Source organism: Nereida sp. (assembly GCF_965655635.1).
Classification (GTDB): domain Bacteria; phylum Pseudomonadota; class Alphaproteobacteria; order Rhodobacterales; family Rhodobacteraceae; genus Nereida.
In genome coordinates this window covers 56,271-112,660 of sequence record NZ_CBFHHE010000003.1, presented here as the reverse complement: position 1 = coordinate 112,660, position 56,390 = coordinate 56,271, and the positions used below count along the sequence as shown (strand labels likewise).

59 protein-coding genes (2 of these 59 cut by a window edge) are annotated in these 56,390 nt (G+C 54.0%); 25 read left to right on the top strand and 34 right to left on the bottom strand.

The window, feature by feature from the left end; translation table 11 throughout:
• On the bottom strand, positions 1-1,467 hold the 5' portion of the coding sequence (gene fdhF, locus ACTF5M_RS02000; protein ID WP_438959431.1) for a formate dehydrogenase subunit alpha. The gene continues 1,302 nt to the left of window position 1, outside the view; 1,467 of the gene's 2,769 nt are visible here — the first part of the coding sequence; the start codon lies at positions 1,465-1,467; its stop codon lies off the left edge, out of view.
• 137 nt (positions 1,468-1,604) lie between these two features.
• Here fdhF and ACTF5M_RS01995 point away from each other — a divergent pair, with 137 nt between their 5' ends.
• Both ACTF5M_RS01995 and ACTF5M_RS01990 read left to right on the top strand, forming a co-directional pair.
• Positions 1,605-2,282, top strand: a complete 678-nt coding sequence (locus ACTF5M_RS01995) for a histidine phosphatase family protein (protein ID WP_438959430.1) — start codon at positions 1,605-1,607, stop codon at positions 2,280-2,282.
• Between the two features lie 15 nt (positions 2,283-2,297).
• Positions 2,298-3,359: a saccharopine dehydrogenase gene (locus tag ACTF5M_RS01990; protein WP_438959429.1), complete on the top strand. Its 1,062-nt coding sequence runs from the start codon at positions 2,298-2,300 to the stop codon at positions 3,357-3,359.
• Here ACTF5M_RS01990 and ACTF5M_RS01985 read toward each other — a convergent pair.
• The 5 genes from ACTF5M_RS01985 to ACTF5M_RS01965 are packed head-to-tail and all read right to left on the bottom strand — an operon-like array spanning position 3,336 to position 7,975.
• Positions 3,336-4,070 (bottom strand): SDR family NAD(P)-dependent oxidoreductase, encoded by a 735-nt coding sequence (locus ACTF5M_RS01985; RefSeq protein WP_438959428.1) that lies wholly within the window; start codon positions 4,068-4,070, stop codon positions 3,336-3,338. The genes ACTF5M_RS01990 and ACTF5M_RS01985 overlap by 24 nt on opposite strands.
• Positions 4,071-4,088: 18 nt before the next feature.
• Positions 4,089-4,673, bottom strand: a complete 585-nt coding sequence (locus ACTF5M_RS01980; protein ID WP_438959427.1) for a DUF3833 family protein — start codon at positions 4,671-4,673, stop codon at positions 4,089-4,091.
• A complete protein-coding gene (locus ACTF5M_RS01975) occupies positions 4,670-5,917 on the bottom strand; it encodes an MFS transporter (RefSeq protein ID WP_438959426.1) in 1,248 nt (415 codons plus the stop codon). Before ACTF5M_RS01975 ends, ACTF5M_RS01980 begins: the two co-directional genes overlap by 4 nt.
• Positions 5,914-6,681, bottom strand: a complete 768-nt coding sequence (locus ACTF5M_RS01970) for a DUF1365 domain-containing protein (protein WP_438959425.1) — start codon at positions 6,679-6,681, stop codon at positions 5,914-5,916. Before ACTF5M_RS01970 ends, ACTF5M_RS01975 begins: the two co-directional genes overlap by 4 nt.
• A gap of 4 nt (positions 6,682-6,685) precedes the next feature.
• Positions 6,686-7,975: an NAD(P)/FAD-dependent oxidoreductase gene (locus ACTF5M_RS01965; RefSeq protein ID WP_438959424.1), complete on the bottom strand. Its 1,290-nt coding sequence runs from the start codon at positions 7,973-7,975 to the stop codon at positions 6,686-6,688.
• A gap of 234 nt (positions 7,976-8,209) precedes the next feature.
• Between ACTF5M_RS01965 and ACTF5M_RS01960 the strand changes: the two genes are divergently transcribed.
• Complete coding sequence (locus tag ACTF5M_RS01960; RefSeq protein WP_438959423.1) at positions 8,210-8,761, top strand: sigma-70 family RNA polymerase sigma factor; 552 nt, start codon at positions 8,210-8,212, stop codon at positions 8,759-8,761.
• Between the two features lie 4 nt (positions 8,762-8,765).
• Positions 8,766-9,434, top strand: a complete 669-nt coding sequence (locus ACTF5M_RS01955; RefSeq protein ID WP_438959422.1) for a ChrR family anti-sigma-E factor — start codon at positions 8,766-8,768, stop codon at positions 9,432-9,434.
• Between the two features lie 27 nt (positions 9,435-9,461).
• On the opposite strand, the gene ACTF5M_RS01950 is transcribed toward ACTF5M_RS01955, so the two are convergent.
• From ACTF5M_RS01950 to ACTF5M_RS01910, 9 genes are all read right to left on the bottom strand, one after another.
• Positions 9,462-10,628: a DNA recombination protein RmuC gene (locus ACTF5M_RS01950; protein ID WP_438959421.1), complete on the bottom strand. Its 1,167-nt coding sequence runs from the start codon at positions 10,626-10,628 to the stop codon at positions 9,462-9,464.
• Positions 10,625-12,457, bottom strand: coding sequence for a DNA mismatch repair endonuclease MutL (gene mutL, locus ACTF5M_RS01945; protein ID WP_438959420.1), 1,833 nt, complete (start codon positions 12,455-12,457; stop codon positions 10,625-10,627). The genes ACTF5M_RS01950 and mutL overlap by 4 nt, the downstream gene beginning before the upstream one ends.
• Before the next feature lie 33 nt (positions 12,458-12,490).
• Positions 12,491-13,807 (bottom strand): M16 family metallopeptidase, encoded by a 1,317-nt coding sequence (locus tag ACTF5M_RS01940; protein ID WP_438959419.1) that lies wholly within the window; start codon positions 13,805-13,807, stop codon positions 12,491-12,493.
• Positions 13,804-15,174 (bottom strand): M16 family metallopeptidase, encoded by a 1,371-nt coding sequence (locus tag ACTF5M_RS01935; RefSeq protein ID WP_438959418.1) that lies wholly within the window; start codon positions 15,172-15,174, stop codon positions 13,804-13,806. Before ACTF5M_RS01935 ends, ACTF5M_RS01940 begins: the two co-directional genes overlap by 4 nt.
• A gap of 79 nt (positions 15,175-15,253) precedes the next feature.
• Positions 15,254-15,784, bottom strand: a complete 531-nt coding sequence (locus tag ACTF5M_RS01930) for a DUF3035 domain-containing protein (RefSeq protein ID WP_438959417.1) — start codon at positions 15,782-15,784, stop codon at positions 15,254-15,256.
• Positions 15,785-15,834: 50 nt separating this feature from the next.
• Positions 15,835-16,308 (bottom strand): signal peptidase II, encoded by a 474-nt coding sequence (gene lspA / locus ACTF5M_RS01925; protein WP_391480975.1) that lies wholly within the window; start codon positions 16,306-16,308, stop codon positions 15,835-15,837.
• Entirely contained in the window at positions 16,308-17,891 is a 1,584-nt protein-coding gene (gene purH, locus ACTF5M_RS01920; protein WP_438959416.1) for a bifunctional phosphoribosylaminoimidazolecarboxamide formyltransferase/IMP cyclohydrolase, read from the bottom strand. Before purH ends, lspA begins: the two co-directional genes overlap by 1 nt.
• Positions 17,892-17,907: 16 nt before the next feature.
• Positions 17,908-19,623: a heparinase II/III family protein gene (locus tag ACTF5M_RS01915; RefSeq protein ID WP_438959415.1), complete on the bottom strand. Its 1,716-nt coding sequence runs from the start codon at positions 19,621-19,623 to the stop codon at positions 17,908-17,910.
• A 104-nt stretch (positions 19,624-19,727) separates the two neighbouring features.
• Positions 19,728-20,996, bottom strand: coding sequence for an RsmB/NOP family class I SAM-dependent RNA methyltransferase (locus ACTF5M_RS01910; RefSeq protein WP_438959414.1), 1,269 nt, complete (start codon positions 20,994-20,996; stop codon positions 19,728-19,730).
• A 47-nt stretch (positions 20,997-21,043) separates the two neighbouring features.
• Here ACTF5M_RS01910 and ACTF5M_RS01905 point away from each other — a divergent pair, with 47 nt between their 5' ends.
• Positions 21,044-21,232: a DUF1674 domain-containing protein gene (locus tag ACTF5M_RS01905; protein WP_048598812.1), complete on the top strand. Its 189-nt coding sequence runs from the start codon at positions 21,044-21,046 to the stop codon at positions 21,230-21,232.
• A gap of 18 nt (positions 21,233-21,250) precedes the next feature.
• Here the strand turns inward: ACTF5M_RS01905 and ACTF5M_RS01900 are convergent, their stop codons facing one another.
• Entirely contained in the window at positions 21,251-21,616 is a 366-nt protein-coding gene (locus tag ACTF5M_RS01900; RefSeq protein WP_438959413.1) for a dihydrodipicolinate reductase, read from the bottom strand.
• 65 nt (positions 21,617-21,681) lie between these two features.
• On the bottom strand, positions 21,682-22,491 hold the full coding sequence (gene dapB, locus ACTF5M_RS01895) for a 4-hydroxy-tetrahydrodipicolinate reductase (protein ID WP_438959412.1): 810 nt from the start codon (positions 22,489-22,491) through the stop codon (positions 21,682-21,684).
• Positions 22,492-22,566: 75 nt separating this feature from the next.
• Here dapB and rbfA point away from each other — a divergent pair, with 75 nt between their 5' ends.
• From rbfA to ACTF5M_RS01845, 10 genes are all read left to right on the top strand, one after another.
• Positions 22,567-22,983 carry a 30S ribosome-binding factor RbfA gene (gene rbfA, locus ACTF5M_RS01890; protein WP_391480965.1) on the top strand — a complete coding sequence of 139 codons (417 nt, stop codon included), beginning with the start codon at positions 22,567-22,569 and terminating at the stop codon, positions 22,981-22,983.
• Positions 22,984-22,986: 3 nt separating this feature from the next.
• Complete coding sequence (locus tag ACTF5M_RS01885; protein WP_438959411.1) at positions 22,987-23,712, top strand: phosphodiester glycosidase family protein; 726 nt, start codon at positions 22,987-22,989, stop codon at positions 23,710-23,712.
• A 14-nt stretch (positions 23,713-23,726) separates the two neighbouring features.
• Entirely contained in the window at positions 23,727-24,638 is a 912-nt protein-coding gene (gene truB, locus ACTF5M_RS01880; RefSeq protein ID WP_438959410.1) for a tRNA pseudouridine(55) synthase TruB, read from the top strand.
• Entirely contained in the window at positions 24,635-25,141 is a 507-nt protein-coding gene (locus tag ACTF5M_RS01875; RefSeq protein ID WP_438959409.1) for a DUF1643 domain-containing protein, read from the top strand. The genes truB and ACTF5M_RS01875 overlap by 4 nt, the downstream gene beginning before the upstream one ends.
• Positions 25,142-25,253: 112 nt before the next feature.
• Positions 25,254-25,565, top strand: coding sequence for a hypothetical protein (locus ACTF5M_RS01870; RefSeq protein ID WP_438959408.1), 312 nt, complete (start codon positions 25,254-25,256; stop codon positions 25,563-25,565).
• Positions 25,566-25,724: 159 nt separating this feature from the next.
• Positions 25,725-25,994, top strand: coding sequence for a 30S ribosomal protein S15 (rpsO, locus tag ACTF5M_RS01865; protein ID WP_048598717.1), 270 nt, complete (start codon positions 25,725-25,727; stop codon positions 25,992-25,994).
• 278 nt (positions 25,995-26,272) lie between these two features.
• Positions 26,273-28,423 (top strand): polyribonucleotide nucleotidyltransferase, encoded by a 2,151-nt coding sequence (gene pnp, locus ACTF5M_RS01860; protein ID WP_438959407.1) that lies wholly within the window; start codon positions 26,273-26,275, stop codon positions 28,421-28,423.
• A 162-nt stretch (positions 28,424-28,585) separates the two neighbouring features.
• Positions 28,586-28,813: a hypothetical protein gene (locus ACTF5M_RS01855; RefSeq protein WP_438959406.1), complete on the top strand. Its 228-nt coding sequence runs from the start codon at positions 28,586-28,588 to the stop codon at positions 28,811-28,813.
• Between the two features lie 3 nt (positions 28,814-28,816).
• Positions 28,817-29,167, top strand: coding sequence for a L,D-transpeptidase (locus ACTF5M_RS01850; protein ID WP_438959405.1), 351 nt, complete (start codon positions 28,817-28,819; stop codon positions 29,165-29,167).
• Positions 29,168-29,235: 68 nt separating this feature from the next.
• Entirely contained in the window at positions 29,236-30,660 is a 1,425-nt protein-coding gene (locus ACTF5M_RS01845) for an aldehyde dehydrogenase family protein (RefSeq protein WP_438959404.1), read from the top strand.
• Between the two features lie 74 nt (positions 30,661-30,734).
• Here ACTF5M_RS01845 and ACTF5M_RS01840 read toward each other — a convergent pair whose 3' ends face one another.
• From ACTF5M_RS01840 to ACTF5M_RS01815, 6 genes are all read right to left on the bottom strand, one after another.
• The gene (locus ACTF5M_RS01840) at positions 30,735-31,382 is read right to left on the bottom strand and encodes a pseudouridine synthase (protein WP_438959403.1); all 648 of its coding nucleotides are present in this window, start codon (positions 31,380-31,382) and stop codon (positions 30,735-30,737) included.
• Positions 31,383-31,406: 24 nt separating this feature from the next.
• Positions 31,407-33,851 (bottom strand): GcvT family protein, encoded by a 2,445-nt coding sequence (locus ACTF5M_RS01835; RefSeq protein ID WP_438959402.1) that lies wholly within the window; start codon positions 33,849-33,851, stop codon positions 31,407-31,409.
• A gap of 69 nt (positions 33,852-33,920) precedes the next feature.
• The gene (locus tag ACTF5M_RS01830; protein ID WP_438959401.1) at positions 33,921-36,365 is read right to left on the bottom strand and encodes a GcvT family protein; all 2,445 of its coding nucleotides are present in this window, start codon (positions 36,363-36,365) and stop codon (positions 33,921-33,923) included.
• 2 nt (positions 36,366-36,367) lie between these two features.
• Positions 36,368-36,739, bottom strand: coding sequence for a GFA family protein (locus ACTF5M_RS01825; protein ID WP_438959400.1), 372 nt, complete (start codon positions 36,737-36,739; stop codon positions 36,368-36,370).
• Positions 36,739-37,302, bottom strand: coding sequence for a helix-turn-helix domain-containing protein (locus tag ACTF5M_RS01820; RefSeq protein ID WP_438959399.1), 564 nt, complete (start codon positions 37,300-37,302; stop codon positions 36,739-36,741). The genes ACTF5M_RS01825 and ACTF5M_RS01820 overlap by 1 nt, the downstream gene beginning before the upstream one ends.
• Positions 37,303-37,387: 85 nt before the next feature.
• Positions 37,388-37,870: a GAF domain-containing protein gene (locus tag ACTF5M_RS01815; RefSeq protein WP_438959398.1), complete on the bottom strand. Its 483-nt coding sequence runs from the start codon at positions 37,868-37,870 to the stop codon at positions 37,388-37,390.
• Between the two features lie 97 nt (positions 37,871-37,967).
• Here ACTF5M_RS01815 and ACTF5M_RS01810 point away from each other — a divergent pair, with 97 nt between their 5' ends.
• The 4 genes from ACTF5M_RS01810 (at position 37,968) to ACTF5M_RS01795 (ending at position 40,420) form a co-directional block, all read left to right on the top strand.
• Positions 37,968-38,303, top strand: coding sequence for an STAS domain-containing protein (locus tag ACTF5M_RS01810; RefSeq protein ID WP_438959397.1), 336 nt, complete (start codon positions 37,968-37,970; stop codon positions 38,301-38,303).
• A complete protein-coding gene (locus ACTF5M_RS01805) occupies positions 38,296-38,622 on the top strand; it encodes a hypothetical protein (RefSeq protein WP_438959396.1) in 327 nt (108 codons plus the stop codon). The genes ACTF5M_RS01810 and ACTF5M_RS01805 overlap by 8 nt, the downstream gene beginning before the upstream one ends.
• Positions 38,606-38,776 carry a hypothetical protein gene (locus ACTF5M_RS01800; protein ID WP_438959395.1) on the top strand — a complete coding sequence of 57 codons (171 nt, stop codon included), beginning with the start codon at positions 38,606-38,608 and terminating at the stop codon, positions 38,774-38,776. Before ACTF5M_RS01805 ends, ACTF5M_RS01800 begins: the two co-directional genes overlap by 17 nt.
• Before the next feature lie 72 nt (positions 38,777-38,848).
• A complete protein-coding gene (locus tag ACTF5M_RS01795) occupies positions 38,849-40,420 on the top strand; it encodes a gamma-glutamyltransferase family protein (protein ID WP_438959394.1) in 1,572 nt (523 codons plus the stop codon).
• A gap of 4 nt (positions 40,421-40,424) precedes the next feature.
• On the opposite strand, the gene hspQ is transcribed toward ACTF5M_RS01795, so the two are convergent.
• The gene (hspQ, locus tag ACTF5M_RS01790) at positions 40,425-40,751 is read right to left on the bottom strand and encodes a heat shock protein HspQ (RefSeq protein ID WP_048598704.1); all 327 of its coding nucleotides are present in this window, start codon (positions 40,749-40,751) and stop codon (positions 40,425-40,427) included.
• 84 nt (positions 40,752-40,835) lie between these two features.
• On the opposite strand from hspQ, the gene ACTF5M_RS01785 reads away from it, so the two are divergent.
• Together ACTF5M_RS01785 and ACTF5M_RS01780 are read left to right on the top strand one after the other, a co-directional pair.
• Positions 40,836-41,717, top strand: a complete 882-nt coding sequence (locus ACTF5M_RS01785; RefSeq protein WP_438959393.1) for an AEC family transporter — start codon at positions 40,836-40,838, stop codon at positions 41,715-41,717.
• 79 nt (positions 41,718-41,796) lie between these two features.
• Positions 41,797-42,381 carry a lytic transglycosylase gene (locus ACTF5M_RS01780; RefSeq protein ID WP_438959392.1) on the top strand — a complete coding sequence of 195 codons (585 nt, stop codon included), beginning with the start codon at positions 41,797-41,799 and terminating at the stop codon, positions 42,379-42,381.
• Positions 42,382-42,392: 11 nt separating this feature from the next.
• Here ACTF5M_RS01780 and ACTF5M_RS01775 read toward each other — a convergent pair whose 3' ends face one another.
• The 4 genes from ACTF5M_RS01775 to ACTF5M_RS01760 form a co-directional block, all read right to left on the bottom strand.
• Positions 42,393-43,001: a LolA family protein gene (locus ACTF5M_RS01775; protein WP_438959391.1), complete on the bottom strand. Its 609-nt coding sequence runs from the start codon at positions 42,999-43,001 to the stop codon at positions 42,393-42,395.
• 96 nt (positions 43,002-43,097) lie between these two features.
• Positions 43,098-46,013: a DNA translocase FtsK 4TM domain-containing protein gene (locus ACTF5M_RS01770; RefSeq protein ID WP_438959390.1), complete on the bottom strand. Its 2,916-nt coding sequence runs from the start codon at positions 46,011-46,013 to the stop codon at positions 43,098-43,100.
• 11 nt (positions 46,014-46,024) lie between these two features.
• Positions 46,025-47,203 carry an aminotransferase class I/II-fold pyridoxal phosphate-dependent enzyme gene (locus ACTF5M_RS01765; RefSeq protein WP_438959389.1) on the bottom strand — a complete coding sequence of 393 codons (1,179 nt, stop codon included), beginning with the start codon at positions 47,201-47,203 and terminating at the stop codon, positions 46,025-46,027.
• Between the two features lie 110 nt (positions 47,204-47,313).
• Positions 47,314-48,639 carry an amidase gene (locus tag ACTF5M_RS01760; RefSeq protein WP_438959435.1) on the bottom strand — a complete coding sequence of 442 codons (1,326 nt, stop codon included), beginning with the start codon at positions 48,637-48,639 and terminating at the stop codon, positions 47,314-47,316.
• A 55-nt stretch (positions 48,640-48,694) separates the two neighbouring features.
• Between ACTF5M_RS01760 and ACTF5M_RS01755 the strand changes: the two genes are divergently transcribed.
• Positions 48,695-49,954, top strand: coding sequence for an FAD-dependent monooxygenase (locus ACTF5M_RS01755; RefSeq protein WP_438959388.1), 1,260 nt, complete (start codon positions 48,695-48,697; stop codon positions 49,952-49,954).
• Here the strand turns inward: ACTF5M_RS01755 and ACTF5M_RS01750 are convergent.
• The 4 genes from ACTF5M_RS01750 to xth all read right to left on the bottom strand — a co-directional run bounded on the left by ACTF5M_RS01750 (position 49,951) and on the right by xth (position 52,605).
• Positions 49,951-50,148 (bottom strand): Trm112 family protein, encoded by a 198-nt coding sequence (locus ACTF5M_RS01750; protein ID WP_438959387.1) that lies wholly within the window; start codon positions 50,146-50,148, stop codon positions 49,951-49,953. The two genes, ACTF5M_RS01755 and ACTF5M_RS01750, sit on opposite strands and share 4 nt — an antisense overlap.
• On the bottom strand, positions 50,145-50,783 hold the full coding sequence (locus ACTF5M_RS01745; protein ID WP_438959386.1) for an LON peptidase substrate-binding domain-containing protein: 639 nt from the start codon (positions 50,781-50,783) through the stop codon (positions 50,145-50,147). The genes ACTF5M_RS01750 and ACTF5M_RS01745 overlap by 4 nt, the downstream gene beginning before the upstream one ends.
• 63 nt (positions 50,784-50,846) lie before the next feature.
• The gene (locus tag ACTF5M_RS01740; protein ID WP_438959385.1) at positions 50,847-51,761 is read right to left on the bottom strand and encodes a tetratricopeptide repeat protein; all 915 of its coding nucleotides are present in this window, start codon (positions 51,759-51,761) and stop codon (positions 50,847-50,849) included.
• A gap of 55 nt (positions 51,762-51,816) precedes the next feature.
• The gene (xth, locus tag ACTF5M_RS01735) at positions 51,817-52,605 is read right to left on the bottom strand and encodes an exodeoxyribonuclease III (RefSeq protein WP_438959384.1); all 789 of its coding nucleotides are present in this window, start codon (positions 52,603-52,605) and stop codon (positions 51,817-51,819) included.
• Between the two features lie 332 nt (positions 52,606-52,937).
• Here xth and ACTF5M_RS01730 point away from each other — a divergent pair, with 332 nt between their 5' ends.
• On the top strand, positions 52,938-53,246 hold the full coding sequence (locus tag ACTF5M_RS01730) for a hypothetical protein (RefSeq protein WP_438959383.1): 309 nt from the start codon (positions 52,938-52,940) through the stop codon (positions 53,244-53,246).
• 140 nt (positions 53,247-53,386) lie between these two features.
• Here the strand turns inward: ACTF5M_RS01730 and ACTF5M_RS01725 are convergent, their stop codons facing one another.
• Complete coding sequence (locus tag ACTF5M_RS01725) at positions 53,387-54,073, bottom strand: response regulator transcription factor (RefSeq protein WP_438959434.1); 687 nt, start codon at positions 54,071-54,073, stop codon at positions 53,387-53,389.
• Positions 54,074-54,222: 149 nt separating this feature from the next.
• Here ACTF5M_RS01725 and ribA point away from each other — a divergent pair, with 149 nt between their 5' ends.
• Positions 54,223-55,290: a GTP cyclohydrolase II gene (ribA, locus tag ACTF5M_RS01720; RefSeq protein WP_438959382.1), complete on the top strand. Its 1,068-nt coding sequence runs from the start codon at positions 54,223-54,225 to the stop codon at positions 55,288-55,290.
• Positions 55,287-55,808, top strand: coding sequence for a L,D-transpeptidase family protein (locus ACTF5M_RS01715; protein WP_438959381.1), 522 nt, complete (start codon positions 55,287-55,289; stop codon positions 55,806-55,808). The genes ribA and ACTF5M_RS01715 overlap by 4 nt, the downstream gene beginning before the upstream one ends.
• A 10-nt stretch (positions 55,809-55,818) precedes the next feature.
• Here ACTF5M_RS01715 and ACTF5M_RS01710 read toward each other — a convergent pair whose 3' ends face one another.
• Positions 55,819-56,390 carry the 3' portion of a YggS family pyridoxal phosphate-dependent enzyme gene (locus ACTF5M_RS01710; protein ID WP_438959380.1) on the bottom strand. 82 nt of this gene lie beyond the right edge of the window, so only the last 572 of its 654 coding nucleotides appear in the window; its start codon lies off the right edge, out of view; it ends in the stop codon at positions 55,819-55,821.

The following is a 56,390-nucleotide window of genomic DNA, read 5'->3' as shown; positions in this document are numbered from 1 at the left end:
TTTCAGGTGGGCTTTTTCAGCTTCCCAGTTTTCGGTGTAGGCTTCAATATATTGCTGATCATAAAGCTTTTCTTCGACGATCGCATGCATAATCGCGTTCAGCATCGACACGTCAGCACCGGGTCGAAACTGTAGCATATGGCTGGCGAAACGCTTCAACGCTTGACCGCGCGGATCCATCACAATCAGCTTGCCACCGCGCTTGGTGAATTGTTTGAAATACGTCGCAGCAACCGGATGGTTCTCAATTGGGTTAGCGCCGATGACAATTGCTACATCAGCGTTCTCAATCTCGTTGAAGGTGGCTGTCACGGCCGCTGAGCCAACGTTTTCCATCAGTGCCGCCACAGAGGATGCGTGGCAAAGGCGCGTGCAGTGGTCGACGTTGTTGTGCCCAAACCCTTGGCGGATCATCTTCTGAAACAGATATGCTTCTTCATTAGTGCATTTTGCTGAACCGAAACCCGCAACCTCACGGCCACGGCCCTTCAAGCCGCCTGCGGCAAAATCAAGCGCCTCATCCCATGTTGCTTCGCGGAACACGTCGCTCCAGTTTGCCGGATCAACATTCAGACCTTTAGCAGGCGCATCATCACGACGGATGAGCGGTTTGGTCAGGCGGTGATTGTGGTGAATATAGTCAAAGCCAAACCGCCCTTTCACGCACAAGCGGCCCTCGTTTGCGGGACCATTAATGCCTTCAACGAATTTCACTTTATTATCTTTAATCTTCAGACTGATCTGACAACCAACACCGCAAAACGGGCAAATGCTTTCGACTTCCTTGTCAAAATCGGCGCTATCACCAACTTGCTGCTCATCAACAACAGTCGAGGGCATAAGAGCACCCGTGGGGCAGGCTTGGACGCATTCACCACAAGCCACACAAGTGCTGTCTCCCATTGGGTCAGCCATATCGAACGTTGGGTAGGCGTCATGACCACGTCCGGCCATGCCGATCACATCATTGACCTGAACTTCTCGGCACGCGCGCACGCATAGACCGCATTGGATACAAGCATCAAGGTTAACGGACATCGCAACGTGGCTGTTGTCGAGCAGTGGAATACGATCGGCTTCCAACGTGGGCAGCCGGCTTTCAGCGACACCGTTCAGATCGGCCATATCCCACAGGTGGCTGGATTTATCGTGGGCTGCATCACGCTCGGGTTGGTCCGCCAACAGCATCTCAACCACCATCTTGCGCGCATTTTTGGCACGTGCGGTTTCCGTGTTCACTACCATACCATCGGCGGGCTCTCGAATGCACGAAGCAGCAAGCGTCCGCTCGCCCTCGATCTCGACCATACACGCACGGCAGTTCCCATCGGGGCGGTATCCTGGCGCTGGTTTGTGACACAGGTGCGGAATGACCAGACCACGGCCATTCGCGACCTCCCAGATTGTCATGCCAGCATCGGCCTCAACGGCCTGGCCGTCCAAGGTAAAAGTGATTTTATCAGACATCACGCAAACTTCCTGATTTGAATTTAGCTTAAACTAGGCGATTCAAAATAACCCGCCCACAGCAAGCACGACACGCCACCAACCGTTTGCGCCACGCCGCAAGGCAGGCTACGCACCATAGGAAACAGGAGATGACGATGGGCGAAGTGACAATAACACGCCACGGGCAGGCGAATTCTGGTGCTAAATCAGAGCTGGAATACGACAAACTATCCGAACTGGGACATGTGCAGGCACGTTGGTTGGGTGAGTATTTGCAAGACGCGCAGCCCTACACACACATCATCAGCGGCAGCCTACGTAGGCAACGCGAGACGGCTGAGGGTATTTTGGCGGGACTTGGTGGCCCCGCAATTCCCCACACCACTGACGCGCGCCTGAATGAACTGGATTACTTCGCGCTATCGGACTCGCTTACTGACATGCACGGCGTCCCTTTCCCCGACAGCGCCGAGACGTTTGCAGCACATGTGCCGCAAATCCTTAGCCATTGGGCAGCAGAGGAAACACCCCCGCACGTAGAAAGTTATGCCGGTTTTCGCACCCGTATTTTTGACGCCGTACGGAATGCGTCATTGATCGAAGGGCGGGTTTTACTGGTTAGCTCAACAGGCGTTATCGCGTCACTGACAGCTTTGGCTCTTGGGCTTGAGACAACACAAAAGGCTAAGATGTTTCTAAACGTGGCGCATACGTCGCTGCATGGTTTTGACTACCGCACAATGAATGGCGCGTCTGATCTGCATATGACGCTGTATGGTTCGACGCCGCATCTGGACCGTGCGGACCGCACTGACAAAAAGACAATGGTATAGGCTGGAGTACACGTTATGCATCTTTGGGTACGGGCCGAGAGCCGCAGTTTTGAACGCCGTGTTGGCCTGACACCCGAAGGTGCTAAACGCCTCATTGAAGCGGGCATGTCGGTCACCGTTGAGCAAAGCGATGCACGCGCTATCCAAATAGATGGGTACGCAAAAGTAGGTTGCCAGATTGCAGTAGCCCACAGCTGGCCAGACGCGCCGAAAGACGCAATCATTTTCGGCCTCAAAGAACTGCCCGACGATGGCAGCGCCCTGCCCCATCGTCACATCATGTTTGGACATGCCTACAAAGGCCAGGACGCAGGACCAAAACTGCTTGCGCGTTTTGCCAAAGGTGGCGGCGAGCTTTCGGACTTGGAATATCTGACCGATACCAGCGGACACCGCGTAGCCGCTTTTGGCTATTGGGCAGGATACACAGGTGCCGCGATGGCACTGCTTTGTTGGGCCGCGCAACAACCGGGCGAAATTGCCGGGGCGGTATCTGCTTATGACAGCGCGGCTCATTTACGCGCTGCGCTTGAAGAGCAACTGAGCCAATGTAGCGCCGCGCGCCCTACCGCGCTGATCATTGGGGCGCTTGGCCGTGTCGGTACCGGTGCAGCAGATCTGTGTGAAGCACTGAGTGTAGCGCCAACGAAGTGGGACAAAGACGAGACCGCACATGGCGGCCCGTTCCCCGAAATTCTTACGCACAACCTATTTATGAACTGTATCTTGGCCAGCCCACAAACACCGCTTTTTGTGGGGCCTGACGCCGTGGGCGCAGAGCGGACGCTATCTGTGATCAGTGATATCGCTTGCGATCCAGATAGCCCGTATAACCCGATCCCGATCTATTCAGCCGCAACAAATTGGGACAGTCCCGCCACTCGTATTTCAAACGAACCGGTCCTGGATGTCACTGCGATTGATAACTTGCCATCGATGTTGCCGGCCGAAAGTTCTGAAGACTTTGCAGCACAACTTCTGCCAACGCTGCTTCAGCTAAAGGCTGACACTAACGGCACATGGGGCCGCGCCCGAGACTGTTTTCAAAGTGCCCTACGCGAAAATGCGATAGTATAGCGAGTCGGGCAAAAACTGGCTGGCACGGAACATTAGTGAAAATGCGCGCGGGAAGGACTTTTTGAATGCGGTCGAGTTCATATGCTCCCAGAAATCACGCGCTGCCTCTTCAGGCGTTTGGATGAACGGCATGTTGAAATCATTCTTGTCCGTCAGCCTCGTTTTGATGAAACCGGGGTTAATTAGCTGAACCTCAACACCTGTTTTGCGCAGATCCGCATAAAGGCTTTCACCAAGATACATCACGCCCGCTTTGGACGCCCCATAACCAACCGCGCCTGGCAAACCGCGGAACCCTGAAAGTGAGCCAGTCAGCACGATATGCCCCGCGTCACGTTTCACAAAGTCTGGTAAAATGGCCCCCAACACACGCGCAGCACCCGTAAAGTTGATGTCGACCATTTGCTCTAACTGAGCGGCATCAACGGCATCAGCTTTCATAGGCCAGTACACACCGGCCAAAAACACCACACCATCAATTTCACCGACTTGAGCATATGCTTCTTCTACGCTTTTGAGGCTACTGACGTCGCAGGTGACATAGGATGCTTTTCCGCGAAGGGTGTCCACAACTCGCTTCAAATCGTCTTCGGAACGCGCCGACAGGATCACCTCAACACCTGCGGCGCTCATCATCTGGGCCACCGCCTCACCGAGACCCGCAGATGCGCCAACCAGCCAATACCGTTTACCTGCCCACTGCTTTGTCACGCCAGACTCCTTATAATTTCAAGCAACCCGCTTGCGCACCGCATCAACTTCAATCGGCCGCATCGTAGCGACTAATTCTGCCACCTTGATACCAAACTTGCGAAACTGTGATCGGTTAATGATGGTCCCGTTCTGCATCAAATACATCCAGTCTGTCACATCAAGCGCATGACCACCCGCCTCTGGGGTCAGCTTAATCGTATAATTCAACAGCAGGGCGTTACCGCGCTGCTGGCCACTACCGCGTCCCACCAAATCATCCGCATCCGCGCGTACGACGCCGCCTTCATCAAGCTGCAAGCGCCACTCGCGGTGCTGAACGCTGCCGCTATCGTAGTGAAAGACCTCGCGCATCACGCCGCTGTCGCCCGTCCACTCCGCCTCAAACTCGGCGACAAAACGACTGCTCACACGGCCCAAAGGACCATAAATCACACCCTCGCAGGCAATCTTGCCATTTAGGTGATCTTTGATGTCCATGATCGGACCAAGCCCATCATACTCCGCCGGCTTTTGCGCACGGAAAGTACAGAAACGGACATAGAGCAGCACACAAATCAGTGTGATGACGACACCGATTAGCACAAATAGAAATTCGTTCATTTCGCATCATCCTCCGTCAAATTAGTGCGCCAAAGCAAAAAGATCGCAACCAGCTTCAGCACGCATGGAACGCCCGCATATAAATAACTCAAAACCCAGAGCGCTTGATCAGGCTGAGCTATCTGCCCCGCTACAAATCCGCTCTGCTCTAACAAAGGAAGTAGGGCCACTGCCGCAAAAGCCAGTGTAAATTTAGTAACAAATGACCACACCCCAAAAGCTTGGCCCGCATGTGGTGCAATTTTAGACAAGCGGCGGGCAAAAAGGGCAGGCAATAAAGTCATATCCGCGCCCAAAGCGGCACCGCTGGCAATACAAACAACCGCAAAAAGCGCCACGTCACCAGAGCCAAGTAACAGTGCACCTGCAAAGGTCACAACCGCCAACACCATCCCCGCAAGCAAAGTTGTCTTTGGCGAGACCCGCTGCGCCATAAATCCCCAAAGCGGTGCACTTATTGCGGCAGACAAAAAGAACAGCAACAACAGCGGCCCTTCCCAACCCAACGCATCCAAACGGCTTTCCACGAAGAACAGAAACAATGTTGAGCTTACCGCAACTGGCGTCGCATTGACCAAGGCCACTGTAAGCAGCCGGCGAGCAATTGGATCTTTTAGGACAACCGTAAAACCAATAGGTGTGGCGGCTTCGTTCTCTGTCTTGCCCGCGCTCCATTCATTACGCATCGAACCCCATCCAGCCAGACACAGCACCGCAAACCCGAGTGCAAAGCCAACAAACGGACGGCCCATAAAACCCATCAGAACTGTCGGCGTGATGGCCGCAACACAAACACCCAGCAGCCCGCCTGTTTCACGCCAAGTAGCAAGCCTGACATGCCCCGCGCCCATTGCATCTGCTTTGACAACGCCCTGTGCGTAAAAGCTGATTGTAAGGAAGCTAAACGATGAAAAGAGCCCACCTAGGGTGAGTGCAAACCACCACAATGCAGGGATGGGCGGGACGACTGCAAACAGCCCCCACATCGATAGTCCTAAAATGATAACCGCGACCGATACCATCGCCCCACGCACGCTGCGTGTCTTTTCAGATAGCCAGCCAAGCAGCGGATCTTGGACCACATCAACAAGACGCAAAACAAACAAGACGGATGCAAGAGCAGTCAAGCTAAGCCCGTATTCATCAACATAAAATTTGGGAGCATGTATATAAATTGGCAAACCAGCCGCCGCCAACATGGCTGCAAAAAGCCCATAAGATGGCAACAGCTGTGCGCGGGTCATCGTGATATCTCAGTTTCAGGCGGCTCAGGTTGGGACCGAAACTTCGCGCCCTTAAACCACAGCTTTACCGCTTGCCAGTGGACCAGTGTAAGCACACGCCGCGAACCAAGCGGGCGGCGTACCAGCATCCGCAGCATAGAACCTGTTGTGAGTGGCTGGCGTTTACCGGTCAGGGTTGCAATCAGCCCCCCTCCGCTTGGATCGGCAGTTTCTGTGTAATCAATCCGAATGCTGATCTTTTCATCAGTGATGTCATAATTGAACGCATAGCCACCCTCGAGCGGCTGAAACGGCGACACATGCATCATTTTACTCGCATGAAGCGTATCCTTGGCAGAAATGGCCCGATGATCGTTATGATGACACAAGTATGAATGCCGGTCACCGAACGTATTAGCCACCTCGGCAATCACAACGCGCAGAGCGCTGGTTGCATCATAGCAAAGCCAAAAAGAAACCGCGTTGAACGAATGCCCCAGTACTTTGGGCTGAGCCAAAAGCTCAATCCGTCCGTCGTTTGGCAAACCATGCGTACGCAGCACATCGCGGACCCACGCCGCCCCTGTACCGGCCTTGGGCAGCCCTCCATGATCAAGGTCATGCAACGCAACCATAGCAGGCCGGTTACGTTTGAAAGGCCAAGGCGCGCGGACCTCAGCCTCCGCATCAACAAGTACGTAATCAAGGCTGTAGGAAAACGCATTTTTCACAGCACCTTTACGACCGTGGTAGGTGAGCGCCTCAATGTGGTCGACGGTTTTCATCGGCTTATTCTGCCGCTGCCAACGCCGGAGTCGCACGCATGGCTTCCACTACTTCCACGGCTGATTTTATGCCATCTTCATGAAAACCGTTGGCCAACCACGCACCGCAGAACCACGTTTTGTTCGCACCATTCATCGCTTTGACTGTATCTTGGGCTCCCAAAGCTGCGGCGTCATAAACAGGGTGACGCAATACGACTTCGTCCCAGATCAGGCTTGGGTCAATCTCACGGGTACTGTTGAGCGTCACGAAAAAGTCCTGCTCCGTTTCGAGCGGCTGCAATTTATTCATCCAGTACGTTAGATCAATTTGATCATCTTGCTTGCCTGCTGCCTCGGTGTAATTCCATGACGACCACACCTGTTTCTTTCGTGGCATCACCGAAGCGTCCGAATGCAAAACGACATGGTTAGGCTGGTAGCCAACCGAACCCAATGCAGAAGTTTCAGCCGAATTTGCGTCTGCCAAAAGCCGGAGTGCGTCATCGGAATGAGTTGCGAACACGACCTCATCAAAGACTTCCGCATCTGCGTCCACGGGCGTCACGTGCACGCCAAGATCAGTGCGGTTGACACAATCGATCGGCGCACCAAGGCGAATGTCGACGCCTTTTGTCACCATCGATGCTTCCAGACGTTTCACATATTCAATCGAGCCACCCTGAACAGTGTACCACTGATGTTGACCCGTGGCACTGAGCAGGGCGTGGTTTTCGAAAAACGTCATCATCGCTTTGGCCGGGAAATCCACTATCTTAGCTTTTGGCGTAGACCAAATCGCGCCTGAGAACGGCAACAAATACCGGTCGCGGAACCATTCGCCCGTGCCAAGAGCCTCAAGCAAATCACCTGTGCTCATACCCTCTTTAGCAAGCTTCAGCCCATTAGCGTTGAAATGGAAAATGTCGCGAAGCATTCGCCAATATTTTGGCTTCAGCAAATTACGGCGCTGCGCAAAAAGCGCATCAAGAGACACCAAACCATACTCCAACGCACCACCATCAATGGATGCCCCAAAGCTCATGTTGCTTGGCGCGACAGGCACATCAAGCTCGGCAAAAAGCGCGGTGAGATGCGGGTAGTTGGCATAGTTAAAGACAATGAAGCCCGTATCCACAGCCACATCGCTGTCGCGCCCAGCCATCCGTGTGCGCGCATGTCCGCCGAGCCGCCCCTCTGCCTCATAAAGGGTTACAGCGTGGTCATCTGCCAGCATATGCGCGGCCGCCATGCCAGAAATACCAGCGCCAATTACCGCAACCCGCTTTGGGCCGCGCCCTTTATCCAATGGCATATTGTCGTCCTTATTTGGTTGGTCTTGAGTGCTCTATATACGCCGCGATTGAGAAAGTGGATGACTCATCGTTTATTTCACATACGCAGTGATCCAAATTTAGCGGCCAGCCGTAACAGTGCCATGATAGACGGGATCGCCAGTTTGGAAGAAAGCAGTGCAACCGCGCAGCCGATCAGCTACGCTCGGCCACAGGTTGCACGATTCATCCAGCCCAAAAGGCGGCATTCCCAGATGACGACGACACAAGAGCGCACAGCGTGGGTTGCGGAAATGGACCGCATCAAAACCCTCAGGGATCAGGCAGCTTTCGCTGATCTGTTCGATTACTTTGCGCCAAGGCTGAAGGGGTTTTTAATGCGCGGCGGCACGTCCGAGGCGCTTGCAGAGGAAATTGCACAAGAGGTTATGGCCATCGTTTGGACCAAGGCCGATATGTTTGACGCGTCGCGCGCTAGTGTTTCGACCTGGATTTTTACCATCGCGCGTAACCGCAAAATCGATGTGCTGCGCAAAACGCAGCGCCCTGAGCCTGAAGACTTGTCATGGGGACCCCAGGCAGAGCCAGATCAGGCCGATCAGCTTAGTGCACAACAAGAACAATCACAGCTTAAGACAGCAATGTCTCAGCTTCCGCAGAAACAAAGAGAATTGGTCGAACGCGCATATTTTGGCGATCAATCACACTCACAAATCGCGTCCGAGACGGGGCTGCCGCTTGGAACAATCAAATCACGAATACGCTTGGCGCTGGATCGCTTGCGCCACGCAATGGATGGAAATTAGACCGATGACAAATATCAAACATCACCTCACGGATGACGTGCTGCTGGCATATTGTGCTGGCACACTACCAGAAGCCTTTGGCCTGGTGGTCGCTACGCATATTTCGCTGTGTGAAACCTGTCGTTCTCACATGGACACACTGGATGCGCTTGGCGGCGTTGTTATCGAAGAAACACCAAAAGCAGCGATGTCATCTGGCAGTTTGGAAGCGTGCCTAAAGATGGCGGAGAGTATGCCCAAGGATCCAATCAAAATGGAAGCCGCCGGCAAACCGAAGCGTCAGAAATCAGCTGGCTTGTTTCCTGCGCCTCTGCAAGACTATGTGGGTGGTGATTTGGATGCGGTACGGTGGCGGCCAATTGGACTTGGCGTAAAGCAAGCCATCCTAAAGACCTCAAGCGACGCTTCTGTGCGTTTGCTCTACATCCCAACTGGCGCTGCAATGCCAGATCATACGCACAACGGCACAGAAATGACGCTTGTTTTGCAAGGTGCTTTTCAGGACGAAAGCGACTATTTCGGCGCGGGCGATGTAGAAATTGCTGACGAAGAGATGAACCATACACCAGTTGCAGTTGGGCCTGTTGACTGCATCTGCCTCGCGGCGAGCGATGCGCCACTTAAGTTCAACGGCATCCTGCCCAAAGTACTTCAGCCGTTCTTCCGCATTTAAGGGCCCAAGCTGACCTCAGCAAACGAGCTATCTATCTACAAGCGGGACAGCATCAGGGCCTTCGGGCGTCTCGAGCTCTTCAAAATCGAACGCATCAAGACGCCGTGCACGACGGCCCGCTTTTTCGGCACTAATCCGAATATCGGCCACGTCTTTTGCTGCCTGACCGAAGTGCCGATCAAGGTTTTCAACCCGAGTACCAAGCCGTTCAACATCCTGAAACAGCATCGACAGCTCTTTGCGAATAGCGCCGGCTTGCGCACGCATTCGCGCATCCTTCAAAATAGCGCGCATCGTATTCAGGGTCGCCATGCAGGTCGTTGGTGACACAATCCAAACGCGCGCCGCAAACCCATCACGCACCACCTCGGGAAAGTTTGCGTGCAGCTCTGCATAGACCGCCTCTGACGGCAAAAACATCAACGCACCATCGGCGGTTTCACCCTCAATCAGATACTTTTCAGATATCGCTTTGATGTGGGCGCGCACGCTTTGACGCAGCTGACGCGCTGCGTCCTGTACCTCCCAATCAGTCGCCGCACTGCGTAACTTTTCATAAGCCTCCAGGGGAAACTTTGCGTCCACAACAATGGGACCTGGTGGATTAGGCAGGTGAATAAGGCAATCCGCGCGCTTACCGTTCGAAAGAGTCGCCTGCATCGTGTAGCTGTCGCTCGGCAAAGCTTTGGACACAATATCAGCCAACTGAATTTCGCCGAACGCCCCGCGCGTTTGTTTGTTGCTCAAGATGTCTTGCAGGGAAAGCACATCACCACTCAACTTCGTAATGTTGTCCTGAGCTTTGTCGATCGCCTGCAATCGCTGTTGCAACTCTCCCAAAGACTGAGCGGTGCGCCGTGACGTACCTGACAGGTTTTCATTCATCTGCACAGTAACCGCCTGAAGGCGCTGCTCCATCAATTGAAGCATATTTGCTTGTGCAGCGGCCTGCGCCTCGGACACATGGGTCAGACCTCCTGCAAGCTGCTGTTGTCCATCAGATAGCATTTGAACCCGCTGACCTAGCCCTTGCATCTGCGCCGCAAGAGGACCCGTTGCACGCGCTGACCGTCCCGCTGCGCGGGTTGTCGCGACCAACAACAGAATGATCAGCACCAACGCCGCAATGCCTAAAAGGCCCAACAGATGAAGCGGATCATCAAGCGAAAAGCTATACGCACCAATCTCAATCATGTGCGGCCAAACAACCGCTCAATATCAGTCATCTTCAGCTCCACGTATGTGGGGCGGCCGTGGTTACATTGGCCAGAGTGCGGGGTCGCCTCCATCTCACGCAGCAGCGCATTCATCTCATCCCCATTCAGGCGACGGCCTGTACGAACCGAACCGTGACAAGCAACACGACTCAAAATCGCCTCAATCTTGGCCTGCACCAGATCGCTTGAGCCAAAGTCATGCAACTCATCAAGCACATCACGAATAAGGCCTGACACATTGCACTGTCCCAATAACGCAGGCGTTTCGCGCACAGCGATTGCCCCGGCACCAAAAGGTTCCACCACCACGCCAAACCGCGCCAGCGTATCCGCTTGCCCGATGATCAGTGCCGCGTCTCCTTCAGATAGCTCGACGATGTCCGGGATCAGCAACGCTTGCCGCGCAACACCGTTTTCCGCCATCTGCTTTTTGAGGCGCTCATAAACCAGCCTTTCGTGTGCGGCATGGGCATCGACCAAAACAATCCCATCACAGGTTTGAGCAACGATATAATTCTCATGCAAATGCGCACGCGCAGCCCCCAACGGGTGATCAGGCAATGGCGTATCTGTTGGCGCATTTGCCTCAATACGTGCAGAGGGCGCATCAAAAGGGGTTTGCCCGTCCTCAAACATAGGTGCTTGGGCGGCATAAGACGCAGACAGCCCACCTTGGCTGGGCCGGTCCATTTGATAAATGCGCGGCTCAACCGGTTCCGCACGCATCGCGCCCAAAGTCTCGCCCGCGATGGTGGTTGATGCACGGTGCCCCGCATTGGCCAGCGCATGACGCACAGCACTCACAATCAATCCGCGTGCCACACCGGCTTCGCGAAACCGAACCTCAGATTTGGCCGGATGCACATTTACATCCACCATGGTCGGATCACAGTCCAAAAAGAGACACGCCGCAGGATGGCGATCGCGCGAGAGAAAATCCATGTAAGCGCCGCGCAAAGCACCGACGATGACTTTGTCCCGCACAGGGCGCCCGTTTACAAACAAGAATTGGGCAACCGCAGCACCACGGGAATAAGTGGGAAGTGCCGCGTAACCAGTCAGGTGAAAACCATCGCGCTCCGCATCAACCGGTACTGCGTTATCTGCAAATTCGCGACCAAGAACGTTTGCAAGGCGGCCATGCAATGCGTCGAACATGTCACCAGTCTGCGCATCTGCGCGAAACGTGACCCGACCTTCACCGCCGCCGGACACATCGCGCAGGGTAAAACTAACGAAGGGTTCGGCCATAGCAAGACGCTTTACGACGTCACTAATTGCCTGCACCTCGGCGCGGTCAGACCGCATGAATTTCAATCGTGCTGGCGTGGCATAAAACAAATCCTGCAACGTAACGATGGTACCACGCGTCAGTGCAGCAGGCTTTACACTGCCCATCTCGCCGCCACTGACTTTGATTTCAGCGGCATCAAAACCTTCCGCACGCGAAGTGATCGTCAAACGTCCTACCGCCCCAAGCGACGGAAGCGCTTCGCCGCGAAACCCGAACGTGTGAATGTTTAAAAGGTCGGTGCCATCAATCTTCGACGTAGCGTGTCGTGACAGAGCAAGCCCAAGATCATCCGGCGCAATACCACATCCATCATCAGTAACACGGATTAACGATTTGCCGCCCTGTGCAATTGCAATATCGACACGCCGCGCGCCTGCATCGATCGCGTTTTCTACAAGCTCTTTCACTGCAGAAGCTGGACGCTCAACGACCTCACCAGCCGCAATGCGGTTGATGGCATTTGCATCCAATTGGCGGATGATAGGGCGTATGTTGTTGACGGTATCGGGCATGCCACAATAGCTAGCACGCCACCACAGATTCGACTAGTTGGTGCTTTGCAATCCCATTGGCTGACCGACGACCACAAAATGCAAATCACTTGCGCGCAACAACTCAGCTGCCACACGGTTTACATCCTTAAGTGTCACGGCCTCGACCTTGTCGTTGCGGGTTGGGATATAGTCGATCGGAAGGCCCTGCATTTGCATTCCAACCATGATATTCGCGATTGGCCCATTGCCGTCAAAACGCAACGGATACGCACCAGTCAAATACGTTTGGGCGCGGATCAACTCATCCTCGGATACGCCATTCTTCGCCGTATCAGCCCAGACTTGCTTTGTGACTTCGGCCGCCTCTGCAATCCGGTCATTTGCGCTTGAAACCTGACCCAAATACATCGCGGCATAGTCTTTGGGCACCAAATAGGACCCGATGCCGTAGGTAAGGGCCCGCTCCTCACGCACTTCCTTCATAAGACGGGCTTCAAAACCACTACCGCCCAAAATGGTGTTCAAAATAAACGCCGCGAAAAAGTCAGGATCATCTTGGCTAAGTCCGCTATGTCCAAAAAGCGCAACAGACTGAGGCGTTTCGAATGGTACAACAGTCACACCGCCTTGAAGCGTTTGCGTCACTTGTGCCGGCATCGGCGCGCCGCTTTCGGGCAATCCAACCAACAGGTCATCCAATAGAATCGCCAGCGCTTCCGGCGTGATGTCACCCGATGCACCCACATAAAGACGGTCTAAGGCCATCGTCCTATCTTTTGCTTCAAACAAATCTGCCTGCGTTAACGCAGCAACAGATTGCTGCGTACCGTTGATGTTGGATGCATAGGGATGCTGACCATAGGCAAGGCGGGCAAACGTCTCACTTGCGATTGAATTTGGGTCTTTTTGGTCCGACGCAATGATCGATTGCACCTGTGATTTCACGCGATCGATCGCTGACTGTTCAAACAACGGCTTGAGGATCGCTTGGCGCAGAAGGGCGATGGCCTCGTCTTGTGTGACCGTCAAAAACCGCGCGGAAATCTGTAGGGAGTCGTCACTTACATCGAACGAAAAATCCGCCGCCAGCGCATCACGCGCCTGCGCAAATGCCTGCGCATCCATTTCGCCGCTGCCTTCTTCAAGCAGCGCTGTCATCAGATTGATTGCACCACGCTTGCCCTCTGCATCAAGCGAAGCACCGCCTTTGAAGCGGATTTCCAGCGCCACAAACGGAATTGAATGTTCTTCTACCAACCACGCCTTGATGCCAGACTTGGAGGTTACTTCTTGTATCTCCACGGCGGCAAAAGCTGTGTGGGCCGTCATCAAAAACGCGACGAAGGTGCTGATGAAAGAACGGATCATTGTGACACCTGTGATGCTGCTGCGGGTGAAGTCAGTGAACGAAGATAGCCGGTCACTGCCACTTTACGATCTGAAAATAGCGCACGCGCGGCCTGCAGGATATCATCAGACGTGACAGCGGCCAAAACATCTGGCCACGATTGTATATCAGCGACAGTCAAACCAGACGTTAGTCCCGCGCCATATGTTCGCGCCAAGGATTGAACAGAGTCGCGGCCATAAATCTCAGAGGCGCGCAACTGCGCTTTGATACGGGTCAATTGCTCTTCATCAATTCCCGCCTCAAGAAACTGCGCAATGGCGGCATCAAGTTTGACTTCTGCCTCGCTCAACGAAACCCCGGGCGTGGGCACCATCACAACGCCAAAGGTTGTGTCGTCCAGCGACAACCCTGAATAGAACGCGCCGGTATAAACCGCGTCTTGGCTATCAAATTGCAACCGCTGCCCCAAGAATGATGTCGCGGGAGTACCGCCTAACAATTCTGACAACAGTGTCAACGCCGCTGCTTTTTCTTGCGCACCGCTATCACGCTCGGGCGCCAAATATGTGCGGATCACGTAAGGCTGTGCCACGCGGGGGTCTTCAAATACCAACCTGCGTTCAGCGCGGTGCGGCGGCTCAGTGGGCCGCGTACGCGTGGCAAGGTCTTTGGTAGGCTCAAGTACGCCGTAATAGGTTTCCGCAAGGCGCTTTACCTCATCTGGGTATACATCACCCGCCACAACCAACACGGCATTATTGGGGGCATAAAAGCGCTGATAATATGCAAGCGCATCGTCTAAATCTAACTGCGCAATCTCATGCTTCCAACCGATAACAGGAATGCCGTAAGGATGGTTTTGGTACTGCGCTGCCATGCGCTGTTCGGCAAACAAGGATCCCGGATCGTTTTCTGTGCGCTGGTTACGTTCCTCCAGAACAACGTTCCGCTCAGTCTCGATATCATCTTCCGTCAGGCGCAGATCGCGCACTCGGTCGCTTTCCATCCGCATCATCAACTCAAGACGGTCCGCCGCCACGCGTTGGAAATACGCCGTGTAGTCATAGCTGGTAAACGCATTGTCGCGCCCACCGTTGGCCGCAACGACTTTAGAAAACTCGCCCGCCTCCATGTCATCCGTTGCTTTGAATAACAGGTGCTCAAGAAAATGCGCGGTACCAGATTTGCCAGGGTCTTCATCGGCAGCACCAGCACGGTACCAGACCATGTGCACCACGACAGGTGCACGGTGGTCTTCGATCACAACCACCTCCATGCCGTTATCAAGCGCGAATGTTGTGACGTTATCCGCCGCAGCCGCAGTTGTAGCCGGGATCAGTGGTATCCACAGTAAAGAGGCAAGCATAATAAGGGCTAAGCGCATCGAAAACACTCCGTTGTTACAAACTGTAAGCTACGGTGGCGGACAAATCATTCAAGGCCGATGGCGTACTCGTGATGAGTTATTCGTCAAGCGGCAGCGGCGGTGCAGCGGGGGTACGCACGCCAGCGCTGCGCAGACGTGCAAGCTCGGCATGCTGATCAAGTGCTTGCTGAGCGTAGGCTTTGAAATAAACATTCACATTTGCCGCGCGTTCCAACAACCGCCCACGGTTTGCCGCGCGGAACTCCAGATCACTGGCCGCCAAAGTAGAACGGATGTTGGCGTCAGTCCCGTAACGGCCGGCATGAGCCAGAATAGCATTGTCGCCCGCACGACCATCAGCATTCATGCGTTGCGGGCTACCGCCAAGTGTCGCCACGGCATCGCGGAAAGGCGTGGGGTCTGCCAAATTGGATTGACCCAACGTGGGCGTAGGAAGCTCAGCAAAACTGGCGGGTTCCTGCAGCGGCTTATTTGGCAAAATTGCAAATTCATCAGGGCCAGACTGCGACTTTTTCAAATTCAACAGCCGAGGCTCCCCACGCTCGCAGCCAGCAAGTGCAAGAGTGGTAACAATCATCAAAATCGTGGCTTTAATCAGATAACCCATAATACCCCTACCCAGTCGTTACGTTTTGATAACCTAGATTTTTAGGCGCGTCAGGTGCTTTTCTTATTTTCACCAGACGGCGTTAAAAAGACCAAACCAATCGCGCCCACAAAAATGGCGATGTCGGCCACGTTAAACGCAAAAGGATTCTCAATCCCGCAGCATGACATATTCAAAAAGTCCGCAACAGCGCCATAAACAATCCGGTCAATGATGTTGCCAAGCGCCCCACCAATAAGCAAACCGGCGCTGATCTGCGCCCATTTGCCCATTTGTTCACGTGCGACCCACCACACGACAGCAGCCGTGATCACAAGTGCAACACCAATGAGTATCCAGCGCATATCGAGCCCAGCACCCAAACCGAAGTTAACACCCCGGTTCCATGCCATGCGCAGGTTAAGATAGGGATCAATCACGTTGATCGATCCAAGCGTTTTAAGGTCCATGACCTGAACGACCCAAACCTTAATCGCTTGATCCAAAACGAAGATCAGCGCGGCAACTGTAAGCGCGCGCTTCATTAGTGGCGGAAGTGGCGCACGCCGGTAAACACCATAGCAAGGCCAGCCTCATCAGCTGCAGCAATTACGTCATCGTCACGCATTGAGCCGCCAGGTTGAATAATTGCGGTAGCACCCGCTTCAGCCGCAGTGATCAAACCGTCTGCAAATGGGAAGAACGCATCGGACGCAACCACAGACCCTTGGGTCAAGGGCGCGGTCAAACCAAGCTCTTGTGCCATATCTTCGGCTTTGCGCGCAGCAATGCGTGTGCTGTCAACGCGGCTCATTTGACCTGCGCCCACACCAACAGTAGCGCCATCTTTGACATAGATAATCGCGTTTGATTTGACGTGCTTCGCCACGGTCCAAGCAAACATTAAGTCTTTCATTTCTTGCTCACTTGGCTGCTTTTTCGTCACCACCTTCAGGTCATTCATGCTGACGCGGCCTGTGTCTTTGTCTTGCACAAGATAACCACCTGCTACCTGACGGATCGTCTGACCTGCCGCAGCAGCGTCCGCCAAACCACCAGTGGTCAAAAGGCGCAGATTTTTCTTATTGGCGAAGATTTCCATCGCCTCAGGCGTTGCATCCGGGGCGATGACAACTTCAGTAAAGATGCTGGTGATTTCCTCAGCCGTTGCAGCGTCCAACGTTTGGTTCAACGCGATGATCCCACCAAAGGCGCTTGTCTGGTCGCATTGGAAGGCCCGCGTGTAGGCATCACGGAGTGTCTCACCTGTCGCCACACCACATGGGTTAGCGTGCTTGATGATGGCGCAAGCTGGCGCATCAGCGCCAAATTCACTTACCAATTCAAACGCCGCATCCGTGTCGTTGATGTTGTTATACGACAGTTCTTTGCCTTGGTGTTGTTTGGCCGTAGCGATGCCCGCACGGGTGCTACCATCCGTGTAAAACGCCGCTGACTGATGCGGGTTCTCGCCGTAACGTAGTGTTTGTGCCAAAGTGCCCGAAACTGAAACGCGGCGCGGCGTGCCTTCAACCTGCGCAGCCATCCAAGTGCTGACCGCAGTGTCGTAAGCTGCGGTGCGCGCATAGGCCGTTTGGGCCAGACCTTGACGGAATGCATACTCGGTTTGACCTCCATTTGCATCAAGTTGCGCAATGACAGCCGCGTAGTCTTCAACATCGACAACCACATTCACAAACCCATGGTTTTTTGCAGCAGAGCGGATCATCGCAGGTCCACCAATGTCGATGTTCTCAATCGTGGTGTCGTAGTCGGCGCCCTTGGCTACTGTCTCTTCAAACGGATAAAGGTTCACGACAACCAAATCGATCGGGCCAATACCATGCTCGTCCATTGCGGCGCGGTGTTCTGTGTTGTCGCGCAGAGCAAGAAGGCCACCATGCACAACGGGGTGAAGGGTTTTGACACGCCCATCCATCATTTCCGGAAAACCCGTCACCTCTGACACGTCTTTCACGTCAAGACCCGCATCGCGTAGTGTCTTTGCTGTGCCGCCAGTAGACAGCAATTCGACCCCGTGCCGCGCAAGCGCTTGGCCCAATTCAACAAGTCCGGTTTTGTCAGAAACTGACAGCAAAGCGCGGGTAACAGGGGCAAGATTGGGCATGTGTTTGGTCCTAAGTTTAGTCGTTCCAGTCGCGAGCATCGTCACTGCTGAACAAATCGCGTACCGCCAGCGGCGTGTCTTGCGCTTTGGAGAGTGACCACTTCACTTGGCTGGCGTATGCCACGGCTTTACCCGAAAGGACAATCTGCATTGTCGCACGCGGGGCAATTCGCCCCTTTTCCAGATAAACAGACGGCTCAAGTGACAGTTGCACACCTTCACTTGCGCGAAACACCCAAATTTCACCCGAGCGTAAAACAAGCGATACCGCACGACCAGCCATGTCCAGTGACGCATCCACTTCCGCATGCAGGTGAAACCGAACGCTGTAAGCAATGCCCTGCAAAGAAGTGGCGTCCAAAGCCAAGTCAAAGCGGTTCTTATCCGCATCATTCATCGTTGTAAGCATGTCAGAACCGTTCAAAACGCGCCCATCTGCGGATAGCTCCAACTCGCGCACATGCGTCAGCCCGTGTGAGCCTGCCCAAGCATCATGCGCAGCCCCCAGCTTTTGGTTCTCGGAGGTGCGCTGAATATCCAACTGAACCGTTTGCGGACCACCCACCAGATGCCCTTCATCGTTTAACTGGGCGGAGGACAGCCCCTCAAGATGCAGAACAGAGTGCGACGGCGTCGCCCGTCCCGCCCGCGCCCATCTATCGCCAAAAGATACGCCTGCCCCGCAGTTTACAATCAGTGGCCGCCTACCAGACGTCAGTTCCATCGCCAACGTGCTGGCATGTGCGCGACGCGCGTTCGTGGTTACGGAAGGCGGGCTTGCATCAACAATCAGGCTCGTGCGTCCGCCATTCAACCGCGCGAATCCCATGGCCGTATCACCAGTATGCACCACGCGGCTCGCAGTATCCGCCAGCGCTTGGTCAAGCTTGCCATCCGCACCGCGCCCACCGCTATGAAAGCGTGTAAGCCCACCATCAGCGTGACGCAGCGCCCGCAGAGTTGGGCCTATCCGCTCAACCGCACTACTGATCGCAGCTGCTGGCTCACGCCCAACAGCCGCACACGCTTTTTGCACCCACGTCAAATGGGTCAATACGTCCAGCAGTTCTTCAGGATTGCGGCTTGCAATCGCGCCTTGCGCGTCAATGTGGGCGTCACAATCACTGGCCAATGCTTTCATCGCAGGATCAACATGATGCTGCATCCCCTCAATGGTAAGGCCAGCATAAATGATCCCAACAAGCGCTTCGAAACGGCTTAAACCACTTGGCAAAACACTCCAGCGGCGGGCCAAAAATTCAGTCTGTTTGGCAAGAGATTTATAGTAATCGTCGGAGATATCTGCACCATTACCGCGCAAAATAAACAGCGCGTTGTTTACCCACCGGATCACGCGCCGCCCTGTTACCTCGGGGGACCATGCGGGTAATGAAGGTGCGGGGTACTTTGCGATCCACTCAGACAGCCACTGCCCCGCCAAATCGCGGGCTTTGGCATCACCTGCCGCAGCCAGATCATCAAGCCACAAAAACCCGTGAGCCTCATTACTAAAATCAGCGGACGGCATTTTAATGCCCCAAAGCGATGTATCGGGCGCTTCGATCAATTCTCCCGCAAACATCAGGTTACCCGCCACAATCTGGCGACCCTTGTTGTAACTGCCAATACTGCGGGGCTCAGGCTGGCCTACAAATCCCGTGGCCGCAGCGCATTTGCCAGCACGCCACGCATGAAAGCGATCCGCCATCGTTGGAACTTGCTTTTTGCTCAACTAACTCACCCGACTACGCGACATTTACGCCGCAACACCCTAACACCACATCCTACGATATGGCCGGTTTTGTCACAGGTTAGCCCGTTGCTCGCAAGGTGTCATCAATCGTCTTTGCGCAGGCACACAATATAAAAGCCGTCCATGCCGCCGAGTTCAGCCCAATAATCAGGCCGCAAGCGTAAACCGCCCTCATCGCTGATCCAGTTTGGCTCAACACCCTCAACAGACAGCGCCGCACGATCAACGCTCCACCCGGTTAGATCCGCCTCATCAATATGCACCTCGCCCTCGTCGGGCAGCAGGCTACAGGTGCAGAAAACCAGCCGTCCACCCGGTTTCACAAGGCACTTCGCGTGCGCAAGCATTCGCGCCTGTAAATCGATCAGAGCACCAAAATCACTACCGTCTTTGGCGTGGGGCAAATCCGGATGTCGGCGCATCGTACCAGTTGCCGAGCACGGCGCATCCAGCAACACAGCATCGAAAAGCCCATGCTCATCTGGGCTCACTTCAAAGACATCACTGGTCACCAGCTGCGCCTTCAAATCCACACGCTTGAGGTTTTCCTCAACACGCTTGAGACGGTTGGCATTATCATCAACGGCCACAACATCCGTACCAGCCGCAGATAATTGCATCGTTTTGCCACCCGGTGCTGCACACAGGTCCAAGACACGCTCACCTGCTTTGGGGGCAAGTACTTTGACAGCAAGGGCCGCCGCGGCGTCTTGAACCCACCAAGCACCCTCCTCGAAACCAACAAGCTTTGAGACTTGCCCAAACGCCGCAAGACGGTGCGATCCCGTGGGAAGCGTCACCGCTTCGGGCGTCACATCACCGTCGCGACCACGCAAAGAAATATCGAGCGGAGGCGTTGCGCCTTGGACTTTTTCCATAGCCTCAACACTGCTACGGCCCCACGCCGCCACAAGCGGGCCACGCAGCCAATTGGGCATGCGGGCGGGCGGCAGTTTTGCCCAAGCATCCGGACCCGCTTCGGCCACGCGGCGCAACACAGCATTCACCATACCTTTAAGGCCACCGACCCGCGGCAATTTCGAAGTCAGCGTGACGCCTGCGTTCACCACACCGTGCGCCGCAGCTCCGTCTTCGCAGATCTCCACAACGCCTAATCGCAAAATATTCATCACGATCAGCGGAGGGTTCTTTTTCAAATGCGGCTTCAGAACGCGGTCGCATTTATCAAGGTGACGCAGTGTTTGAACGGCCAGACGATACGCGCGTGCGCGGTCCTCTGCCTTGAGGTGATCGAGAGTATTGCTCACCTCGGCCAGCAAACGCCCTTGGGCCAAAACAGCCTCAAGAAGTTTAAGCGCTGCGCGCCGTGGAGCCAGTCCTTGATCCGCCATGTGGTGATATCCTTGATCAACAATTGCTTGCGGCCTATATCAGGCTCATGACTGACGCAACAAATGACCCGCACCAAAATCTTCCTGAAGCCGCCAAACGCGCGCTGGCCGAAGCCGAAGAGCGCCGCGCCAAAGCAAAAGCCGACGCACTGCCCAAGGAGCTTGGTGGCCGGGATGGCCCCGAACCCGTTCGTTTTGGTGATTGGGAAAAGAAAGGCATCGCGATCGACTTTTGATCGAGATGTAAGGCCGCGCTAGCGCAGTGATAAAACCGCCGAACGCCCTGCACCACGATCTGATGTAAAGCGTAACTTGTGATCGTTCACGCGGACCTCTTGGCAGTTGTAACCAATGTCGCGCGATCCCCACTTGAGATTTCTGCAAAAATAGCCTGATTGCCATGCCCAATCGCCAGTAACAGCACGGCCAAGTGCGCGGCCCATAATCTCGCCCGTTTCTTCCACGCGCAGTTTAATGCCCGGATAGTGAAGAGACTTGCCCTGGATCACATTGCGAAAGCGTTCTTCGTTATCAATTTTCGCAAAACCATCGGCCTGCGCCGCAGAGGCAAGCGCATATGATCCAATCAAAATAGTGGCAAAGACATTTCCCAAGCCCATGGCGCGATCCTCTTTGACATACACTGTTGTTACGCAAGGTACGTCAATTTGGATCAATCGGTGGCCTAAAGGCCCAACACGTCGAACATATCGTATTGCCCAGGTCCGCGCGACTGACCCCAAAGTGCAGCCTTTACGGCACCGCGCGCAAAGATCGCTCTGTCTGTTGCCATGTGGCGCAGCACAATCCGCTCACCTGCTGCGGCAAACATCACGTCATGCTCTCCCACAATATCGCCACCGCGGACCACGGCAAAACCGATGTCGCCGCGTTTGCGCGCGCCCGTCATGCCATCGCGTCCCGCGTCGCGTACATCATTAAGCGCAACACCACGGCCTGCTGCAGCAGCCTCGCCCAACATCAATGCAGTTCCGCTTGGGGCATCCACTTTGTGGTGGTGGTGGGCTTCAATCACTTCGATGTCAAAATCCTCATCCAGCGCTTTGGCGACCATTTGGGTAAGTTTCGTTAGCAAGTTCACGCCCAATGACATGTTTCCCGCGCGCACCTGAACTGAGTGACGGCTGGCCGGCTCAAGACGCTCGATCTGCTCGTCCGTGAAACCAGTCGTGCCGATGACGTGCACCGCACGGGCTTGTGCGGCGATGGCCGCAAACTCAATTGTCGCTTCGGGGGCGGTGAAATCAATAACTGCCTGTGCTTGTGCAAGTGCGGCAAGAGCATCGTCGCTGACGATCACGCCCATTTCAGCACCACCCATCGCAACGCCTATATCACGGCCGATCCAATCGTGACCCGCTCGTTCAATCGCACCAACCAATGTGCAGGCGTTACTCTGGGAAATTGTCTGGCACAGCATCTGCCCCATCCGGCCAGAAGCACCCGTTACCACTATTTTCGGTAAATCAGTCATCATTCTCTCCATATTCCGTACCGTCCTACGACACCTACGCTTGGCAAGGAAGGCCATCCGTCATACATCCCGCGTATGGCAAAGAACAAATTTGATAACTCTGGTGCTCCGTCCCAACGCCAATTGCGCGTGGGCGAGCTTATTCGCCGCACTCTGTCGGAGGTTTTGACCCGTGGAGAAATCCACGATCCAGACCTGAACCGGCTGTATCTATCTATTGGCGAGGTGCGCGTAAGTCCCGATTTGCGGATTGCGACTGTTTACGCGCTGCCATTGGGCGGCGACAAAAAAGAAGAGGCAATCGCCGCACTTAAGCGCAACAAAGGTGAGCTTCGGCATGCCCTTGATAAAAAGCTGACTTTACGCTTTTCGCCAGAGTTGCGGTTTTTGGCCGATGACACCTACGATCAGATTGATGCCACCAAGAAATTGCTGGCCCAAGACGTTGTGCGCCGCGATGCGCAAGCGCCCAGCGACGACGCCGAGGACTAAAGAATGCGGCGTGCGCTTCTGACGTTGGCCTTTTGGGCCGCGAGCACATGCGCGCTTGCAGATGTTCAACCAACGACATGCGGCGTGCAAAGTCATGAGGGCGCTGAATATACCGTTTGTACTGTGAACGACCCGTCTGTGTTGAGACTACATCTTAAGGGTGATGATGGCGAGGTCGTTGGCAGTTTCCGCCGCCTTGAGGCCACCCAAGGCCCCCTGCCTTTTGCGATGAACGCAGGTATGTATCACCCGGATCGATCACCCGTCGGCTACTATGTGGAGGACGGCGTTGAAATCATGCGCGTCATCCCAAACGCAGGCCCCGGCAACTTCGGACTGTTACCAAACGGGATCCTGTGCATCACGCCCAGCGCCGTTCGGGCTATTGAAACCCTCGCTTTTCAGCAATCGCCACAGTCCTGTGCCCACGCCACACAATCTGGTCCGATGTTTGTAATAGACGGCAAATTGCATCCGCGCTTTTTACCGCAAAGTACCTTTACCAACATCCGCAATGGCGTCGGCACAACCGATAATGGCAAGACCGCCTATTTCGTTATGTCGAACGGGGCCGTTACGTTCCACCAGATGGCGCTCTTTTTCAGAGACGCCCTTAAAACACCAAACGCGCTTTACTTTGACGGGCGCATAAGCAAGTTGCACGCCCCATCCCTTGGCCGCTCCGATATTGGTCAACCGATGGGGCCGATCATCTCTGCCTCACACTAACACCGAGTATTTACATGGCACGACGCAAAAATGGCCGCGACATCAGCGGTTGGATCATCATTGATAAACCCGCAGGTCCCACGTCTACGAGTGTGGTGAACAAAGTGCGTTGGGCGTTCAATGCCAAAAAAGCAGGGCACGCAGGCACGCTTGATCCTGATGCGACCGGCGTTCTGGCAGTAGCGTTGGGTGAGGCAACAAAAACAATACCCTACATCACAGACGCGTTGAAGGCATACGAGTTTTCCGTGAAATTTGGTGAGGCAACAAACACTGATGACGCAGAGGGTGAAATCATCGCACGCTCTGACATCCGCCCCGCTGAGGATGACATCAAGGCAAAACTTCAGGCATTTCTGGGCGATATTGAGCAAGTTCCCCCAAAGTTTTCAGCCGTAAAAATAGATGGTGAACGCGCCTATAAACTTGCCCGTGATGGCGAAGACTTCGAAGTCGCCGCGCGTCCACTTTTTGTTGACGAGATTATCCTGAGTGACCGGCCGGATGCGGATCACGCGATTATTGAAATGACCTGCGGCAAAGGCGGATACGTGCGATCAGTCGCGCGTGATTTGGGCGAAGCGTTGGGCTGTTTCGGTCACGTTGCATGGTTACGTCGTGTATGGTCAGGCCCTTTTGATGTGGAAAACGCGATCCGTCTTGAGCGTATTGAAGAGCTTGCGCGCAACGCTGACATTGACGATCTACTTCTTCCGCTTGAGTTGGGCCTGAGCGATCTGCCGCATCTGACATGTGATGCAGCAGCGGCCACGCGATTTCGCAACGGCAACCCTGCCATGGCGATTGGCGCGGCGGAATACGGCGAAGAAGCCTGGGTAAGCCACCAAGGCGTACCTGTTGCTGTTGGTATTTTCAAAGTGGGCAACCTGCATCCTTCACGGGTGTTTAACTTACCTGCCGAATGATCACACGAACACATATCAAAGATGATGCGCCGTCCGTAGCGGTCTATTCCGATTGTGAGCGATACCGCTACTCCCTCACACGAACGTGGGACCAGTCCTTAGAGCATGTCTTGTTCGTGATGCTAAACCCATCCACCGCAACAGAAGTGCAAAACGACCCTACTGTTGAGCGTTGTGAAAGGCGTGCACGGACATTGGGCTTTGGCAGCTTTTGCGTGACCAATATCTTTGCGTGGCGCGACACAGATCCACGTAAAATGCGCACCGCAACAGACCCAATCGGTCCGAATAATGACGCCGCAATCACGCAGGCAGCGGTTGTCGCAGATCAAATTGTATGCGCGTGGGGAACACACGGTGCCTTTATGGAGCGGGGCGCGTTTGTGAAAGGACTACTCGATCAGACGGGCAAACCACTATCCCATTTGGGCTTGTCCAAACAGGGGCATCCAAAACACCCGCTTTATATTGCCTACAGGCAAAAACCTGTACTTTGGACTTAACTACGAACAAATCTCGGCAAAGCCCCAAGTCTTGCCACAGTTCGCGGCGGACGCCTCCATATCCTTGCCACAGATCACCCGTCTTTGGGCGATAGTTTGAGTAGGGGTTAAAATGTTAAAACTAATATCGCCACAGCCATCAATCCGTCCGCCAAGCTTTGCCCAATGGGCATCGCAATATCCGTGCAACATAGCAGAGTTCAGGCCCGACACAGACCAGCTGATTGTGATTATTGATGACGAGCAAACCTATGACCCTAGGGAAGTGCAACTGCGGCCACACTTGAATGGCACGACCGAGGTTTTGTTGGCAGGTCAAGTGATTGGGACAGTCCCGTCTGACGCTATTGAGGATGTCTCCGATTTGGTGGTTATGCGCATGTCGGATTCTTACGGAACGGTGATTGGCCCCGCTGCGGAGTAAGCTAGGCTGCAACACAGTGAGCAGAGCGTAAAGAATCGCTTCCATTTACAGCGATCTGTGCCTATACGCCCTCATCCGCGCTTTGCGTGGATACCTCCATGGGCCCTGCTGAACGACATCTCGGCTTGCGCCATCACTCTAACCTTAAAGGAGACCCCGATGTCGATTACAGCTGAAACAAAAGCACAGATCATGAAAGATTTCGCAATCAAAGAGGGTGACACTGGTTCCCCCGAAGTTCAGATTGCAATCTTGTCGTCGCGCATCGCGACCCTGACTGAGCACTTCAAAACACACAAAAAAGACAACCACGGTCGCCGTGGTCTTTTGAAGATGGTCGCTCTGCGTCGTAAGCTTTTGGACTATGTCCGTGGCAAAGACGAAGCACGTTACCAAGACCTGATTAAGCGTTTGGGCCTGCGCCGCTAAGCGCATTTGAAACCAGCCGAATTCGAAAAGGCCGTTTGTTAAATCAGGCGGCCTTTTTGTTCTATAACCTTACCATCCAGAGGGCCATTTTCGGACGCAATACGCCGGAATATTTGCGGCCTTGCGGTATTGCTTCCCAAACTGCCCTTTCTGTTGTATTGCGCCGCTATCTGAAAGTTGGCGCCCGGATTCCAGCGCCCACCAAATAAGATATCGGGATCAGAGGGAATTCGCCCTCTACGCTAATGGCTCCACGTGGGCCGAACTAGGAAACGTATATGTTTAACGTCACGAAAAAATCTATCCAATGGGGTGAAGAAACCCTCACGCTTGAGACAGGCAAAGTTGCCCGCCAAGCTGATGGTTCTGTTATCGCTACTTACGGTGAAACATCCGTAATGGCGAACGTCACCTTCGCAAAAGCACAAAAGCCGGGCCAAGACTTCTTCCCGCTGACAGTGCACTACAGCGAGAAATACTATGCTGCTGGTAAAGTCCCTGGTGGCTTTTTCAAACGCGAAGCCCGCCCAACAGAAAAAGAAACACTGACATCTCGCCTGATCGACCGTCCGATCCGTCCTTTGTTTGTTCCTGGCTTCAAAAACGAAGTTCTGGTGATCTGTACTGTTCTGTCGCACGACGGCGTGAACGACCCTGACATGGTTGCAATGATCGCGGCATCTGCTGCGCTGACCATTTCTGGTGCTCCATTCATGGGCCCAATCGCTGCGTGCCGCGTCGGTTATGAAGATGGCGATTACATCTTGAACCCAGAAATCGACGATATGCACGATCTGAAGAACAACCCTGATCAACGCCTTGATTTGGTTGTTGCCGGCACAAAAGACGCTGTGATGATGGTTGAATCAGAAGCTTACGAGCTTACTGAAGCCGAGATGCTTGGTGCTGTAAAATTTGCTCACGAGCAAATCCAACCAGCGATCGATCTGATCATTGCTTTGGCTGAAGATTGCGCCAAAGAGCCGTTTGACTTCCAAGCACCTGACTACAGCGATTTGTTCGCAGCAGTTAAAGCCGCTGGCGAAGAGAAAATGCGCGCGGCGTATGCGATCGGTGACAAGCAAGAGCGCACAAACGCTGTTGCCGCCGTCAAAGAAGAAATCAAAGCAAGCCTTTCAGAAGAGCAGCTCGCAGACGAGAACCTTGGCACAGCGCTCAAGAAACTCGAAAGCGGCGTTCTGCGCGGTGATGTTGTGAAAAACGGCAAGCGCATTGATGGTCGTCGTACAGATGAAGTCCGCGACATCGTATGTGAAACTGGCTTCTTGCCACGTACACACGGCTCAGCCCTGTTCACACGCGGCGAGACACAAGGCTTGGTTGTGACCACTTTGGGCACAGGTGACGACGAGCAGATGATCGACAGCCTTCAAGGCATGTATAAGTCGAACTTCCTGCTGCACTATAACTTCCCTCCCTATTCCGTTGGTGAAGTTGGCCGCTTTGGCCCTCCCGGTCGTCGTGAAATCGGTCACGGTAAACTTGCATGGCGTGCCCTTCAGGCTGTTCTGCCAGCTGCCACAGACTTCCCGTACACTGTGCGCGTTGTCTCCGAGATCACTGAATCAAACGGTTCGTCTTCAATGGCGTCAGTTTGTGGTGGCTCTTTGTCCATGATGGACGCTGGTGTGCCGCTCAAATCAGCTGTTGCTGGTGTGGCGATGGGCCTCGTTCTTGAAGATGACGGATCATATGCGATCCTGACCGATATCCTTGGCGACGAAGATCACCTTGGCGATATGGACTTCAAAGTGGCGGGTACCGAAAAAGGTATCACATCACTTCAGATGGACATCAAAGTCGCAGGCATCACACCCGAGATCATGGAAAAAGCACTCGACCAAGCGAAAGATGGTCGTATGCATATTCTTAGCGAGATGAACAAAGCGCTGTCTGGCGCGAGTGAATTCTCTGCTCACGCACCGCGCATTGAAACAATGCAGGTTCCAACGGATAAAATCCGTGAGGTTATCGGTTCTGGTGGTAAAGTGATCCGTGAAATCGTTGAAACGTCCGGCGCTAAAGTCGACATCAACGACGACGGCATCATCAAGATTGCCTCTGCAAATGCAGAAGCCATCCAAAAAGCCTACGACATGATCTATTCTATCGTGGCAGAGCCCGAAGTGAACGCAGTCTACACCGGTACAGTCGTCAAAATCGTCGACTTTGGTGCGTTCGTGAACTTCTTTGGTAAGCGCGATGGCTTGGTACACGTCAGCCAAATCGAAAACCGCCGTTTGAACCACCCATCCGACGTCCTCAAAGAGGGCCAGGAAGTGAAAGTCAAACTGCTGGGCTTTGATGACCGCGGCAAGGTTCGCCTTTCTATGAAAGTTGTGGATCAAGCAACTGGCGAAGAGATCAAAGAAGAGCCGAAAAAGAAAAAAGGCGACGAAGAAGAGTAAATTCTTTCTCACCGCTTAATCATCTCAAAGCCCCGCTAGAAATAGCGGGGCTTTTTGCTATCTAATCGCTGTGTGAGCCAAATTTTGTGATGTGGCGGCTTTCATTTTTGCACCCGCATTTTGCCTTATGTTAACCATAGTACGCGTAAACGGTGTCTTGTTATGATTTCTCGGCGATCTTTTCTTCTTGCATCACCTGCTTTGCTTGCAGCCTCTCCTGCTGCGGCGTTCTTTAGGCGTGCAGCAAAAGACCCGAATGACGCGTACAAACTGGAAGAGCATTTCAAACCCGTGATGGTTAAAGTCCTCGCCTCGTGGCGCGTAGGCAGTATTCGAGTGTTGTCAGACCGGTTTCAGCTTTTACGTATTCGTAAGCGTGGTGTGGCGTAGCGTGTGGGCGTTTCCTTGGGGAAACAAGGCCTTGATTTCAAAGGGCGCGCCACAATTCATCGCAAAGCTGAATGGCCCCGCTGGACTCCGACGCCCCGTATGCTGAGACGACGGCCAGACCTTTATGCCCAATACAAAGGCGGGCTTGATGGCGGCGATCCGCGGAACCCCATGGGCGCGGCAGCACTTTACATGGCCGTGAACGGGCGCCCCACATACTACCGTATTCACGGCACCAACATACCGTGGTCAATAAGGCTGGCCTATGAGACTGGCTGCATCAAACTGCGCAATGATCACATGCAAATGCTTTATCCGCACGTAAAGGTCGGAACCCGCTTGTTAGTGACGTAACTGAGGCTTGAACGAACCCGCCTCCTCGTGACAGTGTGCACAAAATTTAGGCCGTCAGGGAGCGCGAAATGAACACTCAGGAATTCTACATCAACGGTCAATGGGTCGCCCCCAACAGTGCTGCAACGATGGATGTAATCAACCCCTCAACCGAGGAAGTATGCGCCACGATCGCCATCGGCAATCAGGCTGACACAGACGCAGCAGTTGCAGCAGCGAAAGCCGCATTTCCTGGCTGGTCCCAGACAAACAAAGCGGACCGCGTGGCATTGTTGCAAAAGTTCCGCGACATTTACGTGTCCCGCGCCGAAGACATGGCCCAAGCAATCTCAACAGAGATGGGCGCACCGCAGCAACTTGCGCGCGTTCAACAAATTGGCGCCGGCACATGGCACATCGATGGCTTCTTGAAAGCGTTCGACGGGTTTGAATTTGAAAAAATGCACACGCCAACCGAGGCTACACTTCTGGAACCAATTGGCGTTTGTGCTTTGATCACACCTTGGAACTGGCCAATGAACCAGATCATCCTAAAAGTGATCCCCGCCATCGCGACCGGCTGTACAGTTGTGCTGAAACCATCCGAAGTATCCCCGCTGTCGGGTATTTTGTTCGCTGAATTCATGCACGAAGCAGGTTTCCCTGCTGGCGTGTTCAACTTGGTGAACGGGGATGGACTCGGCGTTGGCTCACAGCTTTCATGCCACCCGGATGTGGACATGGTCAGCTTCACAGGCTCATCACGCGCTGGTATCGCAATTTCAAAAGTGGCTGCTGACACTCTGAAGCGCGTCAGCCTTGAATTGGGCGGCAAAGGTGCAAACATCATTTTCGCTGATGCAGACGAAGACGCTGTAAACCGCGGAGCCGCCCGCTGTTTCCGCAACTCCGGCCAATCATGTAACGCCCCCACACGTATGCTTGTCGAACGCAGCCGCTATGATGAAGCAGTCATCCAAGCCGCAGCAACAGCAGAAGCAACACGCGTAGGTCCTGCATCTGAAGAAGGCGAGCACATCGGCCCCGTCGTGTCAGAAGCACAGTTCACCAAAATCCAAGATCTGATCGAGATTGGCAAGAAAGAAGCGCGCCTCGTCGCTGGTGGTACAGGCCGCCCAGACGGCTTGAACCGCGGCTATTTTGTTCGCCCGACAGTATTTGCTGATGTGAACAACGACATGGAAATTGCGCGGACCGAAATTTTTGGCCCAGTGCTGTCCATCATCCCGTTTGACGCAGAAGAAGAAGCTGTCGCACTGGCAAATGACACTGTCTACGGTCTTACCAACTATGTGCAAAGTTCAGACGATGCCAAGCGTATGCGCGTAGGTCGTCAACTGCGCTCAGGCATGGTTGAAACCAACGGCAAAGGCTTCGCCCAAGGTTCACCATTTGGTGGCTATAAGCAGTCAGGCAATGGCCGCGAAGGTGGTGCATTCGGTCTTCATGAATTCCTTGAAGTCAAAGCACTGTCCGGATTTGTAGCCGACTAAGCACTGCGCTCAAAATAACAAAAAGAGGGCCTCGCACCATGCGGGGCTTTTTTCGTTTCGCCTACTGCAGCTGCCTAAAATGGGACCTTGGCGCGGAAACGGTGACGCTGCCCACCGTCGGGATGGTGCAATTCCAACACCTCTGAATGCAGCATCATACGTGGATATTCTGCCGCTGTTTCAGGGGCATAAAACAGGTCCCCAATGATCGGGTTCCCCATGCTAAGGCAGTGAACGCGCAACTGGTGGGACCGACCCGTTTGCGGGAACATGCGCAGCCGCGTCTCGCCGTCCAAGCGTTTGATCACTTTCCAATTCGTGACCGCAGGCTTACCCATTTCATGACAAACCTTCTGTAATGGACGGTTGGGCCAATCGACGATCATCGGCAAATCTACGGTGCCCTCATCCCCCTCAACACTGCCATGCACCCGCGCAACATACGTCTTTTTAGGGCGACGTTTTTCAAACTGTAGGTTGATATGGCGTTGGGCATACGGGGTCAGCGCCCACACCATGACGCCACTCGTGTCGCGATCAAGCCGATGGACGGTCAACGCAGTCGGAAAAACCGCACGGACCCGTGCCTCAAGGCAATCAGCCAGATGTTCACCCTTGCCGGGAACGCTCAACAAACCCTCAGGTTTGTTCACCACGACAATCTCATGATCGTCGTGTAAAATCTCTAGCGGAATATCGGGCGGGGCATAGGTATCACTCATGCCCCGCCTTTACACTGAATTATCTCAGACCTTAACCCGTTCTGACTTCGGATCGTAGAAAGGTTTCATCTGTGCTGTCGCCTCAACGCGCACACCGGCCACATCGATCTCAAATTTTGCACCTAGCATTTCAGCTGCGGTCTCACCTTTGCACGGCACGTAACCCATGCCCATCGCGGCACCTTCATTGTGACCGTAGGCGCCAGAGGAAAGATACCCGACCACCTCACCGTCACGCAAAATAGGCTCGTTGTGATACAACAGCGGTTCTGGGTCGTTCAGTTTGAATTGCACCAAACGGTTCTCAAGGCCCGTATCCTGTTTGCGCAAAATCGCGTCGCGGCCAATGAAATTTTCTTTGTCCTTTTTGACTGCAAAGCCAAGACCCGCCTCAAGGATATGATCCTCGGCAGTAATGTCATGGCCAAAGTGCCGGAAGCCTTTTTCAATCCGGCAGGTATCCATCATGTGCATCCCGCATAGGCGCACGCCAAGGTCAAATCCGGCTTCAGCGACCGTCTCAAAAACATGACCGCATTGATCCGCAGAGACATAGACTTCCCACCCAAGCTCACCGACATATGTGACGCGGTGAACGCGGGCTAGGCCCATGCCAATCTCAATTTCTTGGGCTGTACCAAAGGGGTTCACTTCGTTGCTGAAGTCATTAGGCGATACAGCCTGCAACAACTCACGAGAGCGCGGCCCCATAATTGCCAGCACACCTTCACCGGCAGTAACATCCATGATCGCAACGTTGAAATCACCACGGTGGCGCATCAGCCAGACCTGATCCGCCTGACGTGTCGCAGCAGGCGTCACGACCAAATAGGATGTCTCGCCAAGGCGCGTCACAGTCACGTCCGCCTCAATGCCAGCGCGGTTATTCAAAAACTGCGTGTAGACAATTTTGCCAACGGGTACTGAGTAATTGCCACCAGCGACATAGTTCAGGAACGCCTCAGCATCTGGACCCTCAACGCGGATTTTGCCAAATGATGACATGTCGTACATGCCAACGTTTTGACGTACAGCCATGTGCTCTTTTCGGACGTTGTCAAAGAAGTTTTGACGCGACCAGCTGTATTCATACGCAGGCTCCTGCGCCTCGCGAGCGAACCAGTTGGGGCGTTCCCAACCAGCGAACTCACCCATCACAGCACCACGTTCTGTCATATGATTATGGAACGGTGAGCGCCGCACCCCGCGTGCTGTTTCTTTTTGTTTGAACGGAAAGTGATCCTTATAAAGCAATCCCAATGTTTCTTTGGAACGCTCATACAAATACTTCGCATTCGACTGAAACGGCTGCATCCGTGCAATGTCCACATCGCCCAGATCAAACGGTTTTTCACCACTATGCATCCACTCGGCCAGCGCGTGCCCCGCCCCACCAGCAGACTGAATACCGATCGAGTTGAAACCACATGCCACCCAGAAATTATCCAACTCGGGCGCAAGACCAAGGTGATACGCATCATCAGGCGTGAAGCTTTCGGGACCATTGAAGAATGTATGAATACCCGCCTCAGCAAGCAGCGGCACGCGGTCCACAGCTTTTTCCAGAATTGGCTCAAAATGATCAAAATCCTCGGGTAGTTGATCAAATTCGAAATTCTCAGGAATGCCATCCATCGCCCAAGGTTTGGCTTCAGGCTCGAAAGCGCCAAGCAAAATCTTACCGGCATCTTCTTTGTAGTACGCATATTCGTCAGGCACGCGCAGAACGGGCAGCTGCGTCATGTCGGGAATGTTTTCAGTGACAATATAGAAGTGCTCGCAAGCATGAAGCGGCACGGAAACGCCCGCCATTTTGCCAATCTCACGACCCCACATGCCACCGCAGTTCACGACCATGTCTGCTTCGATATGACCCGTATTTCCGTCCTCAGTTTGCCAATCGACACCGGTGACACGTTGTCTTTCTTTCGCGATGCCAGTCACTTTAACGCGCTCTTTAATTAGCGCACCGTTCTGACGCGCGCCCTTAGCTAGCGCGAGTGCGATGTTGGCAGGATCGCCCTGCCCGTCCTTGGGCAAATAAACTGCACCCACAACTCCATCGAGGTTGATATGCGGGTAAAGCTCTTGGACACGCTCGTTAGAGATTTCCTCAACCTCAACGCCGAAAGCGCGCGCCATGGCAGCTTGGCGGTAGATCTCTTCACGCCGCTCTTCTGTCAGCGCAACCGTGATCGAACCACAGCGTTTGAAGCCCGTAGCAACACCGGTTTCTGCTTCAAGCTCGCCGTAAAGTTCTTGGGAATATTTGGCCAATTTCGTCATGTTAGCCGTTGCACGGAGCTGCGCAATCAGGCCCGCTGCGTGCCACGTTGTGCCGGACGTCAGCTGCTTGCGCTCCAGCAGAACAATGTCTTTCCACCCTTTTTTCGCAAGGTGATAGGCGACAGAACAACCAATTACGCCACCGCCAATGATGACAACGCGGGCTTTTTCAGGAAGGCTCATCAGGAGGGTCCTTAAAGATAATGAAAATGAAAGGCGCAGTCCCAATGGGCCGCGCCAAAGCCAAGTGAATTACGCACGGATGCGAGCATTCTCAGGGTCCCAAAGGGGCTGATCTTCTTGCACCACTGCCGCCATACGCTTGCCGAAGACATCAATCTCAAGCTGAGTACCAGCAACCGCCGCATCAATGCGAACCATGCCCAGCGCAATGGCCCGATCACACCGATAACCATAAGCGGCAGATGTAACTTCGCCGACCACTTCACCATTTGCATAGACCGGCGCCATATAGGGTGCGTCTTGCTCGCCCGCCTCGACAGTCATGGTGACGAAAGCTTTCTTACGCCCCTGCTGGTGCTCTGCTGCGATAGCCGCTTTGCCCACGAAGTCCTGCGATTTATCGAAGCGCACAAAACGCCCCATGCCGCTTTCAAGCACTGTATAGTCTGACGACAGATCACCTTTCCACGCACGGTAACCTTTTTCGATCCGCATGCTATTCAGCGCGTACATCCCGAACGGCGTTGCACCAGCGGCAAGCACAGCATCATAGATCGCCTTGATGCTTCCCATAGGCGCATGAATTTCCCAGCCCAACTCACCGGCAAAGCTGACACGGATCAAGCGCGCCTGTTCACCAGCCACAGTTGCATCTTGGATCGTTAGCCAACCCAACGACAGATCACCGTCAGTCAGACCGGCCAACAATTCGCGCGACTTCGGGCCCGTTAGAATGAGGGTCGAATATTCATCTGTGACATCAGCCAACTCAAGACCATCAGGCAACCGGTCACGCAGGACTTCAAAATCATGCCACTGCGCAGGTGCTGCGGTGATGAGCTGGAACTCGTCTTCGCCTAAACGACCAACAGACATCTCAGTAAGAAGGCGGCCTTTGGTGTCTGCGAAATACGCAAGGTTCATCCGGCCAGTCTTTGGCAACGCACCCGTGATTGTGGAGCGAAGCGCCTCAGCAGCACCTTCCCCCTTAAGGATGAACCGCGAGAACCCAGGCAAATCCAGAACACCGACCCCGTCACGCACCGCTTCTACTTCGGCTTTAATGCGAGGTTCCCATGGACCTGCGCGGTCCCATGTTTCAGTGCTCTCGATTGAGGTATCATCGCCTTCTTTAGCAAACCAGTTCGCACGTTCCCAACCGTTATAGGCCCCCATCACACCGCCGTTTGCGCGAACAGCCGCATCATTCCGTGACAGCTTTTTGTCACGCCCTGCAGGCCATTCTTTGTGCGGGAAGTGCATTCCGTATTCATGGCCATAAGTCTCGAGCGACTTTTGCAAGTTATAATCGAAATCAGCGTGCGCGGTGTAGCGGCGCGGATCAACGGCCCACATATCGTTTGAGGTTTCTCCGTGGATCAGCCATTCGGCCATTACCTTGCCTGCTCCACCGCCTTGTACGATACCAAACGTAAAGCTGTGGGCCTCAAATGCGTTTTTCACACCAGGCATCGGACCTATCATCGGCAGACCATCAGGCGCATATGGAATTGGGCCGTTAATGTTGCGGCCAACGCCACCGGTCCCAAGCAAAGGCACGCGCTCCATCGCGTCTTCAATGTACCACTCCAGACGGTCCAGATCGTCAGGATACAGCTGGAAGCTGAAATCGTGCGGCATCGCATCTTCTTTGGTAGTCCAATGCGCCTTGCAGTTGAATTCATATGGCCCAAGGTTCAAACCGTTTTTGTCTTGGCGTAGATAATAGCTGCTATCTACGTCACGGATCATCGGTGTCTTGCGCCCGTTTTCTTGGGTCCACTGTTTGATCTCGTCAATCTCTTCGGTCAGAAAATATTGGTGGGACATCACCGTCAACGGCACGTCACGGCCACCGAAAGGCTTGAACCACTCACCCACACGCGCTGCGTAATACCCCGCCGCGTTCACAACTTTCTCGCAGCGGATATCGCCTTTTTCCGTGTGAACGATCCACTCATCCCCATCACGCGATACACCCGTCGCTGGACAAAAGCGCTGGATGTTGGCCCCCAAATCGCGTGCACCTTTGGCGAGCGCTTGGGTCAATTGTGCGGGGTCAATGTCACCGTCAAGCGGGTCCCAAAGGATACCTTCAAGATCATGCGTCTCAACGAATGGGTTATAATCCTTCATCTCCTCGCGAGTGATCATATCCATCTGCAAGCCCATCGCGCGGGCTTGGCCAGCAACTTTTTCAAACTCCATGGCACGTTCTTTGGTGTGACCCAAACGCAGCGCACCCGTGACATGATAATTCATCGGGTAGTCGACCTCGTCCGCGAGGCCACGGTACATCTCAAGCGAATAACGCTGCATGTTCATCACGGCCCAATTGGGCGCAAAGTTGGGGCAGTTGCCCGCCGCATGCCATGTCGAGCCCGCTGTCAGCTCGTTCTTTTCAAGAAGCACACAGTCCGTCCAACCTTCTTTGGCAAGATGGTAAAGCGTGGAAACGCCCACAACACCGCCCCCAATAATAACAACCCGAGCTGTCGTTGGAAAATCCGCCATGTCTAGTTCTCCCTTTGCGGTAAATCATCCGCGATTGTGTAATAGTCGCCCTTGGCGCCTACGTGTATGTGTTCATCAAGCTGGCCTTGGGTTGGCCCATCAATGGCCCCAAGCGAAAAACTAACGCTTGGCTCACCAGCTAGTTTCCAAAATAAAACGCTGCCGCAGGTCGGGCAGAAGCCACGTTGTGCTGTCTGAGAAGACGCAAACCACGACACCGCACCAGTGATTGAAATACCTGTGTCGCTTACTTGGCCTGCTGCCCAATAGTGGCCCGATTGCTTACGGCACTGAGTGCAGTGACATGCCGCCATTCGCGTGACGGGTTCCGTCACTTCAAAACTGCAGCCCCCGCACAGGCATGACCCGCGCATCAATAAACCGGTGGCGCGATAACCCAGACCGCCTCACATGTTTCACCGTAAGGGTTCGCCCACCGGAAAGGTTGACCCTTCACACGGAAGCTATCCCCTTTTGAGAGGGTGAATGTCTTGTCCGCGATGGTTACGTCAAGTTTGCCGCGCACAATATACCCAACCTCTTGCGTGGGACGCTCGACAAACTGCTCAAGAATGGCGCCCACTGCAAAGCTTGAATGAACCATTTCGAAGTCATCGCTAAGATCGGGCGACAAAAGCTCCTCAACCAGACCGGCGGCGCGTGATCCGATTGGGCGGCGCGCGCCCGCACGAACGATTAGCCCTTCCTCGTCAGGGGCTGCATTTACGCGAAACAAAGACGACACAGACACATCAAGTGCACGTGCCATGTCACGCAAATCATTGATTGAAGGCTCAGACATATCGCGCTCAACCTGCGATACCCAGCCGACAGAGCGACCAAGCATATCCGCAAGATCTTGCAGCTTCATACCACGCGCTTTGCGCAGGGCCCTTAAGTCAGCGCCGAGCGTTTTAACTGGCTGTTCATGTCGCACGACTCAAACCTCTTCGTGAAAAAATACTGCGTTATTTCACGTAGCCGCAAAATTCTGACTTTGCCAAGATAAAAATTTCAGGTGGCTAAAGAACTTTTTGAAAAACGCGGTGCAACAAAGATGTCATTTGCTGCACGTCTTCATTTGTAAAGGCAGCAGGCTCATCACTGTCCAAATCAAACACCGCCAAAAGCGCACCATGCCCATCAAATACGGGCAAAACCAACTCAGACTGTGTAGACGACGCACATGCAATATGTCCCTCAAACGCATGAACATCCGCAACCAACTGTGGAGATTGAAGGCGCGCTGCAGCGCCACAAACACCCCGAGAGAAAGGAATTTTTAGGCACCCATGCCCACCTTGATAGGGACCGATTTTCAAAACTTCGGGTTCTGTCACGCGGTAAAACCCGGTCCAATCAAACCGATCATCCGCGTGATGCACCTCACACACGACCGTCGCCATCAGAGCAATCTCATCTGTTTCACCTTGTGTCAGCGCATCAATGGTTTTGTGCAAAGCAGGATAATCAATCATGACGGGCGGCTCCGGTTTGGTGATCATTTTAGATAAATGCGCTGCGGATCACGCAGGCACAAGAAAGGAATTGGTAACGGTTGGGCCTTTACACCCTTCTGCAGGGAGAACCGGAGGGTAAAAGGTGAGACTAACACAAACAACGACGTTAGCAGGGCTGATCTTGCACGTCGAAGAGACAAGGATTGACGCAATGGCGGCGATTGCATTCAAAGACGCGATGAGAGCCGCCACACAAGACGAAACAGGCCGCGCAATACTGGATCTTAGCGAAGTAACATTCATTGATTCCAGCGGGCTTCGTGCGATCGTCGCGGCACTTAAACAAATGCCAAACGGCGCAGCGCTCGAGCTTGCCTGCTTGTCCTCAGCTGTCGAAAAGGTTTTCACACTGACCCACATGGACACTGTTTTCAAAATTCACAAACAACTGCCAGTCACGTATCGCGCAGATGTGTGAAAAAGCTTTGAGCCAACCACGCCCCGTTGAGGCGTCCAACATGCTTTTTGAAGTGCAGTGCGACGCCACTCCGGCAGGCATTCGGCGCGTGCTGCATAGCATTCGTATGCAACTGTCCGAACGCACATTGGGTGGCGCCGAAACAATTACTATTGCCGAATTGGTACTGGCAGAAGTCCTTAGCAACATCAGCGAGCAGGCTTATCGCAACACGGATTGCGGTACGATCAATATTATGGCCGACGATCTGGTTTGGGCGTGGCAGTTTCACGTCTTTGAAAAAGGCGGCCATTCCCGAGGCTGTGCAGCTTCCAACTGAAGCAGCTACACCTGAGACAAGTCGCCTGCCTGAAAGTGGTTTCGGCCTGATCATCATCAATACCTTGGCAGACAATCTTGAGTACAAACGCAGCAACAGCACAAACCACCTAAGCTTTATCATCACCAAAGTGCCAGCGCCCACACCACATTAATTCGAAAGCCCCATAGACGAGCCAAAGATTTAGCCTAATGTCTGGCCAACCAGATCATAAGCAAGGCACGTCATGCGCGATTTCCACAAACCACACCGTTCTTCCGTTTTCGCGCAAGATGCTATGGTCGCCACATCCCACCCAATCGGAAGCAAAACCGCGCTTGATATCATTGCAAAGGGCGGCAACGCGATGGATGGGGCTATCTCTGCAGCAATTGTACTGGGACTGTGTGAGCCACAAATGACTGGGCTAGGCGGCGATTGCTTTGTGCTTTTCACGCCGCCAAACAGTAACGAAATTAAGGCGATGAACGGATCAGGCCGCGCGCCTGCTGGCCTTTCCGCCGCTAAATTACGCGCGGACGGTCATGACACTATTCCACTCCGCGATGCTTCTGCTGTCACAATTCCCGGCGCTGTTGATGCCTTTGCACGGCTCTCCAAAGACTGGGGGCAGCTACCATGGGATCATCTGCTGCAGCCGTCTATGCACTACGCAGAGCACGGGATACCCGTTGCGCCACGTGTTGCCTTTGACTGGGCGGAGGGGCTTGAAGCACTTCAGGGAAGCGCGCGCGATCAATTCCTCAACGGCGGCGAAGTCTACAAAACCGGTGAAGTATTCCGCGACCCACGACAGCTGAAATTGTTGCGCCACTTGGCCGAACACGGCCGCGATGGTTTCTACACGGGCGCAGTCGCTGAAGAAATGGTAGCTACGTTAAATGCGGCTGGTGGCACGCACACCATGGACGACCTTGCCAGGACCCAGTCCGATTACACACAGCCCATTTCCGGCACCTACGGTGATTTAGAAGTGGTCGAGCACCCACCAAACGGACACGGCGCGACAGCGATCCTCATGATGAATATGATGAAGCGCTTTGACATTAAATCTATGGACCCATTCGGCGCAGAGCGTGTGCATATTGAAGCTGAAATCGCAAAGCTTGCATATGACGCACGCAACCGGTTCATCGCAGACACAGGCACGCCGACCGATTATCTGTTGTCCCAAGATACTGCGGACCGTTTGTGCGACCTGATCGATCCCAAACATACGATAGCCGATCCCGAAGCCATCTCGGAAGCTGTTCACAAAGACACAATCTACATCACAGTCGTCGATAAAAACCGGATGAGTGTTTCGTTGATCTATTCTGTTTTTCACGGTTTTGGCTCTGGCATTGCTACGCCCAACTACGGAGTTTTGTTCCAAAACCGTGGCGCGGGCTTCACGCTTGAACAGGGCCACCCCAACGAGGCTGCAGGCGCTAAGCGCCCGATGCATACAATCATTCCGGGCATCGTCAAAAAAGCAGGTCGCGTGCTTATGCCGTTCGGCGTGATGGGTGGCGCATACCAACCAAATGGGCATGCGCGTTTGATCAGCAACATGGTCGACTTTGACATGTCAGTTCAGGACGCCATTGATGCGCCCCGTTCGTTTGCAGACAAAGGGACCCTGAAGGTTGAGCGCGGCTACAGCGACGATGTGCGCAACGAACTAACCAGCCTTGGCCATACCGTTGATGTCCCAGACACCCCAATTGGCGGCGCGCAAGCGATTGTTCTGCATGACAACGGTGTGCTGGAAGGTGGCTCTGATCCGCGCAAAGACGGATGCGCCTTGGGCATCTAACCTGCTAGTTTAGCTGGTATTGCAGTTGGTAGGCCCCATCATTGAAAGGGCCAAACATCTCGTCCAAATCGGGATGGCCAACTGGCTCTCCTGAGTAGTCTGCGATCAGGTTTTGCTCCGAAACATAGGCTACATAGTAGCTTTGCTCATTTTCCGCCAACAAGTGATAAAAAGGCTGGTCCTTCACGGGCCGGCTTTCCTCGGGGATTGAGTCGTACCACTCTTCGGTATTGGCAAACTCTGCATCCACGTCAAAAACCACGCCGCGGAACGGGTGATTTTTATGCCGAACGATTTGGCCCAGATAGTATTTTGCGCGCGTTTTGAGCATAGCGTTGTAACCCCCGAGGCCATTGCCTAAACTTTGTGACGACGTGAGTCTAGGGCCCGCACCCCAAATCGAAGGAAACAGTTTGTGAACCTCGCATTAACAGTTCTCGAGATCACAGCACCGGTATTTATCCTTGGCATGATTGGCTTTTTTTGGGTGAAAATGGGGTTTGAGTATCGCGTCGAATTCGTCACGCGACTGGCCATGACCATATCTGTGCCCTGCTTGATTTTTGTTGCCTTGATGCAAACCGAAATTGATCCGAACGCGCTGACGCTGCTGTCTCTTGCAACTGTTGCGGCATACGGCGCGGTAACCCTGCTGTGTTGGGGGCTGGTCGCAATAGGCAAACTCGACCGGCGCACCTATCTTGCGCCCTTGATCATGGGCAACACTGGCAACCTTGGCCTGCCACTGTGTCTTTTTGCCTTTGGAGAGGCCGGCTTTGGCTATGCAGTTGTGGTTTTCGCGATCATGGCAATCTACTCGTTCACCTTTGGAATCTGGTTAGTCGCGGGGGGCGGCTCCCCGCTTAAGGTCCTCAAGGAGCCCATCGTAGCAGCTACCATTTTGGGTGCGTTGTTTTTGTGGCAAGGCTGGGAAACACAGACATTCCTGACAAACGCCTTGGGCCTTGTTGGGGATATGGCGATCCCGATTATGCTGATCACTTTGGGGGTTGCCGTGGCCCGCCTCACGCCGGCGCACCTTCCCCTTTCAATCATTTTGTCAGCACTGAAAGTTGTGGTGTGCGTCGGCGCCACAGCTCTCATCGCGCAATTGTTTGGATTAGAATCCACGGCCGCAGCAGTCTTGATTGTGCAAATCGCGACACCTGTCGCAGTGACATCTTATTTACTCGCAGAAAAATACGGTGCGGACGCAGATGCCGTTGCGGGCTTGGTGGTTGCTTCAACAGTGATGTCGTTGATCACGATCCCGCTGACATTGGCGTTTTTGGTGTAGCGAAATCCAAAACATGTTTCGCGGACCCCTCACTTGAGTTATGTTGCACGCATAACCCGATAAAAATGGGAACAGGCAGATGAAACGACTAACCAGAGCATTGATGTTTTGCGTGCTGATCGCAGGGTGCGGCAGCAGTAATTATTCAGCCCCGCGCAACCTTGATAATGCTTGCAGCATTCTCAACCAGCGCCCGTCTTACCTGACGGCGATGCGCAAGACCGAGCGCAAGTGGGGCGTACCTGTTGCCGTTCAAATGGCGGCGATTTACCAAGAGAGTAAGTTCATCGCGAACGCACGCACGCCCTATCGTTATGCGCTTGGAGTTATTCCGATGGGCCGCCAAAGTTCTGCTTATGGCTACAGCCAAGCGCTTGATGGCACATGGGACGAGTACCGCTCTGAGCAACGTCGTTGGGCCGCCCGCCGTGACCGTATTGGCGATGCTACTGACTTCATGGGGTGGTACATGGTTAAATCGCGCGATGGCTTGGGTATCCCGCTCAATGATGCTCGCAATCAATACCTTGCCTATCATGAGGGTCGCACCGGATATGCGCGCGGCAGTTATAACCGCAAGCCGTGGTTGCTGCGGGTCTCACGTGAAGTTGGCAACCGCGCAGTAACTTATGACAGCCAGCTCCGCGCTTGCGGCAAGGCATAAGCGCACAACCGCTAGTTCCAATTTTCTGCCTCTTGGGGGATGCTGAACAAGCGCGCTCCAAGAGCTATGCCCGTCTCAAGCTGACCCAGGATCACAGTTGTCTCTGAGCCGATCTCGTCCGTGATGATCCACTGACGAAGCTGGGTTGGGCTATCTGTAAACACCAATTGGATACTGCCGTATTGCGGGTTTTCAGGATCCTGCGCACGGACAAAAGTTGCCGTGCCGTCAAATTCATGTCCCACAACCATATCGCGTCTCGCCAAGTCCACGTTGCGCTCCAGCAAAAGGTTCAGCGGTGTGCGGCGCAACGGATATTGATCCGGATTATTAGCTGACTTGCCATCAAAGATCGCCACCTGACTACCGCCAGCCATCACAAGTGTCTGTTCTGGCGGGTTGTACTCAAACCGGATGCGTCCGGGGCGTTTGATGTAAATTATGCCCGTAGAAATAGTCTGATCCGCATTGATCTGCGTAAACTCACCCCGCGCAGTGGTCATGTCGTTGAGGTAGCCCGATATTTGATCCAGTGAGAGCTTTTGAGCAGCAGATACAGGAACGCCAAGCGCCAACAGCACCATCATCGCAAAGCTAGCTATTTTTGTCATTCTATTCATCCGCATCTAAATCTGTGCATCCTTTACATGATACTGTTTCGCGGAGTTACCAGTGCTAGGCAATAACATCGCCTAACACTTTCGTTTTTGCGCGTATTACTGCGCCTCTGGGATCAGGATCTCGCGCTTGCCAACATGGTTGGCAGGAGAGACAAGACCTTCTTCCTCCATCTGCTCTACAAGGCGCGCAGCCTTGTTGTAACCAATTGCCAGTTTACGCTGAATATAGCTGGTCGAGCACTTGCGATCCTTAACCACGACTTGTACCGCAGTATCATACAGCGCATCTTCGCCATCGGTATTGCCACCAAGCCCAAGAACTAGATCAATGTCACTTTCTTGATCCGACGCGGGGCCATCAACAACGCCACTTTTATATTCAGGCGGGCCAAAAGCCTTGAGGTAGTTTACAATTTCCTCAACTTCTTCGTCTGAGCAGAATGGCCCGTGAACACGGGTAATTTTAGAGCCTCCAGCCATGTAGAGCATGTCACCCATGCCCAAAAGCTGCTCGGCGCCCTGCTCGCCCAGAATGGTGCGACTATCAATTTTTGACGTCACTTGGAACGAAATCCGCGTGGGGAAGTTCGCCTTAATGGTACCCGTGATAACGTCAACAGAGGGACGTTGAGTGGCCATGATCAGGTGAATGCCCGACGCGCGCGCCATTTGTGCAAGGCGCTGGATGCAGGCTTCGATCTCCTTACCCGCCACCATCATCAGGTCTGCCATTTCATCAACGATGACAACGATGTAGGGAAGTACTTCAGGCTGGAACTCCTCGCTCTCAAAAATCGGCTCGCCGGTATCTTTATCAAAACCGGTTTGAACCGTGCGACTGAACAGCTCACCTTTAGCCAAAGTGTCGCGGACGCGGCTGTTGTAACCTTCAATGTTACGCACACCCATTTTCGACATCTTGCGGTAGCGCTCTTCCATCTCGCCCACAGTCCACTTCAGCGCAACAACTGCCTTTTTCGGGTCAGTCACAACAGGGCTAAGCAGGTGTGGAATGCCATCATAAACACTCAGTTCGAGCATTTTAGGGTCAATCATGATCAGGCGGCACTCATCAGGTGTAAGCTTATAAAGCAGCGACAAGATCATTGTGTTGATCGCCACAGACTTACCAGAACCGGTTGTCCCCGCGATCAACAGGTGAGGCATCTTGGCAAGGTTAGCCACGATGCTTTCCCCGCCAATATCTTTGCCCAAGGCAAGTGGCAGCCGCATGCTACTGTCGCCAAAATCACGTGCTGATAAGATTTCACGCAGAACGACCATTTCACGGTTTTCATTGGGCAACTCGATCCCAATAACCGAACGTCCTGGCACAGTAGAAACACGCGCGGAAAGCGCAGACATTGAACGCGCAATGTCATCGGCCAGACCAATAACGCGGCTGGCCTTCAAGCCGGGTGCTGGCTCAAGCTCATACATCGTTACAACGGGGCCTGGGCGAACACTGACGATCTCACCCTTTACGCCGTAATCATCCAGAACGCTTTCCAGCATCCGAGCGTTTTGCTCAAGCGCATCATCAGACAGATGATGCCGCTCAACAGTGTCCGGCGCGCGCAACAGGTTCAATGGCGGCAAGTCAAACTGGCTCGCGCTCTCTTCAAACTTTAGGGCCGGCTGCACCTCAGCTTTGGCCTGACGTGATGGCACGACCGCCTTTTTCACAGGATGCTGCACAACCGAGCGCGCTTGAAGTGTGGGAATTTGCATTGGCGGCTTTTGAGTTGCCGCGGCGTAAGGATCAGCCGCGTGGGGCATCACCGGATCATAGCTTTCAATCAAGCCGTCAGCCCCCTCATCAAGAGCCTCATGCATCATCGGCGCTTCATCCGCATACATCTGTGACGGAGTTGTCTGGGCAATCAACGGCTCAGGGCCACGGGGCGTCAATGACGGCTCAACACGCGTGGCAGTTTGTGGCGCTGCTTGCGCTACACCACGCGCGCGGTTTTTAATCGCGTCAGAAATACGCGCAGATACAGTTCCCGCATCCGGTGCAGACAAATCAGCACTTAAGGCAGGTTCAACCAACTTTGGCTCAGGCATCGGTGCAGGTTTTGGCATCAAGCGCGCAAGCAGGCCTGTCTTTGGCTCGGCCACAGGCATCGGCGCAGGGCGTGGATCAGCAACCAAGGGAGCTGCATTTGTAGCCACCGTAGGCTCAACCCCAAATGCAGGGTCAGCACGTACAACATATGCTACACGTGCTTTTTCTTCCGCGCTATGCATCATAGGCAAAAGTGTTTCGTGACGGTGTGCTGCCTCAAGCGCTTTTGCATCGGCGCGTGCCTCACGCATCTGCGCGTGACGCTCGGCCATGTGGCGCGCTGCAATACCCGCGCCTGAAGCGCCTTTACCCAACACTTTCAACGTCTGAGCATATGTGACAACCAAACCCACCAGCAAGAAACGTCCGATCACACGCAACTCATCTTTGATGAACCCAAGGACGAACAGACCAAGCGCCACACTGCCCAAACCAGTCAGCAGGGACATCAGCTTGACCCCGAACGCGGGGGAAAACGGCAAGATACTAAGAATGACCGCAAGAGTAGTCTCGCCAAACAATCCGCCCAAGCCAAACGAGTGATTCCAATCCGCAGGTGGCGTCAAGCTTGCACCATAGATGGAAGCGATCGCGACCAAGATTGGGAAGAAAATCAGACAGCTCACCGCACGTTCTTGGCCGCGGTGCAAAATAAAGCGCACGCCCCAAGCAATAGACACAGCTGGGATGACCCATGCACCTTTACTCACAATCATGAAAAGCGGGCCTGACAGTGACGCGCCAAAGCGGCCAAGCCAATTCTCGATCGGCGCTGTTGTGGCGACCATAAAGTTTGGATCGGATGGGGAATAACTCCACAGCATCGCCCAGCTAAGCGCGCCCAAGATCAAAAGGATAAGACCAATCAACTCTTTCGAGCGTTTTTCAATCGCCGCCTGCATGTCCGTATCGAACAAAGGGTCGCCTTGTGTGCGTAGTGCCATATCCCGTTTCCTCATCCGTAGATGCAGTCGCGTAAGGCAATAAGCCCGCGCTGCACGTCTTGTTTTGGGGCCACCAATGCGACCCGAATATAATTTTGCCCCGGATTACCTGCATCCGTATCGCGGCTCAGGTAGCTACCAGGCAGAACACGGACGCCGGTTTGCGTCCAAAGCTTTACTGCTGCTTGTTCTGCGTCCTCGACAGGCAACCATAAAAAGAAGCCAGCCTCAGGCGATTGATAGCCCTCAACACTAGCAAAGATCTCATCGGCCAGATCAAACTTCTCTGCGTAAAGCGCCCGAGACGCGGCTACGTGGGCTTCATCGTTCCAACACGCGACAGCAACATGCTGCAACGGCAGCGGCAGTGGTGTGCCAGCATAATTTCTCAGCTGTTTCATGCGCGCAATATTTTGCGGCCCTGAAACAACAAACCCTGAGCGCAAGCCCGCCAAATTTGACCGCTTTGACAGCGAGTGAAAAATCAACACACGCTCGGGATCAGCACACATTTTTTGCGCAACTTCCAGCGCACCAGTCGGAGCGGCGTCGCGGTAGACCTCGGAATAGCACTCATCCGCGATAATCTTAAAATCAAACCGCTCGGCCAAGCCAATCAACTCGCGCCAATAGCTTTCCGTTGCCACGGCACCCTGCGGGTTCGCCGGTGAGCAGATATAACACATGGCAGTACGCTTAAGCACACCTTCGGGCAGGCTTGCGTAATCAGGCAAAAAGCCAGTCTCTGCAGTGGCATTTACGTAGACTGGCTCGGCGGACGCGCTCAGCGTGCTGACTGCATAAACTTGATAAAACGGGTTCGGAATAAGAACGACTGGCGGCTGCCCATTCTTACTTTCAGGGCACAATGCCATATTCACATTGTACAGACCCTCGCGGGTCCCATTAAGCGTTAGAACCTCAGTCGCTGCATCAACTTTCGCGCCGAACCGGCGACCAACCCAAGAGGCGATGGCTTCAAGCAACTCTGGCGCGCCATCGTTGGGGGGGTATTTGTTAAAGCCCGACACATGGGCCGCAAGAACCTCGGGAACAAATTCGGGAAACGCATGCTGCGGCTCACCAATGGTCATAGCAATCGGTTCACCGCCAGACGACAGGTGGTCCAATAACGCGCGCAAACGCGGGAATGCATAGGCCGGAAGGGCGCTAAACCGCTGGGGATACATCAATACTGCCTCATATTCGGGATCATTATCGCCCCGTTATTCGACTATTAAACCAAATCAGGGGCGCTGCGTCCAGAAAAAGCCAACAGTATTGGGCGTTTATGTGACTTTTAAGCCCCTATTCCACTTATTGCGGCAGCTAATCGCAGTGCTTTGGCGTCTTGCATCGGCAAACAATTAATCATCAGGCCCGTCGATTTGTGGCCTGCGGGCACCGTGACCGAGCACAATCCCAGAAGATTGGCCGCACGCGTATTGCGAAGCGCCATTAAGTTTGCCTCAACAAAATAGTCAGGCTCCGTAATCAACCTTGCCAAATTTGGTGGCATGATTGGCGAAGTCGGCAATAACACCCCGTCAAATCGCGCGGCTTGGTGGGCATATTCGCGCCGGATCTGATCCAACTTTCGCCATCCCGCCACGAAATCAGATGCGGCTACGTTCTTGCCGGCTCTAAATCGCTCACGAACCTGATCGAACATTGTGTCTGGTGACGCCTCAATAACCTCGCTCCATGTGCCATACGCTTCGGCAGTAAAAAGGGGCCCCGCAACCGCGAAGGCATCATTCAGGGCCTCAAATCCGAACGGTTCAACAACCGCACCTGCCTGTTTAATGGCTTCGATTGCACGCTCGTAAGCCGCGCGCGGCGCGTCTTCTAAACTTTCAAGCACCATTGCTTGCAGTACCCCAAACCGCACACCTTCAAGAGACGAATGGGCCAGATCGACGCCTCCCCCACCCAGTACATCAAACAGCGCCGCAGCGTCTTCCACGCTACGACAGAGCGGCCCAACAGTGTCAAACCGCTGGCAAAGTGGCACCACACCTTTCGTTGCGACCGCCCCATGGGTTGTTTTCAGCCCCACAAGGTCATTCCAAACGGCAGGAATTCTGACGGACCCGCCCGTATCAGAACCTATCGCGGCAGCGGCCAAACCAAACGCAACGGATGCAGCAGCGCCAGATGATGACCCACCGGCAACTGCATCATAGTCGTTCACACACGGGCTAGTCGCTGTGACGGGATTATACCCAAGGCCCGAAAACGCTAGCTCGGACATGTGTGTTTTGCCAAGACAGACCAGCCCCATTTGCGTTGCACGTTGCAAAACCAGGGCGTCTGCATCAGGGGTTCGCCCTGCAAGCAGTTTCGATCCTGCCTCCGTGACAGTACCCGCCGTATCAAACAGGTCCTTCCAAGAAATCGGGACCCCATCAAGCGGGCACAGCCGGCCCCCATTTTGTTGCCGGGCTCGCGCTGCAAGCGCCTCAGCGCGAGCGCGATCAGCGGTAACGCGAGCGTAGATTTTGTCAGTAAAGGGGTGGGCCTCAATCGCATCCAGAAACACATCGCATAACTCAACTGGATCGATGTCGCCTGCGCCAATGCCACGCCCAAGATCAACGGCCGTCATTGTTTGCCATTTATGCATGCCGGAGTACCCCAAGATAAATTGTCTCAGGCGAAACCTATCCGCTGCATCCAGCATGGACAATCCCGCCCCAACGCCCATATTCAGCAACATGGATAAGAGTACAGATTTGATCATTGTCGGCGGCAGCCTGAACGGATGCGCACTTGCTTTGGCAGCCGCAGGCGCAGGGCTTAGCGTCACGTTAATTGATGCCGAAGACGTCGCGACGCAGACGCTGTCCAATTTCAATGGCCGCTCATATGCGATCGCACTGGCTTCGCAGCGGCTGTTGAACGGGATTGGTCTTTGGGATGATCTTAAAGAAAACGCACAGCCGATGCTTGAAATCAAAGTAACCGATGGGCGCGTTGGCCAAGGTCCATCACCGTTTCTCATGCATTTTGATCATGCTGAAATCGAAGAAGGCCCAATGGGGTTTATGGTCGAAGATCGGCATTTGCGACGTGCGTTTTTGAACGCGGTCCAGAATGCTGAAGTCGTCCATCTGCCGAATGCCCGAGTAGTCGCGCAGCACACCGACGCGGCTGGCGCTTCTGTTACCCTTGCGGACGGAACCGTGCACACAAGTCGCGTATTAGTTGGGTGTGACGGACGCACATCAGGCACCGCTATGCGCGCTGGCATTATGCGCAGCGGCCGCGAGTACGGACAAACCGCGATGGTCTGCGCGATTGCCCATGAGAAACCGCACGGCGGAATTGCCCATCAGTTCTTCATGCCCGCGGGTCCTTTGGCGATTTTACCCCTTAGTGGTAACCGAAGCTCTATTGTTTGGTCAGAAACGCATGAAACAGCGGCCCGCGTCAGCAAGATGGGCGACGATGACTTTATTGAGCACCTTAAGCCCCGCTTTGGCGACTTTCTGGGAAACATTGAACTTGCAGGCGCACGCTATCACTATCCGCTGTCACTGACCCTAGCCAACGCCCTTACGTCACAGCGCATCGCTTTGGTGGGTGACGCGGCGCACGGGGTGCACCCCATTGCGGGACAGGGGCTGAACGCGGGCCTAAAAGACGTAGCAAGTCTTGTTGAGGTTCTCGCGCTGGCAAAACGCAGGGGCGAAGACATCGGTTCCGATTTAGTATTGGCGCGCTATGCGCAGTGGCGGCGCTTTGATGTTGCGGCTCTTGCTGCCTCAACCGACAGCTTCAACGCGCTATTTTCAAATGATAATGGCTTTTTGCGCGGCTTGCGTGACGTAGGAATGGGGATCGTAAACGCAGTTCCTGCCCTGCGCAGAGGCTTTATCCGCGAAGCCGCAGGCCTGACCGGCGATTTGCCCAAACTCATGAAAGGGCAAAGCGTTTAAAGGCTACGCGCTTCGTCCACCAACAAGATTGGGATACCTTCACGGATCGGAAAAGCCAGTTTAGCTGACTTACTGATAAGCTCTTGGGCATCAGCGTCATAATCCAATGTGCCTTGCGTGCGCGGGCAGACCAAGGCTTCAAGCATACGTGGATCAAACTTAGTAGCGGTCTTACCAGATAGCTCTTGGCTCATTGCATCATCTCCTCTGACTGGCCCCCTCTTAACGCGAACTCGATCAGCGTCACAATAGTCTCGCGGCGTGTCGTCAGAGATGGTGCCTCAAGCAGCGCCTGTTTGTCTTCTGGCTCAAACGGGCAAAGCATCGAAAGCGAGTTGATCAGCAACTCCTCATCCGCTTCCTCCAAGCCATCCCAGTCAGTTTTCAAATCATAAGCGTCGAAAAACTTTTCAAGCGACGCCATAAACTTAGGACGGTCAAACTCAGGATCCCGCTCAGTGGCGCCTAAATCACGCTCAAAACCGCTCCAAGAGACGTCGCACTGACGGTAGGGCAAAAATCCTGCGACCTCTGCCGATACGCGAAACCGCGAAACACCAGCAAGGGTCACCATATATCGGCCGTCTTCTGTCTCGGAAAACGCAGTGATCCGGCCCGCGCATCCAATAGCGTGCAGGCCATTTTCACCACGCGCCTCATAGGGTTGCACCATGCCGATCAAACGGTGCGAAGTTTTGAGGGCATCTTCGATCATCTGAAGATAGCGTGTCTCAAAAATATGAAGGGGCAATCGTGCCCGCGGCAAAAGCAAAGCACCAGGCAACGGGAAGACGGGAACGCGATTTGGAAGGTCAGCTGTTTTCATCATATTCAAGCAGATAGCTTTGCAAAGACGCAGGGCAACGCGACAAATGTGCCCTGCGTAAATTAGTTAGACAAAGATCATCGACGACAGGCGGCGGCGACCATTCAACGCGATAGGGTCTTTTGCCTCAAGCGCATCAAAGATGGTAAATAGCTGTGCTTTTGCAGCGCCGTCGTTCCATTCACGATCACGCCCGAATAGATCAAGCAACTGATCCACGGCGCCCTCTAGATCACCCGCTGCGTGCATAGCGGTGGCCAGATCAAAGCGGGCTTGGTGGTTGTTTTCATCAGCGTCCACCGCTGCGCGCAGCTCATCAAGTGGGCCTGCACTGGCAGCTTGCTTTGCCAACTCAAGCTGGGCATGTGCCGCCTCAAGTTCGGCCGAGGCAGATATCTCGGCAGGTGCGCCGTTCAGAACCGCTTCAGCTTGTTCAACCTCATCAAGCGCAAGATGTGCACGAACCAGACCGCCGTAAGCCGCTGCATTGGTGGGCTCTTCTTCCAAAATGGCGGCAAAAGTCTGGGCCGCATCTGACGCATCACCGGCAGTCAGCATTTCCTCAGCCGCCTCAACAGCAGCTGCAAGGCCGTCATCCTCACCACCAGGGCCCATTGCAGCAACACGTGTGACAAACGCTTCAATCTCGGAACCTGCAACAGCGCCTTGAAAACCGTCCACTGGCTGACCCTGCCAAAACGCGTAGACTGTCGGGATGGATTGGAGTTGCAACTGTCCCGCAATCGCTTGGTTTTGATCCACGTCCAGCTTCACCATGCGAACCGCACCTTTTGCGGCTGTGACCGCAGCCTCAAGTGCAGGGCCAAGTGTTTTGCAGGGGCCACACCAAGGGGCCCAAAAATCAACGATGACAGGCACCTTTTGGGACATCTCAACGACGTCTTGCATAAAGGTCGCTTCTGAGCCGTCTTTGATCAGATCATCTGCTTGCTCGTTCTGCGAGGCACCAAGTTCCAACATTGCTTTATCCCTTAAATATCAGTTGCAGGTCATATGTGTAGCGTGGGGCGAAATGTCAAAGATCAAAGGTCGCAAAAACCGGAGCATGATCTGATGGCTTTTCCCAGCCACGTGCGTCACGCAAAACGCGACTGCTATGTGCCGCGCTTTTGATGTCACCAGTGGCCCAAATGTGGTCCAAGCGGCGTCCTTTATCTGCAGCGTCCCAATCTTTGGCACGATACGACCACCAGCTATAAAGCCGACCATCGGGAATATCCGCGCGTGTCACATCGTGCCAATCACCTGTAGCCATCACATCATTGAAATGCTCTACTTCGATGGGCGTGTGGCTAACGACCTTAAGAAGTTTTTTATGGTCCCAAACATCGTCCTCACGCGGGGCAATGTTAAGATCACCGACCAGAATAGCCCGCTTCGGTACTGCCGCCCTGAACGCATCACGCATATCTGTGAGATAGTCCAACTTTTGGCCAAACTTTTCATTTACACGGCGGTCCGCGACGTCACCCCCAGCAGGCACGTAATGGTTATGGATTGTCACCCCATTCTCAAGCCGGCCCGCGATGTGGCGCGCATGACCAAGACTTGCAAAATTCTCTGCGCCGGCCTCGACCATCGGGATCTTGGAAAGGATCGCAACACCGTTGTAACCCTTCTGCCCGCGCGCAACCATATGCGTGTAGCCAAGTGCTTCAAAACCAGCCGTAGGAATTTTCTCAACGGGAGATTTACACTCCTGCAAACACAGCACGTCTGGCGCTTGCTCAGAGAGTAATTTAAGCACCAAATCCTGGCGCAGACGCACTGAATTTATGTTCCAAGTAGCGAGAGTAAACGACATGGTGGTGCTCCTGATATAACTCGGCCAAGTCGTAACTTAGCCCGCTTTGAAAGGCCAGTGTTGCAACGTCGACCGGCGCCATGCAAAGCTGTTCTCACCCAATAGGAGCACACAATGACACCGCAAGAGTTACGAGATCTATATGGTTACCCTAGTGAACTGGCCGCCCCAAAAGAGATCACAATTTTCGATCACCATTGCCGTGCAATCATAGCCGCCTCGCCGTTTGTGATCGTGGCGACCAGCGGGGCAAATGGGCTGGACCTATCCGCCAAAGGTGACCCGATGGGCTTCTCAATATTGCGAGCGATCCGCGGGTGTCACTTTTGTTCATGATCCCAACAGTGACCGAAACGTTGCGGGTGAATGGTCTTGCGGAAATCACCGCTGATCCTGGAATCTGCGCCCGATTTGCGATCAATGGCCGTAGCCCAAAAACGGTTACCAAAGTTACTGCCACACAAATCTTTACCCATTGCAGCACAGCGCCGATGCGCGCGGGACTATGGAAACCTGACACATGGCCTAACAAACGACCTGTCGCTACGCTTTACGAAATGGTCAGTGCTCACGCCCAATTACCCGTTGATACGACAGATCAGGCAACTATTGAGAAGATGTATAAGTCAGAACTTTACTAGGCTCACACCGCCCCGAGGCAAAAAAGAAGCCCTGACCAATGTGATCAGGGCAAAGTCCAACAGGGAGAAAATGTTGTATCCCCAACATCAAAGGGTAGACAACGTATGCCACGCTGTGCGGCATACATCTTTGATCCAGATCAACCGTTAAGCCGGTAGCCGCCACTTTCCGTCACAAGCAAACGCGCGTTGCCAGGATCGGGCTCAATTTTTTGACGCAAACGATAAATATGCGTCTCAAGCGTGTGAGTCGTCACTCCGGCATTATAGCCCCAAACTTCGTGAAGGAGGACATCACGGGCAACGACACCCTCGGGGGCACGGTGAAGAAACTTCAGGATATTTGTTTCTTTCTCCGTCAGGCGAATTTTCTTTTCATCCTCAGTAATGAGCATCTTTTGCGCAGGCTTGAACGTGTATGGCCCAAGATTGAAAACAGCGTCTTCTGATTGCTTGTGGGTGCGCAGCTGCGCGCGAATACGCGCCAATAGAACCGGAAATTTGAACGGCTTTGTGACGTAATCATTTGCACCGGCATCAAGCCCCAAAATCGTATCAGCATCACTATCGTGACCTGTCAGCATCAGAACCGGACATTTCACGCCTTGCTTTCGCATCAAACGGCACAGCTCGCGGCCATCAGTATCAGGCAAGCCTACGTCCAAAATCACCAAATCATAAAGCTGCTCTTTGGCACGCTCCATCGCGTTATGGCCGTTTTCAGCTTCGAAAACATCAAAGTCTTCCGTCATGATGAGTTGCTCCGACAGAGCATCACGCAGATCATCGTCATCATCAACAAGCAGGATTTTCTTCAATTGCGCCATCATGGCCTCCGTGAGTTATTGATCTACAAATGGGCACAAACGCAGAATTGAGCAAGTTTTACCCCGCAGTTTCACAGGCTCGTGTCAAAAGGGTTGCAAATGTTTCAATTTAAAGGGCAAGCATTGGTAACCCTGTAACATTTGAGCCTATGCCCTTTCAGCCCACACCAGCCCAAGCAAAAGCACAAGCACACGCAGCCCTTCGCATCGGGCTTGGCGTGGGCATTCGTGATGATGATGGTCTTTGGGTTGCCTTTGCCGCTGAAACGCTCAGCCCGGACCAACTTAGCCAAGCATTGGCCCTTGGTGGTGCAGAGATGATCATCACGCACCGGCGCGCAGAAACGCTTAAAACAGCGGCCTATTTTGGCGATGTCGCGCGGCTTACTATACAAAGTGATGCTGATCTTCGCTGGATTAGGGGCGTCGCCGATCCAGCCACAGACCTAAGCACACCTATGAAGGGGCCATTCCGGTCCTTGCGCGACGGAGACCCACGGGCACACCGCGCCGCCATTTTGCTTTGTAAGGCCGCCCATTTGCTGCCTGCTGCCGTGATGGTGCGCGTGCAATCCGCCGAAGGGCTGAGCATTCTCACCGCATCCGAAGTGTTGGCGCAGGCTAACACGGCCCATTACAATGACATCGTTCACGCAGCCCTACCCATGACCGTGTCGAACGAGGGGCGGGTGCATGTCTTTCGGCCTGACGATGGATCAGCCGAGCACTACGCGATTGAAGTTGGTAAAATAGACCCTAACAAACCCATCCTAACGCGTCTTCACTCCGCGTGTTTCACCGGTGATTTACTTGGCTCGCTCAAGTGTGATTGCGGCCCCCAACTGCGCGGCGCGATGGCGCAAATGGGCGCGCAAGGTGCAGGCATTTTGCTTTACCTCAACCAAGAGGGCCGCGGCATCGGGCTGGCCAACAAAATGCGGGCATATTTTCTGCAAGACCAAGGCTTTGATACGGTAGAAGCAAATCATCGCATTGGCTTTGAGGATGATGAGCGTGACTTTAGAATTGGCGCCTCAATTTTGAACAAGATGGGTGTTGGCAACATTAAGCTGCTGACGAACAACCCCAATAAGGTCGCGCGCATGGAGGATATGAGGATCACCGTCAGCGAACGCGTGCCGCTTATTGTTGGCGAAAACCCTGTGAACAGCGCCTATCTGAAAACCAAAGCCGCCAAATCCGGCCATTTACTGTGACCCCCTACACCACCCCAAACGATCTGGTTTTGACAAGGCGCGGCGTGCGTTTTCGGGGACAGTACTTTCCCTGCACAATCGGAAAAGGCGGCATCTCATCTGACAAACGTGAAGGCGATGGGGCGACACCCGTCGGCGTTCACGGCGTTGTCGGGATGCTTTACCGGCCCGACCGCATCGCAAAACCTGCAGATTGGGCTGTGGCCATTAAACCCGGTGATTTGTGGTCTGATGATCCACACCACGAAGACTACAACCTGATGGTTCGCGCACCCTACGCCCACAGTCACGAGGTCCTGCGCCGGGCTGATCCGCTTTACGACATTGTGATATTAACTGATTGGAACTGGCCACGCGCCGAATTCAAACGCGGCTCTGCGATTTTTCTACATCGCTGGCGACGACCCGTTTTTGGCACCGAAGGCTGCATCGGGTTTCGCCCAGATCACCTGAAACGGATCGCGGCACGGATAACATTTGGCACGCGCCTTATCGTGCCAAACTCCCTCATTCATTAACACTGCCGCCCTAGCCGTAATCACGTTCGCCAAAAATGGCAGATCCTACACGAATATGAGTGGCACCAAGTTGGATGGCTGTTTCAAAGTCACTGCTCATCCCCATTGATAGCCCCGTCAAACCGTTGCGCTCAGCGATCTTGCGCAGCAATGCAAAGTGCAAAGCGGGTTCTTCATCTACCGGCGGGATGCACATCAAACCTTTAACTGGCAAATTAAGCGCACGCGCCTCGGCGACAAACGCGTCCGCATCCGAAGGCAACACGCCCGCTTTCTGCGGCTCTTCGCCCGTATTCACCTGCACAAATAGGTCCGGACACGCCCCAACCTCTTGCGCAAGTCGCGCAAGGGTGCTGGCCAGCTTCGGACGATCGACTGAATGGATGGCATCAAAAAGTTCCATCGCTTGGCGCGCTTTGTTGGTCTGTAGCGGCCCAATCAAGTGCACGTTTACATCCGCAAACTCATCACGGAAATCGGGCCATTTGCCAGCTGCTTCCTGCACTTTATTCTCACCATAAAGACGGTGTCCTTGCGCCAACACGTCCGCGACGCGGGCATTGGGTTGGACTTTTGACACCG

What these genes read in the sequence shown, in the direction of transcription:
- rpsO (WP_048598717.1), top strand. Translation starts at nt 25,725, where the DNA reads ATGTCGATTACAGCTGAAACAAAAGCACAGATCATGAAAGATTTCGCA.
- ACTF5M_RS01905 (WP_048598812.1), top strand. Translation starts at nt 21,044, where the DNA reads ATGACTGACGCAACAAATGACCCGCACCAAAATCTTCCTGAAGCCGCC.
- ACTF5M_RS01885 (WP_438959411.1), top strand. Translation starts at nt 22,987, where the DNA reads ATGCGGCGTGCGCTTCTGACGTTGGCCTTTTGGGCCGCGAGCACATGC.
- ACTF5M_RS01950 (WP_438959421.1), bottom strand. Translation starts at nt 10,628, where the DNA reads ATGATTGAGATTGGTGCGTATAGCTTTTCGCTTGATGATCCGCTTCAT.
- ACTF5M_RS01755 (WP_438959388.1), top strand. Translation starts at nt 48,695, where the DNA reads ATGGACAATCCCGCCCCAACGCCCATATTCAGCAACATGGATAAGAGT.
- mutL (WP_438959420.1), bottom strand. Translation starts at nt 12,457, where the DNA reads ATGCCCGATACCGTCAACAACATACGCCCTATCATCCGCCAATTGGAT.
- ACTF5M_RS01845 (WP_438959404.1), top strand. Translation starts at nt 29,236, where the DNA reads ATGAACACTCAGGAATTCTACATCAACGGTCAATGGGTCGCCCCCAAC.
- ACTF5M_RS01775 (WP_438959391.1), bottom strand. Translation starts at nt 43,001, where the DNA reads ATGAATAGAATGACAAAAATAGCTAGCTTTGCGATGATGGTGCTGTTG.
- hspQ (WP_048598704.1), bottom strand. Translation starts at nt 40,751, where the DNA reads ATGCTCAAAACGCGCGCAAAATACTATCTGGGCCAAATCGTTCGGCAT.
- rbfA (WP_391480965.1), top strand. Translation starts at nt 22,567, where the DNA reads ATGGCAAAGAACAAATTTGATAACTCTGGTGCTCCGTCCCAACGCCAA.
- ACTF5M_RS01855 (WP_438959406.1), top strand. Translation starts at nt 28,586, where the DNA reads ATGATTTCTCGGCGATCTTTTCTTCTTGCATCACCTGCTTTGCTTGCA.
- lspA (WP_391480975.1), bottom strand. Translation starts at nt 16,308, where the DNA reads ATGAAGCGCGCGCTTACAGTTGCCGCGCTGATCTTCGTTTTGGATCAA.
- ACTF5M_RS01955 (WP_438959422.1), top strand. Translation starts at nt 8,766, where the DNA reads ATGACAAATATCAAACATCACCTCACGGATGACGTGCTGCTGGCATAT.
- ACTF5M_RS01870 (WP_438959408.1), top strand. Translation starts at nt 25,254, where the DNA reads ATGTTAAAACTAATATCGCCACAGCCATCAATCCGTCCGCCAAGCTTT.
- ACTF5M_RS01825 (WP_438959400.1), bottom strand. Translation starts at nt 36,739, where the DNA reads ATGCGCGGGTCATGCCTGTGCGGGGGCTGCAGTTTTGAAGTGACGGAA.
- ribA (WP_438959382.1), top strand. Translation starts at nt 54,223, where the DNA reads ATGCCCTTTCAGCCCACACCAGCCCAAGCAAAAGCACAAGCACACGCA.
- ACTF5M_RS01960 (WP_438959423.1), top strand. Translation starts at nt 8,210, where the DNA reads ATGACGACGACACAAGAGCGCACAGCGTGGGTTGCGGAAATGGACCGC.
- ACTF5M_RS01875 (WP_438959409.1), top strand. Translation starts at nt 24,635, where the DNA reads ATGATCACACGAACACATATCAAAGATGATGCGCCGTCCGTAGCGGTC.
- dapB (WP_438959412.1), bottom strand. Translation starts at nt 22,491, where the DNA reads ATGACTGATTTACCGAAAATAGTGGTAACGGGTGCTTCTGGCCGGATG.
- ACTF5M_RS01725 (WP_438959434.1), bottom strand. Translation starts at nt 54,073, where the DNA reads ATGGCGCAATTGAAGAAAATCCTGCTTGTTGATGATGACGATGATCTG.
- ACTF5M_RS01765 (WP_438959389.1), bottom strand. Translation starts at nt 47,203, where the DNA reads ATGTATCCCCAGCGGTTTAGCGCCCTTCCGGCCTATGCATTCCCGCGT.
- ACTF5M_RS01930 (WP_438959417.1), bottom strand. Translation starts at nt 15,784, where the DNA reads ATGGGTTATCTGATTAAAGCCACGATTTTGATGATTGTTACCACTCTT.
- ACTF5M_RS01770 (WP_438959390.1), bottom strand. Translation starts at nt 46,013, where the DNA reads ATGGCACTACGCACACAAGGCGACCCTTTGTTCGATACGGACATGCAG.
- truB (WP_438959410.1), top strand. Translation starts at nt 23,727, where the DNA reads ATGGCACGACGCAAAAATGGCCGCGACATCAGCGGTTGGATCATCATT.
- ACTF5M_RS01740 (WP_438959385.1), bottom strand. Translation starts at nt 51,761, where the DNA reads ATGTTGGAACTTGGTGCCTCGCAGAACGAGCAAGCAGATGATCTGATC.
- ACTF5M_RS01970 (WP_438959425.1), bottom strand. Translation starts at nt 6,681, where the DNA reads ATGAAAACCGTCGACCACATTGAGGCGCTCACCTACCACGGTCGTAAA.
- ACTF5M_RS01730 (WP_438959383.1), top strand. Translation starts at nt 52,938, where the DNA reads ATGATCCCAACAGTGACCGAAACGTTGCGGGTGAATGGTCTTGCGGAA.
- pnp (WP_438959407.1), top strand. Translation starts at nt 26,273, where the DNA reads ATGTTTAACGTCACGAAAAAATCTATCCAATGGGGTGAAGAAACCCTC.
- ACTF5M_RS01815 (WP_438959398.1), bottom strand. Translation starts at nt 37,870, where the DNA reads ATGATCACCAAACCGGAGCCGCCCGTCATGATTGATTATCCTGCTTTG.
- ACTF5M_RS01995 (WP_438959430.1), top strand. Translation starts at nt 1,605, where the DNA reads ATGGGCGAAGTGACAATAACACGCCACGGGCAGGCGAATTCTGGTGCT.
- purH (WP_438959416.1), bottom strand. Translation starts at nt 17,891, where the DNA reads ATGCCCAATCTTGCCCCTGTTACCCGCGCTTTGCTGTCAGTTTCTGAC.
- ACTF5M_RS01760 (WP_438959435.1), bottom strand. Translation starts at nt 48,639, where the DNA reads ATGCATAAATGGCAAACAATGACGGCCGTTGATCTTGGGCGTGGCATT.
- ACTF5M_RS01835 (WP_438959402.1), bottom strand. Translation starts at nt 33,851, where the DNA reads ATGAGCCTTCCTGAAAAAGCCCGCGTTGTCATCATTGGCGGTGGCGTA.
- ACTF5M_RS01965 (WP_438959424.1), bottom strand. Translation starts at nt 7,975, where the DNA reads ATGCCATTGGATAAAGGGCGCGGCCCAAAGCGGGTTGCGGTAATTGGC.
- ACTF5M_RS01910 (WP_438959414.1), bottom strand. Translation starts at nt 20,996, where the DNA reads ATGGCGGATCAAGGACTGGCTCCACGGCGCGCAGCGCTTAAACTTCTT.
- ACTF5M_RS01940 (WP_438959419.1), bottom strand. Translation starts at nt 13,807, where the DNA reads ATGATCCGTTCTTTCATCAGCACCTTCGTCGCGTTTTTGATGACGGCC.
- ACTF5M_RS01780 (WP_438959392.1), top strand. Translation starts at nt 41,797, where the DNA reads ATGAAACGACTAACCAGAGCATTGATGTTTTGCGTGCTGATCGCAGGG.
- ACTF5M_RS01990 (WP_438959429.1), top strand. Translation starts at nt 2,298, where the DNA reads ATGCATCTTTGGGTACGGGCCGAGAGCCGCAGTTTTGAACGCCGTGTT.
- ACTF5M_RS01900 (WP_438959413.1), bottom strand. Translation starts at nt 21,616, where the DNA reads ATGGGCTTGGGAAATGTCTTTGCCACTATTTTGATTGGATCATATGCG.
- ACTF5M_RS01830 (WP_438959401.1), bottom strand. Translation starts at nt 36,365, where the DNA reads ATGGCGGATTTTCCAACGACAGCTCGGGTTGTTATTATTGGGGGCGGT.
- xth (WP_438959384.1), bottom strand. Translation starts at nt 52,605, where the DNA reads ATGTCGTTTACTCTCGCTACTTGGAACATAAATTCAGTGCGTCTGCGC.
- ACTF5M_RS01745 (WP_438959386.1), bottom strand. Translation starts at nt 50,783, where the DNA reads ATGATGAAAACAGCTGACCTTCCAAATCGCGTTCCCGTCTTCCCGTTG.
- ACTF5M_RS01840 (WP_438959403.1), bottom strand. Translation starts at nt 31,382, where the DNA reads ATGAGTGATACCTATGCCCCGCCCGATATTCCGCTAGAGATTTTACAC.
- ACTF5M_RS01975 (WP_438959426.1), bottom strand. Translation starts at nt 5,917, where the DNA reads ATGACCCGCGCACAGCTGTTGCCATCTTATGGGCTTTTTGCAGCCATG.
- ACTF5M_RS01805 (WP_438959396.1), top strand. Translation starts at nt 38,296, where the DNA reads ATGTGTGAAAAAGCTTTGAGCCAACCACGCCCCGTTGAGGCGTCCAAC.
- ACTF5M_RS01935 (WP_438959418.1), bottom strand. Translation starts at nt 15,174, where the DNA reads ATGCGCTTAGCCCTTATTATGCTTGCCTCTTTACTGTGGATACCACTG.
- ACTF5M_RS01980 (WP_438959427.1), bottom strand. Translation starts at nt 4,673, where the DNA reads ATGAACGAATTTCTATTTGTGCTAATCGGTGTCGTCATCACACTGATT.
- ACTF5M_RS01795 (WP_438959394.1), top strand. Translation starts at nt 38,849, where the DNA reads ATGCGCGATTTCCACAAACCACACCGTTCTTCCGTTTTCGCGCAAGAT.
- ACTF5M_RS01750 (WP_438959387.1), bottom strand. Translation starts at nt 50,148, where the DNA reads ATGAGCCAAGAGCTATCTGGTAAGACCGCTACTAAGTTTGATCCACGT.